Annotated in this window: 54 protein-coding genes and 2 pseudogenes (1 of these 56 running past the window's edge); 35 read left to right on the top strand and 21 right to left on the bottom strand. The window is 73.3% G+C overall.

All coding sequences use genetic code 11. The features are described from left to right. The 4 genes and pseudogenes from ACZ66S_RS15390 to ACZ66S_RS15375 all read left to right on the top strand — a co-directional run. A pseudogene (locus ACZ66S_RS15390) lies at window positions 1-512 on the top strand (hypothetical protein); the annotation flags it as partial. A 10-nt stretch (window positions 513-522) separates the two neighbouring features. Next, window positions 523-945, top strand: coding sequence for a roadblock/LC7 domain-containing protein (locus ACZ66S_RS15385; protein WP_030313681.1), 423 nt, complete (start codon window positions 523-525; stop codon window positions 943-945). Between the two features lies 1 nt (window position 946). Next, entirely contained in the window at window positions 947-1,306 is a 360-nt protein-coding gene (locus tag ACZ66S_RS15380; protein WP_037720271.1) for a DUF742 domain-containing protein, read from the top strand. Further along, a complete protein-coding gene (locus ACZ66S_RS15375; RefSeq protein WP_469902010.1) occupies window positions 1,293-1,886 on the top strand; it encodes a GTP-binding protein in 594 nt (197 codons plus the stop codon). The genes ACZ66S_RS15380 and ACZ66S_RS15375 overlap by 14 nt, the downstream gene beginning before the upstream one ends. A gap of 237 nt (window positions 1,887-2,123) precedes the next feature. Here ACZ66S_RS15375 and ACZ66S_RS15370 read toward each other — a convergent pair whose 3' ends face one another. Beyond that, window positions 2,124-3,089, bottom strand: a complete 966-nt coding sequence (locus ACZ66S_RS15370) for an ABC transporter substrate-binding protein (protein ID WP_469902009.1) — start codon at window positions 3,087-3,089, stop codon at window positions 2,124-2,126. A gap of 367 nt (window positions 3,090-3,456) precedes the next feature. Here ACZ66S_RS15370 and ACZ66S_RS15365 point away from each other — a divergent pair, with 367 nt between their 5' ends. From ACZ66S_RS15365 to ACZ66S_RS15350, 4 genes are read left to right on the top strand one after another with little or no spacing between them, the layout of a single operon-like run. Next, window positions 3,457-6,054, top strand: coding sequence for a sensor histidine kinase (locus ACZ66S_RS15365; protein ID WP_469902008.1), 2,598 nt, complete (start codon window positions 3,457-3,459; stop codon window positions 6,052-6,054). Beyond that, complete coding sequence (locus ACZ66S_RS15360) at window positions 6,051-6,509, top strand: roadblock/LC7 domain-containing protein (RefSeq protein WP_469902007.1); 459 nt, start codon at window positions 6,051-6,053, stop codon at window positions 6,507-6,509. Before ACZ66S_RS15365 ends, ACZ66S_RS15360 begins: the two co-directional genes overlap by 4 nt. A gap of 19 nt (window positions 6,510-6,528) precedes the next feature. Then, a complete protein-coding gene (locus tag ACZ66S_RS15355; protein WP_469902006.1) occupies window positions 6,529-6,945 on the top strand; it encodes a DUF742 domain-containing protein in 417 nt (138 codons plus the stop codon). Continuing rightward, complete coding sequence (locus ACZ66S_RS15350) at window positions 6,932-7,534, top strand: GTP-binding protein (RefSeq protein WP_469902005.1); 603 nt, start codon at window positions 6,932-6,934, stop codon at window positions 7,532-7,534. Before ACZ66S_RS15355 ends, ACZ66S_RS15350 begins: the two co-directional genes overlap by 14 nt. A 70-nt stretch (window positions 7,535-7,604) precedes the next feature. Here ACZ66S_RS15350 and ACZ66S_RS15345 read toward each other — a convergent pair whose 3' ends face one another. From ACZ66S_RS15345 to ACZ66S_RS15335, 3 genes are read right to left on the bottom strand one after another with little or no spacing between them, the layout of a single operon-like run. Beyond that, window positions 7,605-8,273 carry an ABC transporter permease gene (locus ACZ66S_RS15345; protein ID WP_469902004.1) on the bottom strand — a complete coding sequence of 223 codons (669 nt, stop codon included), beginning with the start codon at window positions 8,271-8,273 and terminating at the stop codon, window positions 7,605-7,607. After that, a complete protein-coding gene (locus tag ACZ66S_RS15340; protein ID WP_469902003.1) occupies window positions 8,270-8,959 on the bottom strand; it encodes an ABC transporter permease in 690 nt (229 codons plus the stop codon). Before ACZ66S_RS15340 ends, ACZ66S_RS15345 begins: the two co-directional genes overlap by 4 nt. After that, the gene (locus ACZ66S_RS15335; protein ID WP_469902002.1) at window positions 8,956-10,086 is read right to left on the bottom strand and encodes an ABC transporter ATP-binding protein; all 1,131 of its coding nucleotides are present in this window, start codon (window positions 10,084-10,086) and stop codon (window positions 8,956-8,958) included. Before ACZ66S_RS15335 ends, ACZ66S_RS15340 begins: the two co-directional genes overlap by 4 nt. A 310-nt stretch (window positions 10,087-10,396) precedes the next feature. Between ACZ66S_RS15335 and ACZ66S_RS15330 the strand changes: the two genes are divergently transcribed. Beyond that, window positions 10,397-12,424, top strand: a complete 2,028-nt coding sequence (locus tag ACZ66S_RS15330; protein ID WP_469902001.1) for an ArnT family glycosyltransferase — start codon at window positions 10,397-10,399, stop codon at window positions 12,422-12,424. A gap of 76 nt (window positions 12,425-12,500) precedes the next feature. Here the strand turns inward: ACZ66S_RS15330 and ACZ66S_RS15325 are convergent, their stop codons facing one another. Genes ACZ66S_RS15325 through ACZ66S_RS15315 form a run of 3 tightly spaced genes read right to left on the bottom strand, consistent with a single transcriptional unit; the run spans window position 12,501 to window position 15,301 of the window. Next, on the bottom strand, window positions 12,501-13,244 hold the full coding sequence (locus ACZ66S_RS15325) for an FAD:protein FMN transferase (RefSeq protein WP_469902000.1): 744 nt from the start codon (window positions 13,242-13,244) through the stop codon (window positions 12,501-12,503). A 10-nt stretch (window positions 13,245-13,254) separates the two neighbouring features. After that, window positions 13,255-13,950 (bottom strand): FMN-binding protein, encoded by a 696-nt coding sequence (locus tag ACZ66S_RS15320; RefSeq protein ID WP_469901999.1) that lies wholly within the window; start codon window positions 13,948-13,950, stop codon window positions 13,255-13,257. 10 nt (window positions 13,951-13,960) lie between these two features. Further along, the gene (locus tag ACZ66S_RS15315; protein ID WP_469901998.1) at window positions 13,961-15,301 is read right to left on the bottom strand and encodes a ferredoxin reductase family protein; all 1,341 of its coding nucleotides are present in this window, start codon (window positions 15,299-15,301) and stop codon (window positions 13,961-13,963) included. Window positions 15,302-15,453: 152 nt separating this feature from the next. On the opposite strand from ACZ66S_RS15315, the gene ACZ66S_RS15310 reads away from it, so the two are divergent. Genes ACZ66S_RS15310 through ACZ66S_RS15300 form a run of 3 tightly spaced genes read left to right on the top strand, consistent with a single transcriptional unit; the run spans window position 15,454 to window position 18,642 of the window. Next, window positions 15,454-16,143, top strand: coding sequence for a response regulator transcription factor (locus tag ACZ66S_RS15310; protein WP_469901997.1), 690 nt, complete (start codon window positions 15,454-15,456; stop codon window positions 16,141-16,143). Continuing rightward, window positions 16,140-17,588 carry a sensor histidine kinase gene (locus tag ACZ66S_RS15305; RefSeq protein ID WP_469901996.1) on the top strand — a complete coding sequence of 483 codons (1,449 nt, stop codon included), beginning with the start codon at window positions 16,140-16,142 and terminating at the stop codon, window positions 17,586-17,588. Before ACZ66S_RS15310 ends, ACZ66S_RS15305 begins: the two co-directional genes overlap by 4 nt. Before the next feature lie 52 nt (window positions 17,589-17,640). Beyond that, entirely contained in the window at window positions 17,641-18,642 is a 1,002-nt protein-coding gene (locus ACZ66S_RS15300; RefSeq protein ID WP_469901995.1) for an NAD-dependent epimerase/dehydratase family protein, read from the top strand. Window positions 18,643-18,781: 139 nt separating this feature from the next. Here ACZ66S_RS15300 and ACZ66S_RS15295 read toward each other — a convergent pair whose 3' ends face one another. Beyond that, on the bottom strand, window positions 18,782-19,894 hold the full coding sequence (locus ACZ66S_RS15295) for a sensor histidine kinase (protein WP_469901994.1): 1,113 nt from the start codon (window positions 19,892-19,894) through the stop codon (window positions 18,782-18,784). 3 nt (window positions 19,895-19,897) lie between these two features. Further along, a complete protein-coding gene (locus ACZ66S_RS15290; protein ID WP_469901993.1) occupies window positions 19,898-20,629 on the bottom strand; it encodes a response regulator transcription factor in 732 nt (243 codons plus the stop codon). Window positions 20,630-20,734: 105 nt separating this feature from the next. On the opposite strand from ACZ66S_RS15290, the gene ACZ66S_RS15285 reads away from it, so the two are divergent. The 3 genes and pseudogenes from ACZ66S_RS15285 to ACZ66S_RS15275 all read left to right on the top strand — a co-directional run. Next, window positions 20,735-21,445: a glycosyltransferase family 2 protein gene (locus tag ACZ66S_RS15285; protein ID WP_469901992.1), complete on the top strand. Its 711-nt coding sequence runs from the start codon at window positions 20,735-20,737 to the stop codon at window positions 21,443-21,445. Then, window positions 21,442-22,050, top strand: a complete 609-nt coding sequence (locus ACZ66S_RS15280; protein ID WP_469901991.1) for a TIGR04282 family arsenosugar biosynthesis glycosyltransferase — start codon at window positions 21,442-21,444, stop codon at window positions 22,048-22,050. The genes ACZ66S_RS15285 and ACZ66S_RS15280 overlap by 4 nt, the downstream gene beginning before the upstream one ends. Beyond that, window positions 22,047-22,748 (top strand): annotated as a pseudogene (locus tag ACZ66S_RS15275) (class I SAM-dependent methyltransferase); the annotation flags it as partial. The gene ACZ66S_RS15280 and the pseudogene ACZ66S_RS15275, both read left to right, overlap by 4 nt. A gap of 176 nt (window positions 22,749-22,924) precedes the next feature. Here the strand turns inward: ACZ66S_RS15275 and ACZ66S_RS15270 are convergent. Both ACZ66S_RS15270 and ACZ66S_RS15265 read right to left on the bottom strand, forming a co-directional pair. Continuing rightward, on the bottom strand, window positions 22,925-23,362 hold the full coding sequence (locus tag ACZ66S_RS15270) for a hypothetical protein (RefSeq protein WP_469901990.1): 438 nt from the start codon (window positions 23,360-23,362) through the stop codon (window positions 22,925-22,927). Further along, entirely contained in the window at window positions 23,362-24,597 is a 1,236-nt protein-coding gene (locus ACZ66S_RS15265) for a molybdopterin-dependent oxidoreductase (RefSeq protein ID WP_469901989.1), read from the bottom strand. The genes ACZ66S_RS15270 and ACZ66S_RS15265 overlap by 1 nt, the downstream gene beginning before the upstream one ends. A gap of 114 nt (window positions 24,598-24,711) precedes the next feature. Between ACZ66S_RS15265 and ACZ66S_RS15260 the strand changes: the two genes are divergently transcribed. Further along, window positions 24,712-26,067 carry a hypothetical protein gene (locus tag ACZ66S_RS15260; protein WP_469901988.1) on the top strand — a complete coding sequence of 452 codons (1,356 nt, stop codon included), beginning with the start codon at window positions 24,712-24,714 and terminating at the stop codon, window positions 26,065-26,067. Between the two features lie 54 nt (window positions 26,068-26,121). Here ACZ66S_RS15260 and ACZ66S_RS15255 read toward each other — a convergent pair whose 3' ends face one another. The 4 genes from ACZ66S_RS15255 to ACZ66S_RS15240 all read right to left on the bottom strand — a co-directional run bounded on the left by ACZ66S_RS15255 (window position 26,122) and on the right by ACZ66S_RS15240 (window position 31,978). After that, window positions 26,122-27,267: a C40 family peptidase gene (locus tag ACZ66S_RS15255; protein ID WP_469901987.1), complete on the bottom strand. Its 1,146-nt coding sequence runs from the start codon at window positions 27,265-27,267 to the stop codon at window positions 26,122-26,124. A gap of 100 nt (window positions 27,268-27,367) precedes the next feature. Continuing rightward, complete coding sequence (locus tag ACZ66S_RS15250; RefSeq protein WP_469901986.1) at window positions 27,368-27,904, bottom strand: RNA polymerase sigma factor; 537 nt, start codon at window positions 27,902-27,904, stop codon at window positions 27,368-27,370. Window positions 27,905-28,011: 107 nt separating this feature from the next. Further along, entirely contained in the window at window positions 28,012-28,677 is a 666-nt protein-coding gene (locus tag ACZ66S_RS15245; protein ID WP_469901985.1) for a M15 family metallopeptidase, read from the bottom strand. Window positions 28,678-28,795: 118 nt separating this feature from the next. Beyond that, window positions 28,796-31,978 (bottom strand): AfsR/SARP family transcriptional regulator, encoded by a 3,183-nt coding sequence (locus ACZ66S_RS15240; protein ID WP_469901984.1) that lies wholly within the window; start codon window positions 31,976-31,978, stop codon window positions 28,796-28,798. A gap of 384 nt (window positions 31,979-32,362) precedes the next feature. Here ACZ66S_RS15240 and ACZ66S_RS15235 point away from each other — a divergent pair, with 384 nt between their 5' ends. The 3 genes from ACZ66S_RS15235 (at window position 32,363) to ACZ66S_RS15225 (ending at window position 35,080) form a co-directional block, all read left to right on the top strand. Continuing rightward, window positions 32,363-33,271: a hypothetical protein gene (locus ACZ66S_RS15235; RefSeq protein WP_469901983.1), complete on the top strand. Its 909-nt coding sequence runs from the start codon at window positions 32,363-32,365 to the stop codon at window positions 33,269-33,271. Window positions 33,272-33,357: 86 nt separating this feature from the next. After that, window positions 33,358-33,816, top strand: coding sequence for a hypothetical protein (locus ACZ66S_RS15230; protein WP_469901982.1), 459 nt, complete (start codon window positions 33,358-33,360; stop codon window positions 33,814-33,816). A 223-nt stretch (window positions 33,817-34,039) separates the two neighbouring features. Beyond that, window positions 34,040-35,080 carry a lysylphosphatidylglycerol synthase transmembrane domain-containing protein gene (locus ACZ66S_RS15225; protein ID WP_469901981.1) on the top strand — a complete coding sequence of 347 codons (1,041 nt, stop codon included), beginning with the start codon at window positions 34,040-34,042 and terminating at the stop codon, window positions 35,078-35,080. An 80-nt stretch (window positions 35,081-35,160) separates the two neighbouring features. Here the strand turns inward: ACZ66S_RS15225 and ACZ66S_RS15220 are convergent, their stop codons facing one another. The 6 genes from ACZ66S_RS15220 to ACZ66S_RS15195 form a co-directional block, all read right to left on the bottom strand. Next, window positions 35,161-35,346 (bottom strand): hypothetical protein, encoded by a 186-nt coding sequence (locus ACZ66S_RS15220; protein ID WP_469901980.1) that lies wholly within the window; start codon window positions 35,344-35,346, stop codon window positions 35,161-35,163. A gap of 67 nt (window positions 35,347-35,413) precedes the next feature. After that, window positions 35,414-37,429, bottom strand: coding sequence for an AMP-binding protein (locus ACZ66S_RS15215; RefSeq protein WP_469901979.1), 2,016 nt, complete (start codon window positions 37,427-37,429; stop codon window positions 35,414-35,416). Between the two features lie 131 nt (window positions 37,430-37,560). Further along, window positions 37,561-37,968, bottom strand: a complete 408-nt coding sequence (msrB, locus tag ACZ66S_RS15210; protein WP_469901978.1) for a peptide-methionine (R)-S-oxide reductase MsrB — start codon at window positions 37,966-37,968, stop codon at window positions 37,561-37,563. Window positions 37,969-37,981: 13 nt separating this feature from the next. Continuing rightward, window positions 37,982-39,373, bottom strand: coding sequence for a UDP-N-acetylmuramate--L-alanine ligase (gene murC, locus ACZ66S_RS15205; protein ID WP_469901977.1), 1,392 nt, complete (start codon window positions 39,371-39,373; stop codon window positions 37,982-37,984). Between the two features lie 44 nt (window positions 39,374-39,417). After that, the gene (locus ACZ66S_RS15200) at window positions 39,418-39,891 is read right to left on the bottom strand and encodes an indole-3-glycerol phosphate synthase (RefSeq protein WP_469901976.1); all 474 of its coding nucleotides are present in this window, start codon (window positions 39,889-39,891) and stop codon (window positions 39,418-39,420) included. A gap of 152 nt (window positions 39,892-40,043) precedes the next feature. Further along, window positions 40,044-40,841, bottom strand: a complete 798-nt coding sequence (locus tag ACZ66S_RS15195; RefSeq protein WP_469901975.1) for a pyrimidine reductase family protein — start codon at window positions 40,839-40,841, stop codon at window positions 40,044-40,046. Between the two features lie 37 nt (window positions 40,842-40,878). On the opposite strand from ACZ66S_RS15195, the gene zapE reads away from it, so the two are divergent. From zapE to ACZ66S_RS15115, 16 genes are all read left to right on the top strand, one after another. Further along, the gene (gene zapE / locus ACZ66S_RS15190; protein WP_469901974.1) at window positions 40,879-41,979 is read left to right on the top strand and encodes a cell division protein ZapE; all 1,101 of its coding nucleotides are present in this window, start codon (window positions 40,879-40,881) and stop codon (window positions 41,977-41,979) included. A gap of 694 nt (window positions 41,980-42,673) precedes the next feature. Beyond that, window positions 42,674-43,252 carry a carbonic anhydrase gene (locus ACZ66S_RS15185; RefSeq protein ID WP_469901973.1) on the top strand — a complete coding sequence of 193 codons (579 nt, stop codon included), beginning with the start codon at window positions 42,674-42,676 and terminating at the stop codon, window positions 43,250-43,252. A gap of 5 nt (window positions 43,253-43,257) precedes the next feature. Further along, complete coding sequence (locus ACZ66S_RS15180) at window positions 43,258-44,739, top strand: SulP family inorganic anion transporter (protein WP_469901972.1); 1,482 nt, start codon at window positions 43,258-43,260, stop codon at window positions 44,737-44,739. 98 nt (window positions 44,740-44,837) lie between these two features. After that, a complete protein-coding gene (locus ACZ66S_RS15175) occupies window positions 44,838-45,614 on the top strand; it encodes a slipin family protein (RefSeq protein WP_469901971.1) in 777 nt (258 codons plus the stop codon). A gap of 100 nt (window positions 45,615-45,714) precedes the next feature. After that, on the top strand, window positions 45,715-47,082 hold the full coding sequence (locus ACZ66S_RS15170; RefSeq protein ID WP_469901970.1) for a PhoX family protein: 1,368 nt from the start codon (window positions 45,715-45,717) through the stop codon (window positions 47,080-47,082). A gap of 81 nt (window positions 47,083-47,163) precedes the next feature. Beyond that, window positions 47,164-48,069, top strand: coding sequence for a polyphosphate kinase 2 family protein (locus tag ACZ66S_RS15165; protein ID WP_469901969.1), 906 nt, complete (start codon window positions 47,164-47,166; stop codon window positions 48,067-48,069). A 21-nt stretch (window positions 48,070-48,090) separates the two neighbouring features. Further along, the gene (locus ACZ66S_RS15160) at window positions 48,091-49,608 is read left to right on the top strand and encodes an FAD-dependent oxidoreductase (protein ID WP_469901968.1); all 1,518 of its coding nucleotides are present in this window, start codon (window positions 48,091-48,093) and stop codon (window positions 49,606-49,608) included. A 61-nt stretch (window positions 49,609-49,669) separates the two neighbouring features. Next, a complete protein-coding gene (locus ACZ66S_RS15155) occupies window positions 49,670-50,491 on the top strand; it encodes a polysaccharide deacetylase family protein (RefSeq protein ID WP_469901967.1) in 822 nt (273 codons plus the stop codon). Window positions 50,492-50,508: 17 nt separating this feature from the next. Continuing rightward, window positions 50,509-50,688, top strand: a complete 180-nt coding sequence (locus tag ACZ66S_RS15150; protein WP_469901966.1) for a hypothetical protein — start codon at window positions 50,509-50,511, stop codon at window positions 50,686-50,688. 16 nt (window positions 50,689-50,704) lie between these two features. Beyond that, on the top strand, window positions 50,705-51,421 hold the full coding sequence (locus ACZ66S_RS15145; RefSeq protein ID WP_469901965.1) for an aminoacyl-tRNA hydrolase: 717 nt from the start codon (window positions 50,705-50,707) through the stop codon (window positions 51,419-51,421). Further along, window positions 51,418-52,020, top strand: a complete 603-nt coding sequence (locus tag ACZ66S_RS15140; protein WP_469901964.1) for a TetR/AcrR family transcriptional regulator — start codon at window positions 51,418-51,420, stop codon at window positions 52,018-52,020. Before ACZ66S_RS15145 ends, ACZ66S_RS15140 begins: the two co-directional genes overlap by 4 nt. An 83-nt stretch (window positions 52,021-52,103) precedes the next feature. Next, a complete protein-coding gene (locus ACZ66S_RS15135; protein ID WP_469901963.1) occupies window positions 52,104-52,511 on the top strand; it encodes a hypothetical protein in 408 nt (135 codons plus the stop codon). Beyond that, window positions 52,511-53,110, top strand: coding sequence for a TIGR03086 family metal-binding protein (locus tag ACZ66S_RS15130; RefSeq protein WP_469901962.1), 600 nt, complete (start codon window positions 52,511-52,513; stop codon window positions 53,108-53,110). Before ACZ66S_RS15135 ends, ACZ66S_RS15130 begins: the two co-directional genes overlap by 1 nt. A gap of 484 nt (window positions 53,111-53,594) precedes the next feature. Further along, window positions 53,595-54,899 (top strand): MbnB/TglH/ChrH family RiPP precursor modification enzyme, encoded by a 1,305-nt coding sequence (locus ACZ66S_RS15125; protein WP_469901961.1) that lies wholly within the window; start codon window positions 53,595-53,597, stop codon window positions 54,897-54,899. Between the two features lie 103 nt (window positions 54,900-55,002). Continuing rightward, window positions 55,003-55,791 carry a DUF4142 domain-containing protein gene (locus ACZ66S_RS15120; protein ID WP_469901960.1) on the top strand — a complete coding sequence of 263 codons (789 nt, stop codon included), beginning with the start codon at window positions 55,003-55,005 and terminating at the stop codon, window positions 55,789-55,791. 100 nt (window positions 55,792-55,891) lie between these two features. Further along, window positions 55,892-56,323: the 5' portion of a TIGR04222 domain-containing membrane protein gene (locus tag ACZ66S_RS15115; protein WP_469901959.1), read on the top strand. 411 nt of this gene lie beyond the right edge of the window; the window shows 432 of its 843 coding nt (coding positions 1-432); its start codon is at window positions 55,892-55,894; its stop codon lies beyond the right edge, outside the window.

Below are 56,323 nucleotides of genomic sequence, written 5' to 3'. Positions count from 1 at the left end.
GCACCAAGTCGGCAGTCGGTGCCAAGTCGGTGGCAGACGGGGCGGACACCGGTCGCCGGCCTCCGACGCGCGGCACCCCCGCCCCCCGGCCCGACGGTCTCACCCCCCTCCCCCGGCGGGTGCCGCAGACCAGTCTCGCCGTGGAGTTGCGCGAGGAGGCCGTGGCCGTGCCCGAGGAGGACGCCGAGGAGTTCACCGCGGACCACGCGGCCTCCTCGCTCGCCGGGTTCCAGCGCGGCACCCTCCGCGCCCGGGACGAGGACGCCCTCGACGACACCCCGCACGAGACCCCGCACGACCCGACCGCGCGGCAAGCCGCCCGCACCACCGAACCGAAGGAGCCGACCGCTCACGGGCCCGACCCGCTCGACACCCCCGAGGAAGTGAGCACCGCCGCCACGAACGGCCCGCCCGACGCCCCGGACCCCGCCGCCCCCGAGGCCCCCGGCGGGACCCGCGCCCCGCAGGACCGGCCCGTCGCCGCCCGTACTCCCCACACCGACCGCTCATGAAGGACACGCCATGACACGCCCCACCCCCGCCACGCACACCCAGCTCGACCAACTGCTCACCGGACTCGTGGAGCGGGTCGCCGACGTGACGCAGGCGGTCGTGCTCTCCGAGGACGGGCTGGTCGTCAGCAAGTCCACCGGGTTCCTGCGCGACGACGCCGAGCGGCTGGCGGCGACCGCGTCCGGTCTGATGAGCCTGAGCAAGGGCGTCAGCATGGACTTCCGGGGCGGCCCGGTGCGCCAGGCGCTCATCGAGATGGCCAACAGCTTCCTGATCCTCACCTCCGCGGGACCCGGCGCCCACCTCGTCGTCCTCACGGGCCCGAACGCCGACGTCGGCGTGGTGGCGTACCAGATGAACATGCTGGTGAAGAAGATCGGTGAGCACCTCAGCGCGGCACCGCGGGCCGGCATCGGCCCCACCGGCGGGTGAGGTGACCGACAGTGACGCGTCGGGGCGGCTGGTACGTCCGTTCGCGCTGACCGGCGGACGGACCCGGCCCAGCCGCGCCGACTTCACCCTCATCACGACGGTGACCGCCGTCGACCCGCCCCCGGAAGGAGCCCCGCGCCCGCAGGCCGAGCAGACCCGCATCCTGCGCCGGTGCGCCCGCCCGGTCGCCGTGGCGGAGCTGGCCGCGCTGCTCGACCTCCCGGTCAGCGTGGTCGTGATCATGCTGTGCGACCTCCTGGAGGAGGGCCTGATCACCGCGCACCCGCCGCGCCCGGTCTCGCCCCGCTCCCCGGACCTGGACCTGTTGCAGAAAGTGAGGGAAGGCCTTGGCCGGCTCTGACACGCTCGCCACCGGGGCGGCCGGTACGCCCGCCGCCCCCGACACCGTCAAGATCCTCATCGCCGGGGGCTTCGGGGTCGGCAAGACCACCATGGTCGGGTCGGTCAGCGAGATCACGCCGCTGCGCACGGAGGAGCCCCTCACCGTCGCGGGTCTGGGCGTGGACGACCTCGCCGGGATCGAGGAGAAGCGGGCCACCACCGTGGCCATGGACTTCGGCCGCATCACGATCAGCGACGAACTGGTGCTCTACCTCTTCGGCACCCCGGGCCAGCAGCGGTTCTGGTTCATGTGGAACGACCTCGCCGTCGGCGCCCTGGGAGCGGTCGTCCTCATCGACGTCCGGCGCCCGGAGGCGAGCTTCGCCGCCGTGGACTTCTTCGAACGCCGGCGCATCCCCTTCGTGGTCGCCGTGAACGGCTTCGACGGCCGCCACCCGTACCCGGCCGAGGACATCAGGGAGTCCCTGGCCCTCCCGGCGGGGGTCCCGGTGGTGCTGTGCGACGCCCGCCGTCGCGAGTCGTCCCGGGACGTGCTGATCGCCCTCCTGGACCTGCTGATCGCGGCGGCGGTCGACTGACGGCCCCTGCGCACCGGCCGCCGGTGTCCGCGTCGGCGCTGCACCCCACGGCCCGGAGTTCCATACGACTACGTCTGAACCCCGCCCGGGGCTCCACGCGACTACGTCTGAACCCCGCCCGGAGTTCCGCCGACCACCCCTGAACCCGGCTCGGAGTTCAACCGACAACGCCCGGGCCCGGCGCGGAGTCGCCTCCGCGCCGGGCCCGGGCGCCGTCCTGTCGTGCCGTGGCGGCCGTCAGCCGAGGCCGTTGGACTTCAGCCAGGCCTTCGCGACGTCCAGCGGGTCCTTGTTGTCGAGCTGGACCTGGGAGTCCATGTCGAGGAGCGCCTTCGTGTCCAGCTTGGCGGAGACCGCGTTCAGGGCGGTCACGCCCTCCTGGGTGAGACCGGACTTGTAGACCAGCGGGGTCACGTTCGCGAAGCCGAAGAGGTTCTTCGGGTCCTGGAGGACGACGAACTTCTCCTTGGTGATGGTCGGGTCGGTCGTGAAGATGTCCGCCGCCTGGACGGTGTTCTTCTTGAGCGCCGCCTGGGTGAGCGGGCCACCCGCGTCGAGGGCCTTGAAGGACTTGAACTTCAGGCCGTACTGGGACTCGAGGCCGAGCAGGCCCTGCTGCCGGGTCTGGAACTCCGGCGAGCCGCCGATGACCAGGTCCGGGGCGATGTCCTTGAGGTCGGCGAGCGTGGAGGACGCCGTCAGGTTGTACTTCTTCGCGGTGTCCGCGTTGACCGAGACGGAGTCCTTGTCCTCGGCCGGCGCCGAGTCGAGCAGCGTCAGCTTGGAGTCGAGCTTGGCCTTGACCGCGGCGTTCACGGCCTCGGCGGACTTCTGCGCGGCGTCCTTGTCCAGGTAGGCGAGCAGCGAGCCGTTGTACTCGGGCAGGACGGTGATGGAGCCGTTCTTGAGCAGCCCGTACGTGGTCTCGCGGCTGCCGATGTTCGGCTTGTAGGTGACCTTGATGCCCTTGGCCTTCAGGGCCTCGCCGTAGATGTCGGCGAGCAGGATGCTCTCGGCGAAGTTGTTCGAGCCGACGACGACCGTGTCGCCGCTCGCGGCGCCCCCCGTGTCCTCGCTCAGGGGGTCGGAGGAGTCGTCGGAGGACCCGCACCCGGCCAGCAGCACCGTGGCGGCGGCGAGCGCGACGGCGGCCACGCCGGGGTTCTTCCTGATGGACCTGCGGTGTGCGGCGGTGTAAGTCACGATTTCCGTTCCGGAACTCAGGGGCTGCAAGAGGGCTCAGGGCGTCGTGCGGGGAAGCCCTTGCACTGATCCAATCCAGCCCGTTCTCACTCAGTCAAGAGCAGCCTGGTCACAATTGACCCTTACTCCTAGCCGGTTGTGAAGGAAGCGCGAAACCGGCACGCGGGGCGCGACTCGGGTTGTAACGGATTCTTGACTCAGGGCGGCCACAAGCGCTGTCCGAAGAGGCTGTAGTCTCGCCGCAGTTGGCGCCGGTCACACAGGCGTGCGGGAGCCACTCTGATGTCCCTACGCACCGTCCCGTAGCGATCAGAATCGGTCAGAAGCGTTCATGCGCGTCGGCCGAGACACCCACGAAGGAGGGCTGGTGTCCACGAACGAGGTGGACGCGTCCACCCGGTCGGCACCACCGCCGGACCGGGACGGTGCACGCGGCAACCGGGCGCTGCGGGACTTCGCCGAGCGCTGGCCGTTCCGACGCAAGCTGAACGTCCTGGTCGGTGTGCCCCTCGCGGTGGTCGCCGTGCTGCTGGCGTATCTCTTCGCCGACCAGGTCGGCCAGTCCCGGGACGCCTCGGACGCGGCCCAGTTGGTGCGGGACAGCGCCCAGGTGGCCAAGCTGGTCGGGCAGTTGGAGGCCGAGCACCAGCAGGCCGTCCTGCTCTCCGTACGCCACCAGTCCAGCCGGACGGGCGAAGTGCCCTCGCAGTCCGCCTACCGCGAGGCACAGATCCGGGTGGACAACCAGGTCGAGGAGGTCCTCGAGGTCTTCGGGGACCGGCTGCCGCAGGGGGAGGCCCAGGCCCTGCGCGAGGTCAACGGCCTGGAGGACCTGCGCAACACCGTCGAGAGGTCCTACCTGCCCGCCGACAACATCGACCCGGCCTACAGCGACGCCGCCAAGGGCCTGATCGACGGCCTCGGGCTCGACCGCAACCCGGCCCTCGCGGCCACCTTCACCGGCAACCTGCTCGACTCGCTGCTGCGCGCCGACGCCGCGCACGGCGCCTTCGAGACCGGGGTCTTCTCCGCGACGACCGGCGACTCCAACGCCCTGATCGAGCTGATCGGCGCGATCGGCTCCTTCGACGAGTACACCCACCAGGTCGAACGCTTCGGCAGGTTCGCCACACCGGGGCAGGCCGAGGAACTCGGCGACATCGAGCACAACAGGGCCCAGGCGACGATCGCCCGGCAGTACGCCGAGCTCCAGATCGACCCCGGCTCGCTCCAGGCGGACACCCCGTCCGAGATCAAGGAAGCCTTCCAGACGGCGCTCGACTCCTACCCGGACTACCGCACCCAGGCCCGGACCCGGCTGAAGACCACCACCTCGCTCATCGACCAGATCGCCGACCGCGCCGACACCGCCTCCCGGGACGCGCGCTCGAACGCCGCCTGGCTGCTCGGGTCGACCCTGCTGGGCTTCGTGCTCTGGCTCGCCTTCTCGGTGGCCGTACGGCGCTCGGTGGTGCGCCCGGTGCAGGCGCTCACCGGTGCCGCCCGGCAGGTCGCCGAGGTGGCGGGCCGTGAGCTCGCCCGGGTGGCCGACGACGACACCGAGGACACCGGGACGCCACTGCTCCAGGAGATGCCGGTCACCGCGAAGGACGAGATCGGTGATCTCGCCGACGTGTTCAACCAGGTGCAGACCACCGCGGTCGCACTCCTCGAACGCCAGGTGCTCAGCCGCCGCAACGTCGCCGAGATGTTCGGCAACGTGGGCCGCCGGGTCAGCAACCTGACGACCCGTCAGTTGGCCCTGATCGACGCGGTCGAGCGCGGCGAGACCGACCCGGCGCTGCTGGAACGCCTCTACAGCATCGACCACATCGCGGTCCGGCTGCGCCGCAACGCCGACAGCCTGATGCTGCTCGCCGGCATCCGCGAGACCGTCCTCGACTCGGGGCCGCTCGCCCTCACCAACGTGGTCCGTGCCGCGCTCGGCCAGATCGAGGGCTTCCAGCGGGTCTCCCTGCAGGCCGGCACGGAGGTCATGGTCGAGCCGGACATCATCGGCGACCTCACCCTGATGGTGGCCGAACTCGTCGAGAACGCCGTGGCGTTCTCGCCCGCCGGCAGCCCCGTCGAGGTGATCGTCAAGGACAGCCACGAGGGCGCGCTGGTCGTCGTCTCCGACCACGGCCTGGGCATGAGCCCGGAACGCCTGGCGGAGGAGAACGCCCGCCTCATCCGCCGCGAACGCCTCGACCTCGTCCCGACGAAGGTGCTCGGCCTGTTCGTGGTGGGCACCCTGGCCCGCCGCTGGGAGGTCGGCGTGGTCCTCTCCCGCACCCCGGGCGGCGGCGTGACGGCCGAGATCACCATCCCCTCCTCCCTCACGCTGACGATGAGCCCGGTGGCCTCCGCGGTCCCGGCCGGGGCCTCGCCGAGCGGCCAGGACACGACAGCGGCCCCGGATCCGGTCCGGCCCACCGGTCCTACGGCCGCACGGACCGACTCCGGCCAGGAGGCGCCCACCGGCCCGACACCCCGGAGCACCGCGGCCCCGGAGCCCGGCGCCACGGCGGCCGCCTCCACCGACGGCGAGCACGCGCCGCTCCCCCGCCGCATCCCGCCCCGCGAGACGGCTTCCGGCGACCCGGCCCCCGAACCCTCCTCGCCCGCGGCCCCGTTCATCCCGAAGGCCCGCACCGGCGAGGCTTCCGCCGGCATCGACGCGGGCGACGGCTCCCGTCCCCTGCGCCGCCGGGTCCGCGGTGCCACGCTGCGCACCACCGTCGGTGCCGACGCCGTACCGAAGACCGCTCCGTCGCGGCCCGCCGACGCGGAGGCCGTACGCGACGCCCTCGACGAGTTCGAGGCCGCCGTCGAGCGCGCCCACCGGGACAGCGAGACCGGCAGCCACGCCCGCCCCGTGCCCGGGGACGACGTGGACGACCGGCAGAGCGCCTCCAACCCCCCGCACGACCAGAACCACTCCCCGGAAGGAGCGGAGCAGTGAGCACGTCCACAGGTGACACGCCCGCCGACCTGCAGGCCGCCGCAGCCGACTTCACCTGGCTGCTGAACCGTTTCGCGACGGAGACCGCCGGCGTCGTCGACGCCATCGCCGTGTCCTCGGACGGGCTGCTCATCGCCGTCTCGGAGCTGCGTGAGCACGCGGACTCCGAGCGCCTCGCCGCGATCGTCTCCGGCATCACGAGCCTGGCCGCCGGAGCCTCCGGCAACTACGGGCTCGGCGGCCTCAACAAGGTCATCATCGACCTGGAGGGCGGCCACGTCCTGGTCTCCGCGATCGGCAGCGGTGCCGTGCTCGGCGTCGTCACCGACAAGGAGGCCAAGCTCGGCAACATCGCGTACGAGATGACGCTGTTCGCGAACCGCGCCGGTACCGCGCTCAGCCCCCAGCTCGTACTCGAACTGAAGAACAGCGTCGGCGCCGCGTCGAAGCGCTGACCGAGGAGGAAGCGCAGTCATGGCGGACGGCAGCACGCCTCCGGACCCGGAGCCGGGCGGTCCCGTACCCGCCGTACGGCCGTTCCTCGTCACCGCCGGACGGGTGGCACCCGATCCGGCCGGCCGGACGATGCCCGTCGAGACCCAGGTGGTGGCCACCGCCGAGGGGCTCGCCGGGCTCGACCGGCTCGCCTTCGAACAGCACGACATCGTCGCCGCGTGCCGCATCCCGCAGTCCATCGCGGAGATCGCGGCCCGGCTGCGACTACACCTGAACGTGGTGCGGATCCTCGCCGAGGACCTGCGCACGGCGGGGCAGTTGACGGTGCACGTGCCCGACTCCGGCGTCACGCACGACGCCTCCGTCCTGCGCAGGCTCATCGACGGCCTGCGTGCCATCCCCGACTCCCGAGGGGTACTCCGTGACACCGACTGAACCGGCCACCCGGCCCTCGGCCGCGCCCTCCGCCGCCGTACGACCGCCGCTGCCGGTCAAAATGGTGATCGCGGGCGGCTTCGGGGTGGGCAAGACCACCGCGGTCGGCTCGATCTCCGAGATCGAGCCGCTGACCACCGAGGCGGCCATCACCGAGGTCGCCGCCGGCGTGGACGACCTCAGCCACACCCCGCGCAAGACCACGACGACGGTCGCGATGGACTTCGGCTGCATCACCGTCGACCCGACCCTGAAGCTGTACCTGTTCGGCACCCCGGGCCAGGAGCGCTTCGGCTTCATGTGGGACGACATCGTCGAGGGCGCGGTCGGCGGTCTGGTCATCGTCGACACCCGCCGCCTCGACGACTGCTATGCCGCGGTCGACTACTTCGAGCACAGGCAGATCCCGTTCGCCGTCGCCGTCAACGCCTTCGACGGCAGGGTCGAGCACACCCTGGACGAGGTCCGCTGGGCCCTCGACGTCAACGACCGTGTCCCGGTCCTCGTCTTCGACGCGAGGGAGCGGGGTTCGGTCAGGGACGCCTTGCTCGTGGTTCTGGAACAGGCCTTGGCACGTACGGAGGGCTGAGGGGCGCGCGGAACCGCGCGACCGGCCACAGCGGTGCCGCGGCCGCGGGGCGACGGACCGCGGCACCCCGTCAGGCGCTCCTGCGCACCCCGCGCGACACGGTCAGCCTGGTGATCCACCAGAACACCGCCAGCGTGACCAGCGCCAGCCCGGCGACGAGCGTCGCCCCACCGACCACCTTCTCGTAGTTGCGCTGGTAGAGCCCGTCCACGATGTACCGCCCGAGCCCGCCCAGCGAGACATACGCGGCGATGGTGGCCGTCGACACGATCTGGATGGCCGCCGACCGCATCCCGCCGAGGATCAGCGGAAGGGCGACCGGGAGCTCGACCCGGAAGAGGACCTCCACCTCGTGCATGCCCATCCCCCGGGCCGCGTCCACCGGGGCGGGGTCCACCGACCGCATCGCCTCGTAGGTGGTGACGAGGATCGGCGGCACGGCCAGCACGACCAGCGGGGTCATCACGTTGATCAGCCCGAAGCCGAGCGACAGGGTCATCAGCACCAGCAGACCGAAGGTGGGCAGGGCCCGTCCGGCGACGGCGATGAAGGCCAGCGCGTTGCCGCCCCGCCCGAAGTGCCCGGTGACGAGCCCCACCGGCAGTCCGATCGCCGCGGCGATGGCGAGGGCCTCCAGGGTGTACTGGACGTGCTCCCAGAGCCTCGTGGGGATGCCGTCGTAGCCCTGCCAGTGCGCGCTGTCGCTGAAGAAGGCGTTGATGAAGTTGAGGACGTTCACCGGGCGGCGACCTCCGGTTCGGGCCGCTGCGCGCGCCGCGCACGCGCGCCGCTCGGCATCCACGGCGTCAGGAGCAGTCGTACGGCGACCAGCAGCCCGTCGGCGAGGATCGCGAGGACCGCCATGGTCAGCACGGCGTTCACGGCGAGTTCGGGCCGGTTGTAGATGTTGGCGTCGTTGATGAGGTTGCCGAGCGCCCCCTGGTTGCCGATGAGCGCGCCGACGCTGACGAGGGAGATGCTCGACACGGTCGCCACCCGCAGTCCCGCGATGATGGCGGGCACGGCGATCGGCAACTGGACCTGGACGTAACGGCGTACGGGCCCGAAGCCCATCGCCGTCGCCGCCGCGAGGGTCTCCTGCGGCACCGAGCGGACGCCGTCGACGAACGCCGGGACCAGGATGACGAGCGTGTACACGGTGAGCGGGATCATCACCGTGAGTTCGGTCTGGCCGGTGTAGTCGATGAGGACCACGAAGAAGGCCAGCGACGGGATCGCGTACAGCACGGTCGTCACCCACAGCACGGGCGGGTACAGCCACCGGAAGCGCACACAGAGCTGGGACAGCGGCAGGGCGATCACCAGCCCGGCGAGGACCGGCAGCAGGGCCTCCCTGAGGTGCAGCCCGACCAGTCCGATCCAACTGTGCTGGAGGTCGCTGGGGATGTCGAAGAAGCCGTTCACCGGGCGGCCTTCGCGTCCGTACGGCCTTCCGCGTGCGCCCCGCGGATCGCCTCGCCGATGGCCTGCTGGGAGACCACCCCGGCCACCCGCCCCTCGGCGTCGACCCCGACCGCCCACCCGGTGGGCGAGAGCACGGCACAGTCCAGCGCGGCCCGCAGCGAGTCGGTGCCGGCGACGAACGGCCGCCCGTACGGCAGCAGGCGCCCGACGTCGACGCTCCCCGCCGTCAGGTCCTGCGGCTCGCTCCAGCCGAGCGGCTTGCCGTCCACGTCCGTGACCAGGAAGTACGGGGCCTCGGCCGGTCCGCGGGCGGCGATCTGCTCGGCGGTGGCGTCGACCGCGACGACCGGTGCGGTCAGCAGCCGCAGTCCTGCGGAGGGGAAGAAGGAGAGCCGCCGGATGCCCCGGTCGGCGCCGAGGAAGTCCTCGACGAACGCGTCGGCGGGGTGGGACAGCAGCTCGGAGGGGGGTGCGTACTGGGCGAGCTTGCCGCCGGTGCGCATCACCGCGACCATCGTGCCGATCTTGACGGCCTCGTCGATGTCATGGGTGACGAAGACGATCGTCTTGCCCAACTCGTCCTGGATGCGCAGGAGTTCGTCCTGGAGTCCCTTGCGGACGATGGGGTCGACGGCCGAGAACGGCTCGTCCATCAGCAGCACCGGCGGATCGGCGGCGAGGGCCCGCGCCACACCGACGCGCTGCTGCTGTCCGCCGGACAACTGGTACGGGTACCGCTTGGCGAGCGAGCCGTCGAGCCCGACCCGCTCCATCAGCTCCCGGGCCCGGGCCCGCGACTTCTCCTTGCCCCAGCCCAGCATCCGGGGCACGGTGGCGATGTTGTCGACGATCGTGCGGTGCTGGAAGAGCCCGGCGTTCTGGATGACGTACCCCATGCCGCGGCGGAGCGTGTTGACCGGCTGCTGCCGGCTGTCCTTGCCGTCGATCGAGATGGTGCCCTCACTGGGCTCGACCATCCGGTTGATCATGCGCAGGGTCGTCGTCTTGCCGCAGCCCGAGGGACCCACGAGGACCGTGATCGAGCGGTCGGGAATCTCCAACGAGAGCCGGTCGACCGCCACCGTGCCGTCCGGGTACCGCTTGGTGACTGAATCTATCCGTATCAAAGCGCCGAATACCCTTCGGGTCTGGCTGAAGTTGTCCGCATTAGGCCGGTCCAGCAGGCCGTCCGGCAGAGTCTAGACCGCTTGTGTTGCAGACATTCGAACGTGGTCCGGACCGTCGTGCCGGATCCAGGCCCGAGCGGGCCCGTGGCTCCTCCAGGCGGGCGAGGCCGAGCGCGAGGTCGATCGCCACGGCTGTGGGCGGCCTGTGGGTTCCCTGATTCTCATTCTTCGTTCAGCGAAGGCACAGGGATCGCCCAGCAGCGGGCTCGATGGTCATGACAACACCGCCCGGAGACCTGGAGTACGTGCCATGACGACACTCGCCCCGCCGCCCCCGCCGTCCGTCCAGGAGGGCAGGCACCGGGCCGCGGCACCCGCCGCGGGCAGCCGGCTGCGCAGACTGTTCACCGGCGCCCATGAGGACCCGCGCTGGGCCCGCCCCGCCCTCTGGGCGATCCTGGTCCTCGCCACGGCGCTCTACGCCTGGAACCTGACGTCCGTCACCGGCAACACCTTCTACGACGCGGCCGTCTACTCCGGCACCAGGAGCTGGAAGGCGTTCTTCTTCGGCGCCCTGGACTCGGGCAGCTTCATCACGGTCGACAAACCGCCGTTCGCCCTGTGGGTGATGGGGCTCTCCGCCCGCCTCCTCGGGTACGGCACCTGGCAGTTGACCCTGCCGATGGTCGCGGTCGGCACCGGCTCGGTGGCCCTGCTCCACCGCATGGTCAAGCGGGACTTCGGCGCCGTGGCGGCCACGATCGCGGCGCTCGCGCTCACCCTCACGCCCATCACCGTCGCCATCAACCGGGACACCAACCCCGACCCGGTCCTGGTCTTCCTGATGCTGCTCGGCGCGGCCGCCCTGATGAAGGCCGTGCGCACCGGACGGCTCATGCCGCTGGTGTGGTCCGGGGTCGCGATCGGCTTCGCGTTCAACACGAAGATGATGCAGGCGTACGTCGTCCTGCCGGCCTTCTTCCTGGTCTACCTGTGGGCGGCGCGCACCGGCCTCGGCAGGCGCGTCCGCAACCTCGCCGTCGGCACCGTCGCGCTGGTGGTCTCCAGCGCCTGGTGGATGGTGGTCGTCGACCTCGTCCCCGCCTCCTCCCGGCCGTACATCGGCGGCTCCACCGACAACACCGTGTGGGACCTGGTCATCGGCTACAACGGCTTCGGGCGGATCTTCGGGGCGGGTTCGTCGGTGGGCTCGCAGGGCAACGGCGCCGGTTTCGGCGGCGAGGCGGGGCTGTACCGGCTGTTCAACAGCATCATGGGCGGCCAGATCTCCTGGCTGATCCCCTTCGCCCTCGTCGCGCTGATCGGCGGTCTGGTGCTGCGCGGCCGGGCGCCCCGCACGGACGCCAGGCGGGCGGCGCTGCTGCTGTGGGGCGGCTGGTTCGTCCTGCACTACCTGACCTTCGCGCTCGCCGAGGGCACCTTCCACCCGTACTACGTCACCGCCATGGCGCCGGGCGTCGCGGCTCTGGCCGGTATCGGCGCGGTGCTGCTCCACCAGGCCTTCCGGGAGCGTTCGGCGCCCAGGTGGGGCTGGGTGCTGCCGGCGGCGGTCGCGGGCAGCACGGTGTGGGCGGTGGTCCTGCTCCAGCGGGTCTCCGGCGCGGGGACGCTGTACACGGTCGCCGAGGTCGTGGCCGGGGTCGCGGGCGCGGTCGCGGTGACCGGGCTGCTGCTCGGCCGGTTCACCGGGCGGCAGCGGCTGACCGGCATCGCGGCCCTCGCGGCGGTCGTCGCCCTGCTCGCCGGTCCCGGCGCGTACTCGGTGTCGGCGGCCGGCTCCAGCACCAACGGCACCAACCCGACGGCCGGTCCGAGCACCGGCGGCATGGGCGGGCGTCCGAGCGGCGACGGCGCCCCGGGGAGCGGCACGAACGGCTCCAGCAGCCGGTCCATGGGGCAGCCCCCGTCCGCGACGGGAAGCACCGGGAGCAAGGACACCGGCGCGGCGCAGTCCGCCCCCGGCGCCGGAGGCACGGGCGCAGGCCAGGTCTCCTCCGCGATGATCTCGTACCTGAAGAAGCACCAGGACGGGGCCACCTGGCTGGTCGCGGTGGCCACCGACCAGACCGCCTCCTCGATCATCCTGGAGTCCGGTGAGCCGGTGATCTCCATGGGCGGCTGGTCAGGCTCCGACAACGCGATGACCCTCGCCAAGCTCAAGAGCCTCGTGAAGTCCGGCAAGCTGCACTACGTCGTCGTCGGCGACAGCGGCCAGGGCTCCTCGAACTCCGCGATCTCCGCCTGGGTCAAGAACCACGGCACAGCGGTGAGCACCTACAGCGGCCTGTACCGCCTGAACGCCTCCGACGTGGGCTGACGCGGGCCGACCCGCACGGTACGGACGAAGGGCGGGCCGCCGGTGAAGACACCGGCGGCCCGCCCCCGTGCGTCCGTCACGCGGCGGCGGAACCGTCCCGGACCGTTGGGAAGCCCGGTGTCCGCAGCACCCGGCGGTCCGTGTCCACCACGAAGACCTCGCAGCCGTCGAGGGCGGCCGCCCAGTCGACGCCCTCGGGGCCCAGGGCGAAGGCCGCCGTGGCCACCGAGTCGGCCTCCGTGAGCGTCGCCGCCACGACCGTCAGGCTGAGCAGACCCGTCGCCGGGCGGCCGGTGCGGGCGTCGAGGATGTGGTCGCCGCGCTCGTAGCGGGCGGAGGTGGCCACCGCGCCGTCGGTGAGCGACAGCACCGTGCACAGCTTGTCGGCGTGCTCGGGGTGCCGTACGCCCACCCGCCAGGGGCCGCCCGCGGTGACCACGTCACCCCCGGCGTTGAGCACGAACCGGGTCGCGCCCGCCTTCCCGAGCAGTTCCGCCGCCCGCTGCACCGACCAGCCCTTGACCACCGCGCAGGGGTCGAGACGGCGACCGGGCGGCCGTACGTCGAAGGCGCCGCCGGTGGCGATCCGGTAGTGCTCGCACAGGGCGAGGATCTCGCTCAGGTCCGCGCTCAGGCCGGCGGCGGACAGCTCGCCGCGGTCGTACCGCGAGACCTCGCTGTCCTCCTTGAACGGGCTGAAGCGGGCGTCGGCCTCGCGCAGCCACGCGAAGACCTCGTCCGCGGCGGAGTCGGGGACGTGCTCGTCGTCGACCCGGAGCGAGACCGGGAAGCCCATGACGTGTTCGACGCGGTGCAGCATGGTCGCTACCTCAGCCCCTCGCGTCGATCGCGGCCTGGAGGGACGTCCTGTAGGCCTCGCTGGTGATGGTCGCGCCGGACACCGTGTCGATGTCCGCGCTCTGCGCCTGGAGCGTCTCCGCCACCAGCACCGGCACGGCGGCCCTCGTCTGCGGGTGGTCCGGCTGCTGGAGCATCCTCACCGCGGTGATCTTCGTGCCGGAGAAGGTCACCTGGACCTGTACGGGGCCCTTCTCCGTGCTGAGGGCCGAACCGTCGACGGTCCGGGAGGACGCCTCGGACGCGGCCGCCGAGGGCGCGGCCGCCGCCGTCTTCGCGTTGTCGTCGATCGCGGCCTGGAGGGAGTCCTTGTAGGCCTCGCTGGTGATCGTGGCGCCGGAGACGGTGTCGATGTCCGCGCTCTGCGCCTGGAGCGTCTCCGCGACCAGCTTCGGGACGGCGGCCTCGGTCTGCGGGTGGTCGGGCTGCTGGAGCGTTCTGACAGCGGTGATCTTCGTACCGGCGAAGGTCACCTGGAGCTGGAGGGGCCCCTTCTCCGTCTCGACCGTGGTGGTCGTGACCACGTTCGTGCCGGACGACCCGGCCGAGGACGACGAGGGCGCGGGCACGGTGGCCTGGACGGTGGAGGTGCCGGACGAGGGCTGGTACAGCCACACGGGGACCAGGCCCGCGATGCTCAGGACGACGACAGGTATGGCTCGTTTCACGGTCTGTTCCTCATCCCGCCAGGCTGAAGCGCTCGAAGTGGATCTGCGGCTTGGGCACGTCCAGCTCGCGCAGGCTGCCCAGGACCGCGTTCATCATCGGGGGCGGTCCGCACAGGAAGACGTCCCGGTCGGCGATGTCGGGCACGAGCCGCGCCAGCTCGCCCGCCGCCAGCCGGTCGGGCACCGGCGGGCCGGTGACCAGGTGCAGTTCGGCGCCCTTGGCGAGCGCGAGGTCGCGCAGTTCGTCGTAGAGGACGGCGTCCCGGTCGGAGCCGACCCGGTAGATGACGACGGCGTGGCCCTGCACCTCCTCCAGGAGGGCCCGGATGGGGGTGACGCCGACGCCGCCCGCGATGAGGACGGACTCGGGGCGGGTGCGGTGCAGGGCGGTGAAGGCGCCGTAGGGGCCCTCGGCGAAGACGCGGGTGCCGACCCTGACGTGCCGGAGGGCGGCGCTGCCCTCGCCGGCCGCCTTGGCGGTCAGGCGCAGCGTCTTGCCGTCGGGCGCGGCGGACAGCGAGAAGGGGTTGGCCTGCCACCAGCGGTCCGCGGTCAGGAAGCGCCACAGGAAGAACTGGCCCGCGCGGGCGGGAAGCCGGTCGAGGTCCTTGCCGCTGATGTACACGGAGACGACGTTGTCGCTCTCGGGCACGACGGCGGTGACCCGGAACTGGTGGCGCCAGTTGCGCCACAGCGGGAGCACCGCCCGGCCGAGGACGACCGAGCCGAGCGCGACGCCCCAGAGCCCGTACCAGTAGGTGGTGGCGACGGACGAGGAGGTGAAGGTGGTGCCGACGGCGACCTGGTGGGTGAAGGCGAGGACCACGGCGACGTACGTGTACAGGTGGATGAAGTGCCAGGTCTCGTAGGCGAGACGGCGCCTGGCGTAGCGGGCGGAGACCGCGCCGACCGCCAGGATCAGGAAGAACGCGACGACCGCGCGGAGCACGCCCTCGGTGGTCTCGGCGAGGTCGACGATCTCGCCGATCGGGCCCGTGCCGGTGCCCTCGGCGTAGCCGAAGCTGATGAGGACGACGTGCGCGAGGAGCGTCCACAGGAGGGCGAAGCCGGTCCAGCGGTGCCAGGAGGTCAGCCGGTCCATGCCGATGCGGCGGTCGAGCCAGGGCAGCCGGGCCACCAGGACGAGCTGGAACGCCATGACGAGCGCGGCGTACAGGCCGGTGAGGCGGCCGAGCACGATGAGCGCGTTGGAGGCGAAGCCGGCCTGGGCGAAGAACCAGGCGACGACGGCCGCGTTGGCGGCCAGCACGGCACCGAGCCCGGTGCGGGCCACCACCCTGGGGCGTTTGATCGCCGTGGGGGGCGCAGGGGGCGATTGGACGGTCGTCACGGGTCGTAGCTCCTTGATCGGGGCCTGGGACTATCGAGCTTCTCCGGCGGGAGCTGTCGATTAGCTGTCGTACAACTTTCAAGAGGTTATCGATCTGGGTGCGGGCCCCACCCCGCGCTGGCTTTCCGGCCGCTGTGAAGCACTATGAGCGGGTGGAAAAAGTACGACTCCTCGTCGTGGACGACGACCCGCCGATCGCCGATCTCGTGGCGACGGTCGCCCGCTACGAGGGCTGGGAGGCGGTCACCGCGAACTCCGGCGAGGAGGCGCTGAGCCGGGCCGCGGAGTTCCGTCCGGACATCGTGGTGCTCGACCTGATGCTGCCCGACCTCGACGGCTTCGGCGTCCTGGACCGGCTGCGGCGCTCGGGCACGATGGTGCCGGTGGTGTTCCTCACCGCGCGGGACGCGGTCGCCGACCGGGTGGCCGGGCTGACCAGGGGCGGGGACGACTACCTGGTCAAGCCGTTCGCGGTGGAGGAGCTGATGGCCCGGCTGCGGACCGTGCTGCGGCGCAGCGCGGGCCCCGGCTTCCAGCGCTCGGTGCTCCGGGTCGCCGACCTCACGATGGACGAGGACACCCGTGAGGTGCGGCGCGGCGACAGGCTGCTCACGCTCACCCCGACCGAGTACGAGGTCCTCAGGTACCTGATGCGCAAGTCGCCGACCGTGCTGACCAAGGCGCAGATCCTCGACCACGTGTGGGAGTACGGCTTCGGGGGCCGCTCCAACGTCGTCGAGCTGGTCGTCAGCCGGCTGCGCCGCAAGCTGGACGACACGGGCGAGCCGCTGATCCAGACCGTGCGGGGCTTCGGGTACGTCATCCGGCAGGCGGCCGAGTGATCCGGCGGCTGCGGTCGGCGTACCGGAGGATGCGGCTCGGCACCCGGCTGGCGCTGGGGCTCGGGGCGCTGGCCCTGGTGGTGTTCGCGGTCGTGGGCACCGCGCTGACGACGTACATGCGGGACTATCTGTCGGCCCAGCTCGACACCCAGTTGGCACAGGCGCAGATCGCCCAGTCCAAGAGCATCGCGGACTACGGCACCCTGTCGGGCAAGAAGTACTACGACTGGTTCTACGCCGTGTACGACGTGACGGACGGCGCCCCCGCGCTCCGCACGCCCGAGGACTCCGGCGACCTGCCGAAGGACGTCGACGACTTCACCGCGCTGGCCGGGGCGCAGACCGTCACGCACACCGAGCTGCTGCGCACCGAGCACATCGCGGGCGTCGGCGACTACCGGCTGCGCGCCTGCGAGGTGGAGCCGGGGGTGGTCCTGGTCAGCGCCGCGCCGATGGCCGACATCGACGACACGGTACGGCGGCTGATCACCGTCCAGGTGATCGCGTTCGGGCTGGCGCTGCTGGCACTTGTGGCGGTCGGCCGCACGCTGCTGCGGCGCGGTCTGCAGCCGCTGAGCGACATGGCGTCGACCGCGCACGGCATCGCCCTGCACGACTTCACCGAGACGGAAGCCCGGCTGCCGTTGCGGGCCGACAAGCGGGGCGGCGGCCCGGAGGTCGAGGAGCTGAGGACGGCGTTCAACACCATGCTGGAGCACATCGACGACTCGCTCGCGGTCCGCACGGAGGCCGAGCAGCGGCTGCGCCGGTTCGTCGCCGACGCCTCGCACGAGCTGCGCACGCCCCTGATGTCCGTACGCGGCTACGCGGACCTGTTCCAGTACGCCGCCGCCAACGCCCCCGAGGAGCGCGACAGGCACCTGGCCCGGCTGCGGGCCGAGGCCGCCCGGATGGGTTTCCTGCTGGACGACCTGCTGCTGCTCGCCCGGCTGGACGCGGCCGAGGTGGAGACCCCGCTCCGGCCGGTCGAGGTGGACCTGGTGGAGCTGGTGGAGCACGCGGCCGACGCGTTCCGCGCGAGCCACCCGGACCATCCGCTGACCGTCGAGCAGGGCCCGCGGGCACTGCACCTGCGCCTCGACCCGCAGCGCGTGCGCCAGGTCCTCGACAACCTCCTCACCAACGCGGCCGTGCACACCCCGGCGGGCACCGAGGTGTCGGTCGGGGTGCGGGTGCGGGACGGGCACGCCCAGGTGCGGATCGCGGACGCGGGCCCCGGCATCCCGGCCGCCGACCGGGAGCGGGTCTTCGACCGCTTCTACCGCGTCGACAAGGCCCGCAGCCGGGACCGGGGCGGCAGCGGACTGGGCCTCGCGGTGGCCAGTTCCCTGGTCGGGGCGCACGGCGGCACGATCGAGCTGGCGGCCGAGCCGGGCTCGACGGTGTTCACGGTGTCGTTGCCGCTGAGTCTTACGAAGCCGTGACGTGCGGGCGCGGTCCGGCCGTCCGGGCCGGTCGCGCCCCTAGCGTGAGGGCATGCGCGTACTGGTCACCGGCGGTGCCGGTTTCATCGGGTCCCAGATCGTCGACGCGCTCGTGGCACACGGCCACGAGCCCCTCCTGTACGACCTCCGTACCGACCCGGCGTCCGACGTGCGGGACGCCGACGCCGTCCGCCGCGCCCTGACCGGCGTGGACGCGGTGTGCCACCAGGCTGCCGTGGTGGGCCTCGGCGTGGACTTCGCCGACGCCCCGCGGTACGTCTCGCACAACGACTTCGGCACGGCGGTCCTGCTCGCCGCGATGGGCGAGCTCGGGGTACGGCGGCTGGTGCTGGCCGGGTCGATGGTCGTGTACGGCGAGGGCCGCTACTCCTGCCCCCGGCACGGGACCGTACGGCCGGGCCCGCGGGCCGTGGCCGACCTGGACGCGGGGCGCTTCGAGCCGCTCTGCCCGCGGTGCGGCGCCGATCTCTCCCCCGGGCTGGTCGGCGAGGACGCCCCGGTCGACCCCAGGAACGTGTACGCGACGACCAAGCTCGCCCAGGAACACCTGGCCGCGTCCTGGGCGCGGGCCACGGGCGGTTCGGCGGTCGCCCTGCGCTACCACAACGTGTACGGGCCGGGCATGCCCCGCGACACCCCGTACGCCGGGGTCGCCTCCTTCTTCCGCTCGGCACTCGCGCGCGGTGAGGCTCCGCGCGTCTTCGAGGACGGCGGTCAGCGCCGGGACTTCGTCCATGTGCGGGACGTGGCCGCGGCCAACGTGGCGGCCCTGGAGGCCGGTTCGGCGGACGGCGCGCTCACGTCGTACAACACCGGGAGCGGCGAGCCGCGCACGGTGGGCGAGATGGCCCGCGCGCTGGCCGAGGCGTACGGCGGCCCGGAGCCCGTGGTCACCGGGGAGTACCGCCTCGGGGACGTACGGCACATCACGGCGGACTCGGCGCGGCTGCGGGCCGAGCTCGGGTGGAAGGCGGAGGTCGGGTTCGCCGGGGGGATGCGGGAGTTCGCGGGCGCCGGGATGCGGGGCGCGTAGCCCGCGGTGGACCGGTGGTGTCGCCCGTGAAGGAAAGCGGCCGCGGGCGGCACCACCTTTTTCTCGGGCGGCGGTTTTTTCTCGGGCGGCGGTTTTTTCTCGGGCAGTGGTTTTTTCTCGGGCGGCGGTGGCGGCTCCGTCAGGAGGCCGCCGAGGGCAGCACCACCTCGAAGCGGCAGCCGCCCGGCACGTTGCGCACGCTGGCCCGGCCCGCGTGGGCCTCCACGATGCCCCGGACGATCGCGAGGCCGAGTCCCGCCCCGGCAGGGGGCGTTCGGGCGTGGGTGCCGCGCCAGCCGGTGTCGAAGACGCGGGGCAGGTCCTCCTCCGGGATGCCGCCGCAGCCGTCCGTGACGGACAGGACGACCCCCTCGGCGCGATGCTCGGCTGCCACCGCGACCGTGCCGTCGGCGGGGGTGCGGCGGATGGCGTTGACGAGGAGGTTGCCGAGGACACGGCTCATCTCCTTGCCGTCCACCTCGACCGGCACGGCCGCCACCCGGTCGCCGACCAGCCGCACCCCGTGCTCGCGGGCCAGCGGGTCGGCGCCCGCGAGGGCGTCCGAGACGAGGTCGTACAGGGAGATCCGGCTCGGACTGAGCGCCAGCGCCCCGGCGTGGATGCGGGACAGTTCGAAGAGGTCGCCGACCATGTCGTTGAGGCGTTCGACCTCGGTGCGGATCTGCCGCAGATAGCGGGCCGGGTCGGCGGCGACGCCGTCCTCCAAGGCCTCGGACATCGCGCGCAGTCCTGCGAGCGGGGTGCGCAGGTCGTGGGAGATCCAGGCGACGAGTTCGCGCCGGGAGGACTCCAGGGCGCGCTCGCGCTCCCGGGACTCGGCGAGCCTGGCACTGGTGGCCTCCAACTCCCGGCTCAGAGCGTCGAGTTCGGCGGTGGTGGGGCCGCCTGGCGAGGTGAAGTCGCCGCCGTCGCCGAAGGAGCGGGCGGCGAGCGCGAGGGCCCGGCTGCGGCCGGCGACCCAGCGGCCCAGCAGCAGGGCGGTGGCCAGCGAGACCACGGCGGCCATCAGGACGACGGTCGTGACGACCCGCAGGTCGTGCCCGGACAGGAACATGGCCTGGGCGACCGCGAGGGTGCCGGCCAGCATCGCGGTGACGCCGACGGCGGCGACCACGGTCAGGTGCAGGGAGAGGGAGCGGCGGCGGACCAGCAGCAGCACCCAGGCGCCGAGGAGTCCGGCGGCGACGGCGCCGAGGGCGGCGTAGAGGGCGATGAGGAGGGTGTCACGCACGGGTCACGCCTCCTTCGGGGAGCCGTCGGACTTCGGGGAGCCGTCGAAGCGGTAGCCGACGCCCCACACGGTCTGGATCAGACGGGGCCTCGCGGGGTCGTCCTCGACCTTGCCGCGGAGCCGGCGCACATGGACGGTGACGGTGGACAGGTCGCCGAAGTCCCAGCCCCACACCTCGCGCATCAGGTCCTCGCGGCTGAAGACCCGGCCGGGGTGCCGCAGGAAGAACGCGAGGAGGTCGAACTCCCGGATGGTGAGGGCGAGTTCGGTGCCGTCCTTGAGGGCGCGGCGGGCCGCCGGGTCCAGCGCGAGACCGGCGCCGGCCAGCCGGCCGGTCTGCTGGGCGGGCCGGGAGCGGCGCAGCACGGACTCGACGCGCAGGACCAGCTCGCGGGGGCTGAAGGGCTTGGTGACGTAGTCGTCGGCGCCGACCTCCAGGCCCAGGATGCGGTCGTCCTCGTCGCCGCGGGCGGTGAGCATGATGACGGGGACGGGCCCGCGCCCCCGCATCCGGCGGCACACCTCCAGACCGTCCATTCCGGGCAGCATCAGGTCGAGGACCACGAGGTCCGGGCGGTGCTCGGCGGCGCGGGCGAGGGCGTCGGGGCCGTCGGCCGCCCGGTCCACGAGGTATCCGGCCCGGTCCAGGTAGCCGGAGACCACCTCGGCGACGGTGGGGTCGTCGTCGACGACGAGGACCCGGGGCCGGGTCTGTGCGTACTGCTGCTGCTCCATGCCGCCAGCCTCGCACCGCGCGCACGCGATTGTGCCGCGGGCGGCCGCCGACGTCCTTGTTTCGTAAGGAGCCGGAGTCCGGTTTGCCCGTTCTGCGTTCGTAGGGTGAAAGCCGTGACGACCCCTTCAGTGAACGAACCGGCGGCGTCCGTTGACGTCGTGCTGCCCTGCCTGGACGAGGCCGGGGCCCTGCCGTGGGTGCTGGAACGCATCCCGAGCGGCTGGCGCGCGCTCGTCGTGGACAACGGCTCCTCGGACGGCTCGGCCGGCATCGCCCGCGCTCTCGGCGCGACCGTCGTCCGCGAGGAGCGGCGCGGATTCGGCGCCGCCTGCCATGCGGGGCTGACCGCGGCCACCGCCGACATCGTGTGCTTCTGCGACTGCGACGCCTCGCTGGACCCCACGGACCTGGTGCCGTTCGTGGCCGAGGTGCTGGCCGGCGAGGCGGACCTCGTGCTCGGCCGGCGCCGCCCGCAGGCCCGCGGCGCCTGGCCGGCGCACGCCCGGGTGGGCAACCTCGCGCTCGCCCGGCTGCTGCGCCGCCGCACCGGTCTGCGGCTGCACGACCTGGGGCCATTGCGGGCCGCCCGGCGCGAGCCGCTGCTCGCCCTCGGCCTCACCGACCGGCGCAGCGGCTACCCCCTCCAGATGGTGGTGCGGGCGGCCGACGCGGGCTGGCGGATCGCCGAGCACGACGTGCCGTACCACCCGCGCACCGGCGCCTCGAAGGTGACAGGCACCTGGCGGGGGACCTGGCAGGCGGTGCGGGACATGAGCCGGGTCCTCTCCGAGTCCGAGCAGGGGGGGCACGCGTGACCACTCTCCTCGTCATCGCCAAGGAGCCCCGGCCGGGACGGGTGAAGACCCGGCTGACCCCGCCGTTCACGCCCGTGGAGGCGGCCGCGCTGGCCGAGGCGTCCCTCGCCGACACCCTCGACGTGGTGGCCCGCACCCCGGCCCGGCGCCGGGTCCTGGTCCTGGAGGGCTCCCCGGGCCCCTGGCTGCCGCCGGGCTTCGAGGTCGTACGGCAGTGCTCGGGCGGCCTCGACGAACGGCTGGCCGCGGCCTTCGCCGGCTGCGACGGGCCGGCCCTGCTCATCGGCATGGACACGCCCCAGGTGACTCCGGAGCTGCTCTCGGTGGACTTCGCCGACTGCGAGGCGTACTTCGGGCCCGCCGAGGACGGCGGCTTCTGGGCGCTGGGCCTGGCGGAGCCGGACCCGTCCCGGCTGCGCGGGGTCCCGATGTCGACCTCCGGCACCGGAGCGGCCCAGCGCGCCCGCCTGGCCGGACTGCGGGTCGGCGAGCTGCCGCCGCTGCGGGACGTGGACACGGCGTCCGACGCGGAACTCGTCGCACAGGCCGCCCCGCACGGGCGGTTCGCGGCGGAACTGGCCCGGCTCGCGAAGGCGTCGCGGTGAGGGGGCCACGGCTGGGCATCGCAACCCGCCCCGCAACGACCGAGGCGCTCCCACGACCGCACGCCGAAACGGCGACCGAGGCCGAAACGGACGGACCCGAGCACCAACCGGGCAACGCCACGGCGACAGAGGCCGAGGCGGGCGGTTCTGCGCTCGGCCGCGACCCCGGCACCCCGCGCACCCGCGCCGACGGGGTCGGACGGCAGTGGGACGGTGGTCTGGGCCTCCGAGAGGCCGGGTCCGGCGTGGCCTCCGGTGGCCGGTCGGTGCTCGCGGGTGCGGTGGACAGCACCTGGTCCGTCGACCCTTATGCGCGGGCTCTGAGGACCGGGCGGGGGCCCCTGTTCCTGCGGCGATCCGACGGATGGCTGCTCCCGCTGGAGCTGGAGCGCTGGTGTGCCGCCGCGGACGCCGCCGACCTGGAGGTGCTGCGGCGCTGCGAGGGCGCGGTGCTGGACGTCGGCTGCGGTCCGGGGCGGCTCGTCGCCGCGCTCGGGGCCCGCGGCCGACGGGTGCTCGGCATCGACGTGAGCGAGGCGGCGGTCGCGCGGACCGTCGCGCTCGGCGGCCAGGCGCTGCGGCGGTCGGTCTTCGAGCCGCTGCCCGGTGAGGGCCATTGGGGCACCGCGCTGCTGATCGACGGCAACGTCGGCATCGGCGGCGACCCGCGGGCCCTGCTCGACCGGACGGCCCAACTCGTGCGACCTGGCGGTCTGTTGGTGGCGGAGACGGTCAGCGACCCGGACCTCGACGAGCGGGTCCAGGTCCATGTCACCGACGCCCGCGGCGCGGCCGGCAGCCCGTTCCCGTGGGCCCGGCTCGGCACCCCCGCCCTGCTGCGGCACGCGGACCGCAGCAGGTGGGCGCCGGTGGATCAGTGGACGGCCGGCGGCCGCTCCTTCGTCGCCCTGCGCCGCCGTACGACGAACACCACCGCGGAACCGCCGAAGAGCACGGCCGTCACCAGCAGCCAGCGGGCCAGGAAGCCGTCCGGGGACAGTCCGGTCGCGGACGCGTAGCGGTCCGCGACCTGCCCGCTGATCAGCGGGAACCACACGAGCAGGAGCAGCAGGGAGAAGGCGGCGGGGACCCGGACGTACAGCGTGTGCCGCCCCGCCGTCCGCACCAGCGCCCGGTCCGCCGCCGCGTACAGCGGCAGCAGCACCAGGTCGTGCAGGACGGCCGCCCCGACGAACCACAGCGCGATCCCGAACCAGTCCCCCGCCAGCAGCAGTACCCCCGCGTATCCCGCGAGGGCGAACGAGCAGACGAGCAGGAGGAGTTGGAGGGGGCTGCCGAGAGGGATCCGCATCACAGGTCTCCGAAGGTCAGCCGCGCCACCCACTTGGTGTTGAGCACACCGGGCGCCGCGGGCACGATGATCCGGGCCGGGTGGCCGTGGTCGGGTGTCAGGTCCTCGCCGTTGACGGACAGGGCGAGCAGGGACCGCGGGTCGGCGACCTGGTTGGCGCGCAGGGCGGCCCGGCGGAAGGCCCCGTGCCGTTGCAGCGACTCCACGAAGACGTCCGGCGGGTCGTCCTCGTACCCGACGAGCGCCGCGAGGTCCCGCAGCCGCACTCCGCGCCACCACTGGTCGGAGGTCGACCAGCCCTCCACGCAGGCGATGGGCAACGCCGAGCTGTGCAGGGGCAGTTGGAGGAGCTCGGCACGGCTGAGGCGGACCGTGCGGCCGTCGCGGCCGGTGACGACCAGCCGCCAGGCCTCCGCGCCCGTCTCCGCCGGGTCGATCCCGGCGTAGGCGGCGGTCTTGTTGATCTGGAAGCCGGCGGGCCCCGAGGTCGGCTCGCCGCCGCCGTGCGGGGCGAGAAGGGCGGTCCGGCGCAGGACGCCGTCGAAGCTGCGCCCGGCCGTGGTGAGGAACAGCAGCAGCGAGCCGCCCCCGACGAACCAGAGCGCCCCGCGCCGCGACACGGTCGGCTCGGCGGGGTCCGGTGACACCAACTCGCCAGTCTCCGCCGGGACTTCGCGAAGTCGGCGGAGATTGCGGAGCGCGAGCGGCATCTTCAGCACGGCATGGGCGACGAACGCGGTGAAGAACACCCACGCGCCGTAGAAGTGCAGCGGGTAGAAGGAGCCCGGGAAGACGTAGTCGAGCTGGACGTTGAGCACCCCGGTCACGAACTCGAACAGGGCGCCTCCGACGAGCAGCAGCAGCGAGACCCGCTCCAGGGCGTGGGCGAGCGAGCGCGCGGGCGGCAGCGTGAACAGCTTCGGCACCACCGACCACAGCTTGGCCAGCAGCACGGGGATCAGGGTGACGCCGAGGGTGACGTGGACACCCTGGGTCAGCCGGTACAGCCAGTGCGGGTCGGTGGGCCAGGAGAAGAGGTAGAAGCCGAGGATGCCCTTGTCCGGGGTCTTGTCGTTCACCGGCGACAGGTCCGGGTTGTAGGCGGCGTACGACAGCAGCCCCGTCACGAACAGCAGCGTGATGCCGCCGAGGAGCACGACCCCGAGGACCGAGGTGAGCCGGGGGCCGCGCAGCGGGCTGCGCCAGAAGGAGGGGGAGGAGGGAGACCGAGCCATGCCCCGACGGTAGGTCCGCGGCACCCCGCGAGCGGGTCCGCGAACCATGACGAAAGTCTGACGTCGTCGCATGTCAGCCGTCCGGGGGCGGGTGCGCGGCCTAGCGTCGTCCGCGTGAACCGGGACCTCCTTCGTGACCTGTACGCGGCCGTGTGCGCCGCGCTCCTCGTGCTGACCGCCGTCCTGGTCGGCCGGTCGATCCAGCACCGGGACGGCTCGCTCCGCGTCGACTGGCCGCCCCTGCTGGCGAGTTGGGACCCGCACGTCGGACCCGGCACGCCGGCCGCGCTGGTCGTCGCGGCCGCCGTGGTGGTCTACGGCCCCTCGCTCGCCGCCCGGCTGCGCTGGCGCCCGCTGCTGCTCGCCGCCTGGGGCACGGGCCTGGCCTGGACGTGGTCCCTGGCCCTCGTGGACGGCTGGCACCGGGGTGTCGCCGAGCAGCTCACCACCAGGAACGAGTACCTCCGGGCCGTCGGCAGCTTCCACGACATCCCGGCGGCCCTGCGGGACTTCACCCGGCACATCCTGATCGACGCGCCGGACAACTGGGGCGCCCATGTCGCCGGGCATCCGCCGGGCGCCACCCTCACCTTCGTCCTGCTCGACCGGGTCGGGCTCGGCGGTGGGGGCTGGGCGGGGACCTGGTGCATCACCGTCGGCACCACGGCGGCGGTCGCGGTCCTGGTCACCGTACGGACCCTCGCCGACGAGTCGCTCGCCCGCCGCGCCGCGCCCTTCCTGGTCCTGGCCCCGGCCGCGGTCTGGGTGGGCACATCGGCCGACGGGTACTTCGCGGCGGTGGCGGCCTGGGCGGTGGCCCTGCTCGCGCTCGCGGTGCGGGGGTTCCGGCCGGTGCTGTACGGCCTCTGCTCGGGGCTGCTGTTCGGGCTGACCGTCTATCTGTCGTACGGCCTGACGCTCATGGCCGTCGTCGCGGGTGCGGTGCTGCTGCTGGGCTCCTCCCGGCGGCCCGTGCTGTTCGCCCTGGCCGGTTTCGTGGTCGTGCCGGTGCTGTTCACCGTGTCCGGGTTCGCGTGGTGGGAGGGGTACCGGCTGCTGGTGACGCGGTACTACCAGGGCGCGGGCGGGGTGCGGCCGTACGGCTACTGGGTGTGGGCGAACCTCGCGTGCACGGTGCTGATCGTGGGGCCGGCGACGGTGGCGGGGGTGCGACGGGCCGTCGTCCGGCTGCGGCACGGCGGGGGCCGGTCGCGCCGGGCCCCGCGCCCCTGGAGCCGGTGGTCGGACCGCGGCGACCTGCGGCTCTGCCTGCTGGTGCTCGCCGCTCTCCTCGCGCTGCTCGTCGCCGATCTGTCGGGGATGAGCAAGGCGGAGACCGAGCGGATCTGGCTGCCGTTCGCCGCGTGGCTGCTGCCCGCGTGCGCCTTCCTGACGGGGGCGCGGGGCTGGCTCGCCGGTCAGGCCGTGCTGGCGCTGCTGCTCAACCACCTGTTGCTCACGGGGTGGTGAGACCCCCGTCCGGGCCGGCCGTGCGCGGCCGGCCCGGACAGGTGGGGGGCGGGATCAGCAGGTGGCCACGCCGTCCAGCCAAGCCGGGCCCTTGATGTAGATGTTGGTCATCCACGAGCCGTCGGTCAGCTTGGACCAGGCGTCGTTGGTGTAGCCCTCGGCCGTCACCTCCTGGGCGTGCTTCTGGCAGACCACGTTGACGGTGGTGGGCTGGGCGAAGTAGTCGACCACGCCGGCGTTGACGTTGGGCTCGCTGTGGGTGCGCACCCCGGTGCCCCAGGTCTGGAACGCCTTGCTGCCGCCGGACGGCGGCGGGGTGCTGCTGCCGCCGCAGTCCGGGATGCCGGGCAGCCAGGCCGGGCCCTTGATGTAGATGTTGGTCACCCAGGAGCCGTCGGCGAGCTTGGACCAGGCGTCGTTGGTGTAGCCCTCGGCGGTCACCGTCTCCGCGTGCTGCTGGCACTGGACGGACACCTGCGTCGGGCCGGGGAAGGTGTCGACGACGTCGGAGCCCGTGCTCGGCGACCGGTGCGTGCGCACGCCGGTGCCCCAGGTCTCGAAGACCGTGCCGCCGTTGGCGGGCGGCGGGATCGGGGTGCCGGAGCCGTTGATCCGGACGGCGCCCGCGTAGTCGCCGCCGGTGCGCACGGAGGTGACCCGGATGTGGGTGCCCGACTCGTACGCCTCGACCATCTGTCCGCCGCCCAGGTACATGGCGACGTGGTGGATGTGGCCGCTGCCCCAGAACATCAGGTCGCCCGGCAGCAGTGGGGCGGTGCCCTGCCCGGCGGAGAACCGGGCCGAGGCCTGCGAGGTGTGGTACTGGTCGTCGGCGGTGCCGTTGAGCAGGTCCTTGCCGGTCGCGCGGTAGTAGGCGTACCGCATCAGGCCCGAGCAGTCGAAGCCCTTGCGCTCGCCGTCGTGCAGGCTGTCCGGGTCGGAGCCGTCGTAGAAGCCGTAGCTGGCGCCCGGGGTGGCCGCGTGGCCGCCGCCCCAGCTATACCAGACGCCGATCTGCGAACAGGCCGCGTCGACGGCGGCCTGCGCGGTGGCCGAGGCGCCGGGCGCGAGGACACCGCAGGTGGCGTCCTGGGCGTTCTGGGCGGCGTGGGCCGGGGCGGAGAAGAACGCGGTGAGCGCCAGGGCGGAGGCGCCCAGGATCGCGCCGCTGGTCCGGCGGCGCGTGCTGATGGTCTGCAAGGGACTCTTCCTTCGTCGAGGTGACGTCAGCGGGAGGCCGGTGACGCCGGCGGGAGACGCGGATGGCACACCCCACCCCCGTGGGGGTGTGCCACCCGGGCTAGTTGTGGAGGGCGGCACGCATCTTGGCGAGGCCGCGCAGACGGTTGCGCTGGACCGTGCCGCGATGGGCGCCGAGGCGCTCCCCGGCCGTGTCGTGGGTGAGTCCCTCCAGGTCCACGAGGATCACCGCGGCGGCCTCCTTCTCGGAGAGCATGCCGAGCAGCGCGAGCGCCGTGGCGGAGGCCTCGTAGGAGCCGAGTCCGCCGTCCCAGCCGGCCTCCGGCAGCTCGTCCGTGGTGCGCTCGCGGCGGGAGGGGTGCTGCCAGGAGTCGCGCAGCAGGTTGAGGGCGACGGCGCAGGTGTAGGCGTACGGGTGCTGCTGCCGGGTCAGGCTCTGGGAGCGGGCGCGCCGGGAGAGCCGCAGATAGGTCTCCTGGAGCAGGTCGTCGGCGTCGTGCGGATTGCCCGTCAGGGCCAGCAGCCGTCTTCGCAGGCGTGGCATGTCGGCCGTGAAGGACGCGTCGAAGTCCCCCGGGCTCATCCGGTTGTCGGCCTCACGCGGAGGCGGCGGACAGGTGGCGTTGCTGTGGTGCATCTCTTTCCCCCTTGCGGTGTTCCCCCGCGGTGGTCCCTCGTGGGGATCCCCCGTGGTGGTCCTTGCGTGTTCCCTCGCGGCGGTCGTGCGCCGTCCCGCTCCGGTGGTCAGGCCGGGCGGCGGGGCGGCTCCGCGGGGCCGTAGCGGGCCACCGGCACGCGGCGCAGCAGCGCCCAGTACCGGTCTCCGTACGACCAGTGCCACCACTCGGTCGGGTAGTTGACGAACCCGGTGGCGGTGAGCACCCGGCCCAGCAGGGCCCGGTACTCGCGTGCCTCGGGGCCGATGCCGGGCGCGTCGGTGCGGCAGGCGCCCGCGCTCTCCTCCGGGGTGGCGTTGACCTCGGTGCCGAGCGGCAGTTCCCGGCCCGCGCGGTCGCACAGGGTCAGGTCGACCGCGCCGCCGCTGACGTGCGGGGCGACCTCCGGCGGCGAGATGTACGCGCTCGCCAGCTCCCGGATCCGCTCGGGAGCCGCGTCCGGGTGGGCCTGCCGCATGGTCGCCGCGTACTGCTCGAAGTACCGGCGCTGCAGGTCGGGCGGCCGGTACCCCTCCACCACCAGCAACCGGATCCCCGCGGGCAGCAGCCGCTGCGCCCGCACGAGCCGCTCCAGCGCGCCGGCCCGCAGATGGGCGTAGCTCCCCTCCTCGTCGGCCTGCCGGGGATCGAGGAGCAACTGCCCCTCCTCCCGCAGGTCGACCAGGGGTTCCCCGCACTCGTCGTGCGCCACCGCGGCGACCCTGGGGTCCGCGAGCGTGATGATGTCTGTCACGGGAAGAGCGTCGCGCGGTGCTCTGCAAATGCTCTGCAGTTCGCCTGCAAGCGCCGGACCAGGGGTTCTGCAGCGGCATCGGGCACGTCCCGGCCAGCGCCTGTCCGCCGGCCAGGGCCTAGGCCCGCTCCCGCGCCTCCCGCGCCCCCGACTCCCGGAAGACGCGCATCGCCTCGGTACGGGCCCCGGCGGCCGCGCCCCGCTCGCCGTCGGCCTCCCACACCTCCGCGAGGCTCCACAGCGTCCGCGCCCGCCACAGGCGCAGCCGCAGCGTCTCCCACAGCGACAGCGACCGCTCCAGCGGCTCCCGCGCGCTCGCGGTGTCGCCGGCGGCCAGGTGCCACTCCCCCAGCGTCCGCAGCACCAGGGCCTCGCCGAACCGGTCCTGCCGTTCCCGGGCCAGCTCCAGGCAGCGCCCGAGCCGTTGGCGGGACGCGTCCAGGCGGCCGAGCCGCAGCTCCACCTTGGCCAGCGACTGCTCCGTGTACATCACGCCGAACGTGTCGTGGAGGTCCTCGAAGACCCGCAGCACGCCCCGCAGCAGCCCTTCCGCGTCGGCGTACTCGCCCTTCGCCCGGTGGCACAGGGCCGTCGCGCGGAGCACCAGCGCCTCGCCGTGCCGGTCGTCGTCCGCCCGGTACAGCTCCAGGGCCTGCGCGAAGGCCGCACGGGCGGCGTCGTCGTCGCCCTGTTCCCGGTACACATAGCCGAGGCCGTAGAGGACCCGGGCCCGGGCGCTTCGGTCGTCGGTCCGCGCGTACCCCTCCAGGGCCCGGCCGAGCAGCTCCAACGCCTCGCCGTAGCAGGCCTGTTCGCGTCGGGCGGTGGCCATGCCGAGGAGCGCCTGGGCCGCGCCCGGGACGTCGTCATGGGCCTCGAACAGCCCGAGGGCGTCCCGGTAGTAGGCGTACGACTCCTCGAACTCGTCCTGTTCGTAGCGCAGTTGACCCAGGCCGGTGAGCAGCCAGGCCTCGCCCTCGCCGTCCCCGCTGCGGCGCACCGCCGCCATGGCCGCCATGTGCGAGCGGGACCAGGCGTCGAACTGGTTGTACAGCGCGACCGAGCTCGCGATCAGCGCCCCGGCGAGGTCCCGGGCGGCGCGGTCCATCCCGTGGTCGGCGCAGTACTCCACGGCCGCCAGCAGACCGGCCTGTTCGGCGGCGAACCAGGCCGCGGGCCGTCCGAGCAGCTCCTCCTCGGCCTGCGGGTCGAGCGGGTCGACGGGCCGTACGGCGGCCGGCTGCGGGAAGTACCGCGCGGTGCCGCCGGGGCCGCGGGCGGCGGCCTTCTCGGCCAGCCCCAGCCAGCACTCCACGAGGCGTCGCACGGCCGCGGTCCGCTCCTCGGCGCTCTCCTCCGACAGACAGCGCTCGCGGGCGTGCTCCCGGGCCAGGTCGTGGATGCGGTAGCGGCCGCGGCCCGTGCCGTCCACGCCGATCACGTCGATGAAGTGGCAGTCCACCAGCCGTTCGACGGCCTCCTCGGCCTCCTCCGTGCCGATGTCCAGCAGGGGCGCGGCGATCCAGGCCGCGAAGTCGGGCAGGTCGAGCAGGGCTAGCCGGCGCAGGGCACGCTGCTCCTGCGGATCGAGGTCGGCGTAGCCCAGTTCGAGGCTGGTGCGCAGCTCCAGGTCCCCGGCCCGCAGTTCGTTGAGCCGGAGCCGCTCGTCCCGCAGGCGGGCGGCGAGCCGGCCGGGCACCCAGTGCGGCCGGGCCGCGAGCCGTGCCCCGGCGATGCGCACGGCGAGCGGCAGCCGTCCGCACAGGGCGACGATCTCGGCGGTCTGCTCCGGCTCCGCGCGGACCCGGTCCGCCCCGGCGACCCGCCGGAGGAGCTCCAGGGCCTCCTCCTCGTCCGGCACGCTCAGGTCGAGGTGGGCGGCGCCCTCGAGGGCCACCAGCCGGCGCCTGCTGGTGACGAGCACGGCGGAGCCGGGGCCGGGCGGCAGCAGCGGCCGTACGTGTGCCTCACCGGCGGCGTTGTCGAGGATCAGCAGGATGCGGCGGTGCCCCGTGTAGGTGCGGTACAGGCCGGTCAGTTCCTCGACGGAGCTCGGCAGGGTCTCCGGTCCGGCGCCCATCGCGCGCAGCAGCCGGGCGAGGGCGTCGGCGGGTTGCAGCGGGGCGGTGTCGGCGGCCCGCAGGTCCACGAACAGGCGGCCGTCCGGGAAGAGTTCGGCGGTGCGGTGGCCGACGTGGACGGCGAGCGCGGTCTTGCCCGTTCCGGAGCGGCCCGAGATCACCCCGATGGGCGGGGCGGTGCGGCCGGGTTCGTCGACGCGGCCCAGCAGTGCGACGGCCCAGTCGATCTGGTCCGTGCGGCCGACGAAGTCGGCTATGTCCGGGGGGAGATGGGACGGGGCCGGTGCGGCGCCGGCCGCCCCCGTGCGGTCGCCCCGCTGCCGGTCCTTCGAGGCGTCGGCGGCCGCCCGCGCCGGCGGACCGGGGCGGGAGCCGACGGGTGCGGGATCGCGGGCGGGTGCGCCGGAGCCGGCGGGTGCGGAACCCGGGCCGGGCGGTGCCGGGGCGTGCGGCCGGGTGCCGGTGCCCAGCAGGGCGGGGTCGCTCGTGAGGACGGCCTTGTGCAGGGCCCGCAGTTCCGGACCGGCGTCGATGCCCAGCTCCTCGCGCAGGACCTCGCGGCCCTCCTGGTAGGTGCGCAGGGCGTCGGAGACCCGACCGGTGCGGAACAGGGCGGTCATGAGCTGGCCGCGCGGCCGTTCCCGGAGGGGGTGGGCGGCGACATGGGCGAGCAGGGGGGCGATCGCGCGGTCCGCGCGGCCGAGTTCCAGTTGGAGCCCGAAGGACTCCTCCTGGGCGACCAGCCGCAGTTCGGCCAGCCGGGCCGCCTCGATCCGCGCGAACGACTGGCCCAGCCCTTCGAGGGCCTCCTGCCCCCGCCACAGCCCCAGTGCGTCGGTGAGCAGTTCGGCGGCCTCCGCGGCGTGGCCGCCGGCGGCCCGGGCGCGGGCCGCCGTGAGCAGTTCCTCGAAGCGGCGGGCGTCGACCTGGGAGGGGTCGAGGTCGGCGACGTATCCGGGCGGGCGGGTGCGGATCACCTCCGCCTCGCCGACGCGGGCCAGGGCGCGGCGCACCGCGGAGACGTGGGTGGCGACGAGGGCGCTGGCGGTCGCGGGCGCCTGTTCGTCCCAGACGCAGTCCACGAGCCGTTCCGTGGAGAGCACCTCGCCCAGGTGGACGACGAGTGCGGACAGGACCGCCAGGGGTCTGACCCCGCCGAGCGGGGCCCGTCGGTCCCCCTCCCACACCTCCACCGGACCGAGAAGACGTACCTGGAGCATCGTTCCCCGATCGCCGTACCGCCCGCCCCACGGATGCGTGTTCGACGATATCGACGGGCGGTGTCCGCGGACGAAGTGATCGGCGCGGCCGTGGCCGGATCAGGCCAGTCGGTCGCCGCGCGGCGAACCCCCGACAGGGTCTTTCACCTGCGCACGGGGGCCTGCTGCCCTGCTTCCCCTCCCGAGATCGGTTGGCCGGATTTCGACGATCCGCGCAGAGCCCCCTCACCTGAGGGACGGCCGGCCGGGGCCGCTCGTATGACTGCTCGCCGATATTTCCCGGGCCCGGAATTCCTGTGCGGCACGGGTCATACGGACGGGGCGCCGGAAGCGTCTACGGCTCGAAAGCACACACCGTTTCCACCGCGCCCAGGGAGTCGCACGATGCCACGCCGGACCTTGCTCCTTCCGATCGCCGCACTGCTGGCGGCGACCGTCGCGGGGTGTGCGGACGGTACGACGGCCTCACGGGCCGCCACCACCCCCGGGCCCGGCGCCGGCACCGCCGCCGGCCGGAACATCCCGGGCGACCCGCGGGAGACCCTCCACCTCGCCGAGCAGCTCCTGATCAAGCAGTGCATGGAGAAGCGCGGATACCGGTACTGGGTCGAGGAGCGCCCGGCGGACGGGGCGAGCCGGTTCCCGTACGTCGTCGACGACCCGGCCTGGGCCGCCCGGCACGGCTACGGCACCGATCTGTACCGCGCACGGCAGCAGGAGGCCCTGCGCGACCCCAACCAGCGGTACTTCCGGTCCATGCCCGCCGACCGCGCCCGTGAACTGGTCGGCGCGCTCAACGGGCCGCAGGCGCAGGGACTTTCCGCCCGTCTGCCGAACGGCATCGAGGTCACGCACAGCGACCGGGGCTGTGTGGCGGAGGCGGAACGGGACCTGTACAAGGACCTCCCGGCCTGGTTCCGGGCCACCCGGGTCACCGACAGCCTCGGCGGCATGCGCGTGAACATGGTGCTCACCGACCGGCGCTACCTGGCGGCCGTCAAGCCGTGGGCCCGCTGCATGAAGGCCGAGGGCCACCCGTACCGCACCCCCGCCGAGGCCCGCGCCGCGGCCACCCGCCCCGACCAGGAGTGGCCGCACGCCAAGGAGGTGCGGCTGGCGTCGGCCGAGGCGGCCTGCGCCGGCTCCGGCGGCCTGTCGGCGGTGGCGAAGTCCCTCGACACCGCGTACCGGGCCGAGTTGCGGCGGCGGTACCCCGGGCCCACGGCCGATCTCGACCGGCTCCGGCGCGAGGCGCTGCCCCGCGCCCGGGCGATCGTGGCACGCGGCGACTGAGCCGCAGCCTTCCCCACGGACCACCACGGCACCGTCCGTGGTTCGCACCACCTGTCGATCACTCATCACGAACGAAGGAACCCCCCATGTCCGTCAAGCGTGTCCTCACCCTCGCCGCCTCCGCCGCGGCCGTCGCCGTCCTCTTCTCCCCCGCCACCGGCGCCAGCGCCCTGGACGCCGGCTCGCAGGGAACCAAGTCGGTCCAGTTGGCCTCCGCCGACGGCTTCCTGCACGTGTACACCCAGCCGAACGGCGGTGGCCGTGAGTGCAAGTGGTCGGGCAACTCCAACGACTGGGGCTCCTGCCGCAACCTGACCTCCGACGTCTGGAACAACGGCTACGCGGGCGGCTTCGACGCCGTCGACCTGTACACGGCCCTCAACGCCGGTGGCGCGCACGCCTGCATCAGCCAGGGCGACCGCTGGTCGGACACCACCACCGGCAAGTACCGCTTCACCTACGGCGCCGGCCTGGAGCAGTTCGGGGCGAGCGTCAACAACAACATCTCCTCGCACCGCTGGGTCGACTACTGCAGCCAGGGCTGACCCGCCCGCGAGACCGCCCCGGCACCCGGCCACGGGTGCCGGGGCGACCCGTTTCCCGGCGCCCGCCGCACCCCGTGTCGCCCACCCGCCCGCGCTCCTTCGACTGCCGGACATTTGAACGTCACACCGAGCGGGAACGTTTCCCTCGTCCCCTCTGCATCGCCTTGCCTCCGCCATGCCCCGTGTCCCGCAACGGGTGTGACGCGAAAGGACGACGTGCGCCGTGTCCCTGCTTCCGCTCGAAGGTCCCCCGGGTCCGCTCCCCGCCGCCGCCCCGGCCCCGCCCCCGACCAGCGCACCGGCCCCCGCTCCCGCCGGTTCCCGCCGCTCCCTGACCCGTCTCACCCACCGCCTGCTCACCGTGCTCCCCCTCCTGCTCATCGGCGTGTGGGCGGTGCTGGACTGGCGCGCCCTGTCCGAGGGCACCGCGCGGCTGGCCGCGGCCGACCCGGGCTGGCTGCTCGTCGGGTTCCTCTACACCTGTCTGGGCTGGCTCTCCGCCTCCGTCGTACGCCAGGGCGCACTGCCCGAGCGGCTGCCTTCGGGGCTGCTGGTGGCCTCGCAGTTCGCCGCCGGTGCCGCCAACCACGTACTGCCGGCGAGCCTCGGCGCCCACGCCGTCACCCTGCGCTTCCTCCAGGGGCAGGGCGTCCCGCTGGGCCGGGCCACCGCGTCGCTCGCCCTGTACGCGCTGGTCAGGCCGATCGCCAAGACCCTCGTCCTGATCGGTTTCGTGGTCGCGCTGCCCGATCTGCTGCGGCTCGGTGATCTCGTCCCGGACCGGCGCATGCTGTTCCTGCCCCTGGTGGCCGCGGGACTCGGACTCGGGGCCACGCTCCTGCTGCTGACCCTGGTCCGTCCGCTGCGCCGGCCCGCGGTCGGGTTCGTGCGGACCGCCCTCACCGACGCCCGCACGCTGCACACCATGCCCAGCCGGATCCTCGCCCTGTGGGGCGGCGCGGCCGCCGCGCCGCTGCTCCAGGCGAGCGTGATCCACGCGGTCGGCGCCTCGCTCGGGGTGACGCTGTCCTGGGCGCAGGTCGCGTTCGCGTACCTCGCCGCGAGCAGCGCGGTGGGGTCCGTGCCCGCGCCCGGCGGGGTCGGGCCGGTGGACGCGGCCATGGTCTTCACCCTGGCCGTCTACGGCGTCCCGGTGAGCGTCGGCACGGCGACCCTCATCGGCTACCGCGTGCTGACGGTGTGGCTGCCCCTGCTGCCCGGGGTGCTGTGCATGTCGGCGCTCGTCCACCGGAAGGTCCTGTGAACACCCGGCGACTTCGGCCGCGCACAAGGCCGGTCGGGTGTGGTCGGTGCGGTGCGGGAGGTCGCTGCCGGGGTCGTCGATCACCTCGGTGCGGGGCGGGCGGGCAACGGCGTGAGCGCGTCGCACGGTTCGCGGACGCTGCTGCGAACCCCCGGCCCGTACGCCAGGTCCGGTGCGGCCGCGTCCCCGTCGGCGCCGGCCGACTCGGCCGTCAACTCCCGTGCGCGGGTGCGGAGTCCGACCTCCTCCCGCCGCCGACGAGCCACGGCGTCACGGTGCCGGGACGGACGCCCGCCGGTTCCTCCTCTTGGACCGCCCACGGTTCCTCGGTGATCACGTGGGAGTCGGCCCCGCCGATCCCGGACGACGAGAGGGCCTCCCGACGCGGCCGGTCCCGCTCCAGCGGCCGTAGAGCCGCTCGTCCAGGTGGGCGGCGACCGCGGCGGGCGTCGGGTGGTCCCAGACCAGGGTGGCCGGGAGCCGCAGCCCGGTCCGGAGACCGAGCCGGTGCCCCAGGGCCATCGCCCCCATGGAGGTGAGCCCGAGATCGGCGAAGGCGGCCTGGGGATCGATCGCGGCGGCATCGGTGACAGGCGCCTCGCACCCGGGGGCCGAGACTGCGACAGCGCGCGGAACACCGGGGGCGGACGCGCGCGGAACATCGGGGGCGGGCGGAACACCGTCGGCCGGCGTACCGCCCGCACCACCACCAGCGGCGTCGCCCGCCTCCCCGCCGACCCCGCTGATCGCCGCCACCTCCGCGCAGACCAGTTCCATCAGCGCTCCTCGCCGCTCCCCCGGTGTCCGGTCAGCGAGCCCGGTGAGGGTGTTCTCGGCCGGGCGGGTCGCGAGGCCCTCGCGCAGCACGGCCCGTCGCGGCTTGCCGGCCGCGGTGCGGGGGACGGCCGGGATGTACAGGACGTCCTCGGGCACCTTGTGCGCGGAGAGCACCTCGGCGCAGGCCCGCAGCAGTCCGCCCGTGTCCAGGGCCCGCTCCTGCGGTACGACGAACGCGACCGGGACCTCGCCGAGCAGCGGGTGCGGCCGCGCCACCACGGCCGCGTCCAGCACGCCGGGCAGCCCGCGCAGCACCTGCTCGACCTCGACCGGGTCGACGTTCTCCCCACCGCGTACGATCCGGTCGTTCACGCGCCCGGTGACGGTCAGATGCCCGTGCTCGCCCCACCGTCCCAGGTCGCCGGTGCGGTACCAGCCGTCGCCGTCCGTCCCGGCCCCGTCGCGGTAGCCGAGCATCACGCCGGGCCCGCGCACCCAGATCTCGCCCTCGGCACCCGCGGCCGCCGTCCCGGTCAGGGGCTCGACGAGCCGCACCTCCATGCCGGGCACCACCGCCCCGCTGCTGCCCCGCACCCGCGGTCCCGCCACCGCCTCCATCGCGATCTTGCCGCAGGTCTCGGTGCTGCCGTAGCCGTCGAGGAGCGGGGCCCCGAACCGCGCCTCGACCCGCTCCCGCAGCTCCGGGTCGCTCGGTGCCCCGGCGGTGACGCAGACCCGCAGCGAGGGCACCTCGCCGAGTCCGGCGTCGAGCAACTGCTGGTAGGTGAGCGGCACTCCGCCCAGGACGGTCGGCGCGAACTCCTCGATCAGCCGGACCAGCGCGGCCGGTTCCCGCGTCGTGGTGATCCGCGCGCCGGCGCCCGCCACGGTCGTACCGAGGACGCAGAGCGAGTGGGCGTAGGTGTGCGCGAGCGGCAGCGGCCACAGCAGCCGGTCGTCCGCCGAGAGTCCCAGGCGGGGCACGTAGCAGGCGACCGGCGACCAGAGCGCGGACCGCTGGCTCGCGACGGCGGCCCTGGGGGTGCCGGAGGTTCCGGAGGTGCAGAGCAGCCAGGCGGGTTCGTCCAGGCCGAGGTCGTCGGGGGGTGCGGGGCAGCGGCCGTCCGCCACGAGGTCGTCGAAGTGCTCGACTCCCTCGGGCACCGGCCCGTCCCCGGTCACCACGAGGCGCGGTGACCGCTCCCCGACCACGCTGGCGATCCGCGTCAACTGCCGCCGGTCCACGACGAGTACGTCCGGATCGCAGTCGGCGAGCAGCGCCGCGAGTTCGGCATGGGTCCCGCGCGGGCTCAGCGGCACCCCGACGGCGGCGGCCCGGACCGTGGCGAGCAGCCCCTCGACCAGTTCGACGCTGTTGTCGAGGCAGAACGCCACCCTGGCGCCCCGCGCCACCCCGAGGCGGCCCGCCAACCGCCGTGTCCGCAGCTCCAGTTCGGCCCAGCTCACCGCCCGCCGGTCGTCGGCGAAGGCGAGCTTCCCGCCGTGTCGCGAGGCGTTCTCGACCAGCAACTCGACCACGGGCCGGACCGCGGACTGTGCCCCGACGCGCATCGGGCCTCCCTCTGGATCACCGACTCCGCACCGTATCCCGCCCGCGCGCCCACCGCCGCATCGCAAGTGGGCGCCCGGCAGGCGGAGTTGGCGAAACCAGCCACCGAACCCGGTGAAGGGGGACCGATCCGTCAGTCCTCGTCCGCCGTCAACCGCAGCGAGATGCTGTTGATGCAGTACCGCTGGTCGGTGGGCGTCGGATACCCCTCGCCCTCGAAGACGTGCCCGAGGTGCGAGCCGCAGCGGGCGCAGCGCACCTCCGTGCGCACCATCCCGTGCGAGCTGTCCTCGATCAGTTCGACGGCGTCGGTGTCCTTCGGGTCGTAGAAGGACGGCCAGCCGCAGTGGGACTCGAACTTGGTGGTGGAGGTGAAGAGCTCGGCACCGCAGGCGCGGCAGGAGTACACGCCGGTGGTCTTGGTGTCGGTGTACTCACCGGTGAAGGCGGGTTCCGTGCCGGCCTGGCGGAGTACGGCGTACTCGGCCGGGCTCAGCTCCGCACGCCACTGCTCGTCCGGCTTTTCGACGTCGTACGACATGAAGCTCAGCCCCTTACTTCGCGAGACGGTCCAGGATCAGCGGGCCGAGGTCCGTCACGTCACCCGCGCCCATGGTGAGAACGAGATCACCGGCCTTCGCCATTCCCGCGACCACCTCCGGGACGTCCGCCTTGTCGTGGACCGGCGTCACGTCCGCGCCCGCGGCCCGCGCCGCCTCGATGATCAGCTCGCTCGTCACCCCCGGGATCGGGTCCTCGCGGGCCGGATAGATGTCCAGGACCAGCGAGCCGTCCGCGAGCGCGAGCGCGTCGCCCATCTCCTTGCCGAGCTCCTGCGTCCGCGAGAACAGGTGGGGCTGGAAGACGACGAGGATGCGGGCGTCACCGGCGGCCGCGCGCATGGCCTCCAGGTCCGCGGTCATCTCGGTGGGGTGGTGGGCGTAGGAGTCGATGACCTGCACGCCGGCCGCCTCGCCCTTGAGCTGGAGGCGCCGCTTGACGCCGGTGTACGCGGCCAGGGCGGGGGCCAGCTCCGCGGCGGGGATGCCGAGGGCCACGCCGGCGGCGAGGGCGGCGACCGCGTTGTGCGCGTAGTGGCGGCCGGGCACGGAGACCGCGAAGGTGAGCGGGGAGCCGTCCAGCTCGACGGTGACCTCGCTCCGCAGGCCCTGCGGGACGACCGAGAGCACCCGCACGTCGGCGTCCTCGGCGTCGCCGTACGTCACCACGCGCGCCCCGCTCGCCCCGACCCGCCGGGTCAGCTCCCGGGCGCCCTCGTGGTCCGCGTTGACGACCAGCGTGCCGCCCTCGACGATCCGGTCCACGAAGGTCTCGAAGGACTCGTAGATCTCGTCCATGGACGCGTAGTTGGCGTGGTGGTCGAGCTCGACGTTGAGGACGATCGCGACCTCGGGGGCGTACTTGTGGAAGCTGCGGTCCGATTCGTCCGCCTCGGCGACGAAGATCTCGCCCTCGCCGTGCAGGGCGTTGGAGCCGGGTGCGTCGAGGTCGCCGCCGATGGCGTACGAGGGCCTCAGGCCCAGCTCGGACAGGGAGACCGCCAGCATCGAGGTGGTCGTGGTCTTGCCGTGGGTCCCCGCGACCGCGATCGGCCGCAGGCCGTCCATCAGCGAGGCGAGGGCGTCGGACCGGTGCACGACGGGGATGCCGAGCTCGGCCGCGCGGGCCAGCTCGGGGTTGTCGGCCCGGATCGCCGACGAGACGACGACACAGGTGGCGTCGGTCGCCAGGTGCTCGGCCGCGTGCCCGATGTGCACGGTCGCGCCGAGCGCCCGCAGCGCCTGAGCGGTCTCCGAGTCCTTGGCGTCGCTGCCCGCCACCTTCGCCCCGCGCTGCGCGAGGATCTTCGCGATCCCCGACATCCCGGCCCCACCGATCCCGATGAAGTGCGGTCGGTCCATGGCGGTAGGAAGGCCGGGTGCCATGCGTGTGTCTCCCCAAGGTGGTGCGGTACGGATGCGGGGCCAGCCTATGCCTTGCTGTGCGAGAACAGCTTCAGCACCGGTACGCCCACCTTGTGCCGGGCCCGGGACGCCCAGTCCCGGTGAAAGAACTCCTCCACGTAGTGGGGGTCGGTCAGGACGATCACCTCGTCCGCGCCGATCTCGTCGACGAGCGACCTCAGCGCGTCCAGGGGGTGGTCCTCGATGAGCCGGCCCTCCGCCTCGCTCCCGGAGGCTCTGAGCGCCTGGAGGGAGACCTCCAGGGCCCGCTCCCCCACGCCCTTCGCGGCCTCGCCCTCGGGCGTCTCCCGCTCCCGCACGGCCTCGTCGAGCTCGCCCAGCGCCACGTCGTCGATGGCCCGCAGGAGCCGGTCGGCCTGGTCCCCGCGCGGCTGGAGCAGCACGTGGAACCCGACCGACTCATCACCGTGCAAAGTGGTGACGAACTCCACGTCGGCGGACGTCAGGGCCTTCTCGATCATCAAAACGCTTGTGAACACCGGGCGTCCCCTTCTCTGCCTCTGCGGAAACCATCCTGCCCCGTGATCGCACGGGTACTGCCGGATTCAGTGTGCCCGCCGGAAGTGAAACGGAACGACAGATTCCGCCGATGTCGGCCTCAGCGGTACCGATCGAACCCGCATCCGGGCGGTCAGGGCCTGCGATACCTGCTGAAGAGGAAACCGTCCTCCTCCAGCAGGGAGTCCAGTACGAACCGTGCCGGGACGGCCACCGACGGCCCCCCGGCGATCCGCTGCGCGTCGCCCGCGGTGAGCATCGGGGACACGGTCAGGCAGAGCTCGTCGAGCACCCCGGCGGCCACGAGCTGTCCGAGCAGCCGGGGGCCGCCCTCGGTCAGCAGCCGGGTGTGCCCCAGTTCGGCCAGCGCGCGCACGGCCCGCGCGGGGTCCACGCCGACCCCGTCCCCGGCGATCACCACCCGGGCCCCGGCCTTCTCGGCCGCGGCGATCCGGTCCGGGGCCGCCGCGGCGCCCGTGAGGATCAGGGTGGGCACCAGGGGCGAGGTGTACAGCGGGAGCGAGAAGTCCAGGTCCAGACTCGCGGTGACCACCGCGATCGCCGGCGCCGGGCCCTGCCCGGCCGCCTCCCTCACGGCCGCGAACTCGTCCCGCGCGCGTGCGGGCCGGTACCCCTCCTGCCGTACCGTTTCCGCACCGGCGATCACCACGTCCGCGAGCGCCCGCAGCGTCCCGAAGATCCGCATGTCGGTCGCGGTGGAGATGGGATGCGACCGGCCGTCGTGCTGGGCGGCCCCGTCCAGCGTGGCGACCATGTTGGCGCGCAGCCACACCTCGGGGGTCCCGGGGCCGGGGCCGAGCTCGGGATAGGCGTAGGCGGCGGCCAGCTCGGCGAGGCTCCAGTCCTGGCCGGCCTCTCCTCGCGGGGTCCGGATCGCTGTCTCGTCGGTCACAGGGAACAGGCGTCGCATGCCGTGCAGTCTGGCACGGCGCTTAGCATGGTGAACCGTGTCTACTTCCCCCGCCGCGTCCGGGTCCGGTTCGATGACCGGCACCGCCCCGCAGTCCCTGTGCGACCGCGAGCCGCACGTCCCCGCGGACCGGCTGGTCGCCGAGATGGTGCCGCCGCCGCGGTTCGACTCGGTGCGTTTCGACACCTACCTCCCGGACCCGAACCAGCCCAGCCAGACCGAGGCCGTCCGGGTCCTGGAGGGCTTCGCGGCCGGCCTCGGCGGCGCGCACGCGGTCGGCGGCGGCAGGCGCGGCCTCTTCGGGTTCGGCAGGCCAAAGGCCCCGAAGACCCCGGCCGGCCCCCGCGGCGTCTACCTCGACGGCGGCTACGGCGTCGGCAAGACCCACCTGCTCGCCTCCCTCTGGCACGCGACCCCCGCCGAGCCCTCCCTCAAGGCCTTCGGCACCTTCGTCGAGCTGACCAACCTGGTCGGCGCCCTCGGCTTCCAGAAGACGGTCCAGACCCTCTCCGGCCACCGCCTGCTGTGCATCGACGAGTTCGAGCTGGACGACCCGGGCGACACCGTCCTGGTCTCCACACTGCTCGGCAAGCTGGTCGACGCGGGTGTGGCGCTCGCGGCCACCTCCAACACCCTGCCGGGCAAGCTCGGCGAGGGCCGGTTCGCGGCCGTGGACTTCCTGCGCGAGATCCAGGGCCTCGCGGCGCACTTCCGCCCGCTGCGCATCGACGGCGAGGACTACCGCCACCGCGGGCTGCCCGAGGCGCCGGCGCCCTTCACCGACGAGCAGGTGACCCGGGCGGCGCACGCCACCGAGGGCGCCTCGCTGGACGACTTCCCGAGCCTGCTGGCGCACCTCGCCAAGGTCCACCCGAGCCGCTACGGCGCCCTGACCGGCGACCTCAGGGCGGTCTGCCTCACCCATGTGCAGCCGGTGCCGGACCAGTCGACGGCCCTGCGGCTCGTGGTGCTCGCGGACCGGCTCTACGACCGCGAGGTGCCGGTGCTGGCCTCCGGGCTGCCCTTCGACAAGCTGTTCAGCGACGAGATGCTCAACGGCGGCTACCGCAAGAAGTACTTCCGCGCGATATCCCGGCTGACCGCGCTGGCCCGCGACGCCAAGGGCCTCGTCGCGTAATCACGCGCGACATCGCACGTCAAGAGCCAGTTCGCGTCAGCGACCCGGCACGCTTCAGCCTCTCTTCAGCCGGAAACGCTAAGTTAACCCAGCAAACAACTTTGCCAGGCTAAGGTGTTTCTTGACCAAGCGTTGACCAGCGTTTGATCAGGACTAGAAGTGTGAACTGCCGAGAGGGGGGCGCATGTTCCGAGGTGCGACGGCACGGACCCTGATCGCGGTCCTCACCGCCGCCCTTCTGGCGCTCCCGTTCTTCGTCCCCTCCGGGGGATTCGCAACCGCGCACACAGGCCGTCAAGCTGAGGCCAAAGCTCAGACCGGAACCAAGCTCTCCGGCAAGGCATCCCGCGCCGAAGCCTCCGGTAAACGCCACTGCAACCACGTCGGGGACCCGACCGGTCCCCTGCGCACCCGTGACCGGCACCGAGCCGTCGACTTCGCCCCTCAGGGGCCCGAGCGTCCCCTGTCGGCCGAGGAGCCGGCGGCCGTGCCCGAGCGGGTGGCAGCGGGCGGGTTCACCCTGTCGAGAACCTCGACAGCCCACGCTCCGGCGGCACTTCAGGTTTTCCGCTGCTGACGGCAGAGCAGTCAGTCCCCCACCTCTGTTCCCCCACCTGTCATGTCAACCGACGCGCCCTTCGGCGCGCCTGGTAAGCCCGACGCGCCCCCACGGCGCGCCAGGAGGAGTCACCACATGCAGCCCCTCATCGACAACGCCCGTACGTTCGGACAGCGCCCTGAGGAGTTCGCCAAGCTGGCCGAAGGCCAGTCCCCCCAGGTTCTGTTCATCACCTGCTCGGATTCCCGGGTCGTTCCGGCCCTGATCACGGGCGCCCGACCGGGCGAGCTCTTCGAGCTGCGCACCGCGGGCAACATCGTTCCCCCCTACGCCTCGCAGCACCCCACCAGCGAGGCGGCCACCATCGAGTACGCCGTGGAGGTGCTGGGCGTCCGCGACATCGTGGTCTGCGGGCACTCGCACTGCGGTGCCGTCGGCGCCCTCGTGCGCGGCGACGACCTGGACGCCGTCCCGGCCGTGCGCGACTGGCTCAACCACGCCACCCCGCGCCCGGCCGGCACCACCGAGGACCCGGAAGTGGCCGAGGGCGTGCAGAGCCACGTCCTGGCCCAGGTGCTGCGCCTGCGGTCCTACCCGTTCATCGACAAGAAGCTGGCGGAGGAGCAACTGACCCTGCACGCCTGGTACTACGAGGTGCACACGGGCGCGGTGCGCGCCCACCGGGCCGAGACCGACGCGTTCGAGGGCCTGTGATCGGGATGATGACCAAATACCCTCACCTGCGGCAGGACTTCGCCGCCTCCCTGGTCGTCTTCCTGGTCGCGCTCCCGCTCTGCGTGGGCGTGGCCGTCGCCTCCGGCGTCCCGGCCGAACTCGGCCTCGTCACCGGCATAGTCGGCGGCATCGTCACCGGCCTGATGCGGGGCAGCAGCCTCCAGGTCTCCGGCCCCGCGGCCGGTCTGACCGTCCTGGTCTTCGAGGCGGTGAACGAGTTCGGGCTGCCCGCGCTCGGCGTCGTCGTGCTGGCCGCCGGACTGATCCAGCTCGCGATGGGCGCCCTGAAACTGGGGCGCTGGTTCCGGGCGATATCCGTCTCGGTCGTCGAGGGCATGCTGGCCGGTATCGGTCTCGTGATCATCGCGGGCCAGCTCTACTCGGCGGCCGGTCTGAAGGCGCCCGCCTCCGGACTCGACAAGATCATCGGGCTGCCCGGCGCCGTCGTCGACGCGCTCGGCAGCACCACGGCACTCGCCTCGCTCGCCGTCGGGGCGGGCACCGTCGCGGTGCTCGTGCTGTGGAAGCGGCTCCCGCGGAAGGTGCGGACGGTGCCGGGCGCGCTCGCCGCGGTCCTGCTGGCCACCCTGGTCACCCAGGTCCTCGGCCTGTCGGTCGCCACCGTCGAGGTGAACGGCCTGCTGGCGTCCGTCCAGCCGCCCGGCACGGACGCCTTCGGCGAACTGGCCGACCCGGCCATCTTCGGCACCATCATCGCCTTCACCCTGATCGCCTCCGCCGAGAGCCTGTTCAGCGCCGCGGCCGTGGACCGGCTGCACGACGGTCCGCGCACCGAGTACGACAAGGAACTCATGGCCCAGGGCGTGGGCAACACCGTGTGCGGCGCGCTCGGCGCCCTGCCCATGACCGCGGTCATCGTGCGCAGCTCCGCCAACGTCCAGGCAGGCGCGCGGACCAAGGCGTCCCGGGTCATGCACGGCGTGTGGCTGCTGCTGTTCGCGGCCCTGCTGCCCTCGACGCTGGCGCTGATCCCGCTGCCCGCGCTCGCCGGCATCCTGGTCCACGCGGGCTTCAAGCTGATCCCCTTCCGGGAGGTCGTGACGCTGTGGCGCGGCCACCGCGGTGAGGCGCTGATCCTGGTGGCCACGGCCGTCTCGATCGTCGCGGTGAACATGTTCGAGGGCGTCCTGATCGGTCTGGCCCTGTCGGTCGCCAAGACCGCCTGGGAGGCCTCGCACCTCAAGCTGGAGATCGTCGACAAGGGCGCGGGCCCCATCCAGGCCCACCTGTCGGGCAACGCGACCTTCCTCAGGCTGCCGAAGATCCTCGACAGCCTGGAGTCGCTGCCCCAGGACCGTCCCGTGGAGCTGGACCTCTCCGGTCTGCACCACCTGGACCACGCCTGCCGTACGGCCCTGGAGAACTGGGCCGAGCGGCACAGCGCGGTCGGCACGGAACCCGTGCGGGTCACCGCGCCCACGCCGGCGAAGGCCACCGCCCCGTAACACCCCCCGCCCGGTCCGGGGCCGTCGTGGCCCCGGACCGGGCACCGGGCATATCGTTACAGGACCAGACAAACGGACCTCTGGACGAGGAGGTCGCCATGCTCCAGGAAGTGTTGACGGCGGCCGTGGCAGCCGGTGCCGCGGGGGTCGTCTACCTCACCGCGGCGGCCCGGGTCGTGAAGCAGTACGAGCGCGGGGTGGTGTTCCGCCTCGGCCGTCTCGCGGGCGAGGTGCGCGAGCCCGGGTTCACGGCGATCGTGCCGTTCGTGGACCGGCTGCACAAGGTGAACATGCAGATCGTCACGCTGCCGGTGCCGGCCCAGGAGGGCATCACCCGGGACAACGTGACCGTGCGCGTGGACGCGGTCGTCTACTTCCGGGTCGTCGACGCGGCGAGCGCCCTGGTGAAGGTCGAGGACTACAAGTTCGCGGTCTCCCAGATGGCCCAGACCTCGCTGCGCTCGATCATCGGCAAGAGCGAGCTGGACGACCTGCTCTCCAACCGCGAGAAACTCAACGAGGGCCTGGAGCTGATGATCGACAGCCCGGCCGTCGGCTGGGGCGTGCAGGTGGACCGCGTCGAGATCAAGGACGTGTCGCTGCCGGACGCGATGAAGCGGTCGATGGCCCGGCAGGCCGAGGCCGACCGTGAGCGGCGGGCCCGGATCATCAACGCCGACGCCGAGCTCCAGGCCTCCAAGAAGCTCGCGGAGGCCGCCAAGGAGATGTCCGAGCAGCCCGCGGCGCTCCAACTCCGGCTGCTCCAGACCGTCGTGGCGGTGGCCGCCGAGAAGAACTCGACGCTCGTCCTGCCCTTCCCGGTGGAGCTGCTGCGCTTCCTGGAGCGGGCGCAGGAGCACCCGACCGGGACCTGACGGGCCGGGACACGCTACGCGCGTGGTTCCCGCGGGCCGACCCAGGTGATAGACACAGCGACGTCACAGTCCTGTCCGCCAGCAGGAAGGTTGCTTCGCCATGTCCGCAACACGACGTCAGGTCCTGGCCCGTACCGGCGCCCTGGGCGTGGGCATCGCCTTCACCGGCGCCCTCTCCGAACTCTTCGTCGGCACCGCCGCCGCCCAGTCCCTCGGCCACACCGGCTACGGCCCTCTCGTCCCGGACCCCAACGGCCTGCTGGACCTGCCGAAGGGCTTCCGCTACAAGGTCCTCTCCCGCGAGGGCGACCAGCTCCGCTCCGGCGAGGGCAAGGTCCCCTCCAACCACGACGGCATGACCGCCCTGCCGGGCAGACACGGCCGCGTCCACCTGGTCCGCAACCACGAGAACCGCCCCACTGCGGCCATCGCCGTGCCCACGGTCGAGGGTCTGACCTACGACCCGGCGGGCAAGGGCGGCTGTACGGCCCTGACGCTGGACTCCCGCAACAACGTGCTGTCGGAGCGGGTCGCCATCGCCGGCACCGCCGTCAACTGCGCGGGCGGGCCCACCCCTTGGGGCACCTGGCTGACCTGCGAGGAGACCGAGGACAAGGCCGGCACCAACGGCTACACCAAGGACCACGGCTTCATCTTCGAGGTCGATCCGACGGACCCGCACCGCAGCGGCGCGGTCCCGCTGACCGCGATGGGCCGCTTCCAGCACGAGGCCATCGCGATCGACCCGAAGCGCGGCATCGTCTACGAGACCGAGGACGCCTTCCTCAAGCCCTTCGGCCTCTTCTACCGCTTCCTGCCCCACCGGCCCGAGGGTGGCCTCGGGTCGCTGCGCGCGGGCGGCCGGCTCCAGGCGATGCGGGTGCCCGGCGTACCGGACCTGTCCCTCATCCAGGAGACCGGAGCCTGCTTCGAGGGGATCGAGTGGGTCGACGTACCGGACCCGCTGGCCACCGAAACCCCCGTCCGGCTCCAGGACTTCGGGCCGAAGGGCATCACGCACGCCCAGAAGCTGGAGGGCTGCTACTGGGGCGGGAAGTCCGTCTACTTCGTCTCGTCGTTCGCGCACAGCGCCGAGGGCTCGGCCGCCGACCACTTCGGGCAGATCTGGCGCTACGACCCCTCGGCGCGCCGGCTCACCCTGGTGATCGTCTTCGGCCCGGACACCGATGTGCAACTGCCCGGCGAGTCCCCGGACAACATCTGCCTCGCGCCGAGCGGCGGCCTGATGGTGTGCGAGGACGGCAGCGGCGCCCAGCACGTCTTCGGCGTTACCCGGCACGGCGAGGTCTACGCGATGGCCCGCGGCCGGCAGAACATCGGCACGCCCGAGGCGCCGGAGTGGGGCGAGTTCGCCGGCGTCACCTTCTCCCCCGACGGGCAGACGATGTACGTCAACTGCTACACGCCCGGGACGACCTTCGCGGTGACGGGACCCTGGCGCAGGTAGCCGCCCTCCACGACGGCTGGCGTGCCCCCGGTACCCCGGCGCAGGATCGAGGGGCCGGACCCGGACCGGAAGGGGTGCCCCATGGCGAAGAAGGGCTCGAGGACGCGCGCGGCGCGCAAGGGCGGGCAGGGCGCGCAGGGCGGGGACGACCTCGCCCTGCGCGAGCTGCTGCGGATACCGGGCGGCAAACCGGTGGACCTGGCCGCCCACGACGCCCGGGAGACCCCGGCCGGCCCCCGTGACAAGCAGGCCGGTCTGGCCGCGATGACCGAGCTGGCCGCCCCGCTCGGCGACCTGCAGGAACGCCTGTGGGCGGCGAGCACGGCGGGCGACCGGCGCCGGGTCCTGCTGGTGCTGCAGGGCATGGACACCAGCGGCAAGGGCGGCACCGTCAAGCACGTCATCGGCCTGTTCAACCCGTCCGGCTGCCGCATCCAGGCCTTCAAGGCACCCACGCCCAAGGAGCTGGGGCACTCCTTCCTCTGGCGCATCAAACGGGCCCTGCCGCAAGCCGGTGAGCTGGGCATCTTCGACCGCTCGCACTACGAGGACGTCCTCATCGCCCGGGTCCGCTCGCTCGCCCCGCCCGCCGAGATCGAGCGCCGCTACGAGGAGATCAACCACTTCGAGAAGGCCCTCGCCGACGACGGCGTCACCGTGGTCAAGTGCTTCCTGCACATCTCGTACGGCGAACAGCGCGACCGCCTGCTCAAGCGCCTGGACCGCCCGGACAAGCACTGGAAGTTCAACGTCGCCGACATCGACGAGCGCGCCCTGTGGCCGGCCTACCAGCAGGCGTACGAGACGGCCCTGGAGCGCTGCTCGACCCCGCACGCCCCCTGGTACCTCATCCCCGCCGACCGCAAGTGGTACCGGAACTGGGCGGTCAGCCGGATCCTCCTGGAGCACCTTGCGGAGCTGGACCCGCGCTATCCGGAGGCGGACTTCGACGTGGAGGAGGCCCGCAGGAGGCTGCTGGAACAGTGATTCCCGGGGTACTCGGGGCCCATGACCGAGAACCGGCATGTCAAGGGCTCGTACTGGCTGGAGACGGCACCCGGCGGACCCCGGCCGCCGCTGACCGAGGACCTCGACGTCGACGTGGCCGTCATCGGCGCCGGCATCGCCGGGCTGAGCACGGCGTGGGAGCTGACGCGGGCCGGGCAGCGGGTGGCGGTCCTGGAGGCCGGACAGGTGGCCGCCGGCGTCACCGGGCACACCACCGCCAAACTGACCGCCCTGCACACACTGATCTACGACAAGCTGCGCCGCACCCGCGGCCCCGAGGGCGCCCGACTGTACGCCCGCTCGCAGAGCGAGGCGATCGAACGGGCCGCCGAGATCGCGGACGAGCTGGGCGTCGACTGCGACTGGGAGCAGCGCAGCGCCTACACCTACGTCCGTGACGAGAGCCGGGTCGACGAGCTGCGGGCCGAGGCGGCGGCCGCCCGGGAGGCGGGGCTGCCGGCGTCGTTCGTGACGGAGACCGGGCTGCCGTTCCCGGTGGCGGGCGCGGTGCGGGTGACCGGACAGGCGCAGTTCCATCCGCGCAAATACCTGCTGGCCCTGGCCGAGGACCTGGTCGCCTCAGGTGCGGTGATCCACGAGCACACCGCCGTCCTGGGGCTCGACGAGGGCGAGCCGTGCCGGCTGTCGACCGACACGCGGGCCACGGTGACGGCCCGGGACGTCGTGGTCGCCACCCACTACCCGATCTTCGACCGGGCCCTGCTGTTCGCCCGGCTCTCCCCGCGCCGCGAGCTGGTCGTCGCCGGGACGATCGACCGGGAGCGGGATCCGGACGGCATGTACATCACGCCGGACGAGGGCACCCGCTCGGTCCGCACGGCTCCCTGGGACGCCGACAAGCGGCTGCTCATCGTCACCGGCGAGCACTTCACCCCCGGCACGGGCGACACCCGGGCCCGGTTCGACACCCTCTCGGCGTGGGCCGCCCGGCAGTTCCCCGGCGTCGATCTCACGCATTCCTGGGCAACCCAGGACAACGACCCCACCGACACCGTGCCCATGGTCGGCCCGCTGCACCCGGGGGCCCGGCACACCTATGTCGCCACCGGCTTCGGCGGCTGGGGCATGAGCGGCGGCATCATGGCGGGCCGTCTGCTCGCGGCCCAGATCAACGGCGAGCAGTGCGCGTGGAGCGAGCTGTACGACCCGCGCCGGCTGCGTTCGGCGGTCCGTGAGGCCCCGACCTTCCTGAAGACGCAGGCCCAGGTGGCCCGGCACTTCGTCGGCGACCGGCTGCGCCCCGCTCCCCCGCTGGAGTCGCTCCCGCCGGGAGAGGGCGCCGTGGTCCGGGTGAACGGCGACCGGCTCGCGGTCTACCGCGACGACGAAGGCAACCTCCACGCCGTCTCCCCCCGCTGCACCCACCTGGGCTGCCTGGTCTCCTTCAACGGGGCCGAGGACGCCTGGGAGTGCCCGTGCCACGGTTCCCGCTTCGACACCGACGGCAAGGTGATCCAGGGCCCGGCGACCAAGCCGCTGGAGCAGCGGGACATCTGAGCGGGTGACGCCACCGGCGGGGGTGACCGGCATATAGGGCGTTTCACCATATTTTCATACGGTGATCACTCTTGTACGCCGCGTCACCGCCGCCTGTGTCCTCGGCGCCGCCCTCTCGGCCTGCGCCGCCGCTCCCCACCCGGCCCCCCGGGTGGCCCGCCCGGCCCCCGCCGCGACCTCCGCGCCCCCTACGCTCGCCCCCGGCCCCGGGGGTCTGACCCCCGTCTTCAAGAACGGCTCCCGGGATCACGGCAAGGCGGTCGCGCTCACCTTCGACGCCGACATGACGGCGGACCAGGGGGCCCGGGCGGCGGCCGGGGAGCACTTCGACAATCCCGGGCTGATCGCGGCCCTGCGGGAACTGAAGGTGCCGGCCACCGTGTTCATGACCGGGCGGTGGGCCGAGGAGTACCCGGACCAGGCCCGTTCCCTGGGGCACGACCCGCTCTTCGAGGTCGCCAACCACTCCTACAGCCACTACGCCTTCACCGACGACTGCTACGGGCTGCCGACGGTCCCGGCCGACCGGATGCGGGCGGACGTGGAGCGGGCGTACGCGGCGTTCCGGAAGGTGGGGGTGCCGGACGCGAAGCCGTACTTCCGTTTCCCCGGCGGGTGCTACGACCGGCGGGCGCTGAAGGCGCTGACCCCGGCCGGGGTGACCGCCGTGCAGTGGGACGTGGTGAGCGGGGACGCGCTCGCCACGGACGCGGAGGCCGTGTCCCGGCAGGTGCTGGACGGGGTGCGGCCGGGGTCGGTCGTGGTGCTGCACTGCACGCGCAGTGCCGCGCCGACGACGGAGCGGGTGGTGCGGACGGTGGTGCCGGAGCTGCGGGCGCGGGGGTTCCGGTTCGTCCGGGTGTCCGAGCTGATCGGGTCCTAGGGTCCTAGGCTGGGGGCATGAGCGAGGACTACTGCACGATCGGCAACGCGCCGAAGCCGCCGGTCGCCGACGGGCCGCCGTACGCGGATTGCGTGTTGTGCCGGAAGCCCACCGAGTATCCGGAGTCGTACAAGGGCATCACGCTGTGCCCGGTGTGCGAGTGGCAGGAGGCTCAGCGGACGGCCTGTTCCGGGTGACTTTAAGGTTGTCCGGGTGAGCCACGACGTGACGCCTCCGACCGACAGCCCCTTCCGTACCGAGCCGACCGCACGCGACCAGGCACCCCAGTTCGTGCTGCCGCTGGTCGTCCGCATCGAGAAGGCCGCCCCGCCCGCCCGCACCGACGCGCTGGAGACGGCCGCCCGCGCCGTTCTCGTCATGCTCGCCGACGAGCGCTCGGTGGGCGACGGGGAGTGGGCCGAGGCCGTGCGGGACTGGCAGGACGCCCGGATCCGCAAGGTCGTACGGCGGGCCCGCGGGGCCGAGTGGCGGCGGGCCGAGGCGTTGCCCGGGATCACCGTGACGGGGAAGGCGGCCGAGGTGCGGGTGTTCCCGCCGGTGCCGCTCGACGGCTGGCCCAAGGACCTGGCCAGGCTCCAGGTCTCCGGCACCGACCTCGACGACCCCGAACCGCCCGTCGAGGCGGACCCGACCGCGCCCGTGCTGTGGCTCAGCCCGGACCTCGACATGTCGGCCGGCAAGGCGATGGCCCAGGCCGGCCACGGCGCCCAACTGGCCTGGTGGGAACTGTCGGACGAGGAGCGGGCCGCCTGGCGGGACGCCGGGTTCCCGCTCGCCGTACGGACCGCGGCCCCCGGCCGCTGGGCCGAACTCACCGCCAGCGAGCTGCCGTTGGTGCGTGACGCCGGTTTCACCGAGATCGCGCCCGGCTCGTGCACGGTCGTCGCGGACCATCCGGCGCTGCGATGACCAGGGTCGACGGACGGGTCGAGCGGGGCAACCGCACCCGGCGGGCCGTGTTGCGCCGGGCCGTCGACATCGCCTCGGTCGAGGGGCTTGAGGCGCTGTCGGTGGGGCGGCTGGCCGGGGAGCTGGAGCTGAGCAAGAGCGGGGTGTTCGCCCTGTTCGGCTCCAAGCAGGAGCTGCAGCTCGCGACCGTGCGGGAGGCCTCGCGGATCTTCGTCGCCGAGGTGCTGGAGCCGGTCTCCGGGGCGGCCGAGGGGCTCGCCCGGCTGCGGGGCCTGTGCGAGGGCTGGCTGCGCTACTCCGAGCAGCGGGTCTTCCCCGGGGGCTGCTTTTTCTACGGCGTCATGGCCGAGTTCGACGCCCGCGAGGGAGCGGTCCGCGACGCCCTGGTCGCGGCGCAGCGTGCCTGGCTCGCGGAGTTGGAGCGGTGCGCCGAGCGGGCGAGGGCCGCGGGCGAGCTGGACGCGGAGACCGATCCGGCGCAACTCGCCTTCGAGATCGTCGCGTTGATGGAGGCGGCGAACGCGATGTCGCTGCTGCACGGCGAGACCGCGCCCTACGCCAGGGCCCGGCGGGGCATCGCCGCACGGCTGCGGGCCTGACGTCTGACGTACTCCTTCTTCGGGGCAGGTTCTGGACGCGAAAACTAGTAGCACGATCGTTCGTTTAGTTTTAGGGTCGGGGCATGGCCACTCCTCGACCACGCGTCCTTCGCTCCCGCTGGAAGTCCGGTCCCGCCATCCCGCTCGACGACCGCGTGCTCGTCGCCGTAACCGACTTCACCGCCGACGGCCACGGGCAGTCCCTCGCCGTCGCGCTGGCCGGGACGCGGCTGCGGCGCACCTGGCCGTCGACTCCCGGGGCGGTGGGGATGTGGCTGTGGGCGGATCCGCTCCGCCGGCGCTCCGGGTCCGTGTCCGTGTGGGCCGACGAGCGGGGGCTGAAGGAGTTCACCGGCCGGCCCGACCACGCGCGGATCGTCCGCGCGCATCGTGGGCGCGGTGAACTGCGCTCGGCCCGTCGGGAGTTCGAGGAGTTCGAGCCCGATGCCGTGTGGGCGTACGCCCTGGACCTGATCGCCGAGGAGCGCTGATGGATGTCGTCGCACTGGACCGGATCGCCGTACAGGAGGCCGCTCGGCTGGTGGAGTTGGCCGGGGACGACGGGGACTGGGCGCGGGAGACCCCCTGCGCGGGGTGGGACCTGCGGCGGCTGGTGGCGCACATGACCGCGCAGCACCACGGGTTCGCGGCCGCCGCGCGGGGCGAGGGCGGCGATCCGGCGCACTGGCGGGAGCCCCGGGAGCTGCGCGAGCCCGCCCGGGCGCACCGCGCGGCCGCGACGGCGGCCCTATCGGCGTTCGCCGAACCGGGCGCTGCCGAACGGGAGTTCATGCTGCCGGAGCTGGGCGGCGGGTTCGCCGGTCGTACGGCGATCGGCTTTCACCTCGTCGATTACGTCGTGCACGCCTGGGACGTGGCGGCCGCGCTCGGTGCCCCGCTGCGACTGGCCGACGAGGCGCTCGTCGCGGCGGCGGCCGTGGCCCGGCGCGTTCCGACCGACCCGGCCGCCCGCGGGCCGGGGTACGCGTTCGCGGCCGCGTTGAAGGTTCCGGAGGGGGCCGGACCGCTGGCGGAGGCGCTGCGGCTACTGGGCCGGGACCCGCAGGCGTGGCCCGGCACGGGCGCCTGACGCCGTCGGCCGTACCGCAATCGGGCGCGTTCCGACGGACCCGGCGGGCCGGGTCCGCGTTCGCTCCCGCGCTGAGGGTTCCGGATGGGGCCGGGCCGCTGGAGGAGGCGCTGCGGGCCGGGAGCCGCGGGCGTGGCCCGGCACCGGCGGGTGACGCCGTCGGCCGTACCGCAATCGGCTGCACACCTCGTCGACCACATGGTGCACCGCGTTCCGACGGACCCGGCGGGTCGGGGGCCCGGGTTCGCGTTCGCTCCCGCGCTGAGGGTTCCGGAGGGGGCCGGGCCGCTGGAGGAGGCGCTGCGGGCCGGGAGCCGCGGGCGTGGCCCGGCGCGGGTGGGGGACCGCGTCGGCCCGAACCTCAAATGTTGCTCTGAAGGTCCTGCGGGCACGGTTCGCGCCCGGCCCCCGGGGCCATACCTCCGTCACACCGGGCGGTCGACGACCGGAGCGGGTGCGGGAGCGGCCGAGGAGGGGACGGACCATGGAGCGACTGGGCACGGGGATCGGGTGGCGGCCGGAGATCGCGGACGCCGTGGAGGCCATGCCGGGCATCGACTGGGTCGAGGCCGTGGCCGAGAACGTCTGCCCCGGGCACCTGCCCGAGTCGCTGCTGCGGCTGCGCGAGCGCGGGGTGACCGTGGTGCCGCACGGCGTCTCGCTCGGTCTCGGCGGCGCCGACCGGCCCGACCCCGGGCGGCTCCTGGCACTCGCCGAGCGGGCCGAGGCGCTTAGCTCGCCGCTGGTCACCGAGCACATCGCGTTCGTCCGGGCGGGCGGCCCGCTGACCGCCTCCCCGCGCCTTGAGGCCGGGCACCTGCTGCCCGTCCCGCGCACCCGGGACGCCCTCGACGTGCTCTGCGAGAACATCCGCATCGCGCAGGACGCGCTGCCGGTGCCGCTCGCCGTGGAGAACATCGCCGCGCTGGTCGCGTGGCCGGGCGAGGAGATGACCGAGGGGCAGTTCCTGTACGACCTCGCCGACCGGACGGGCGTACGACTGCTGATCGACGTGGCCAACCTGCACACCAACCACGTCAACCGCGGTGAGGACCCGGCCGAGGCGCTCGCCGAACTCCCCCTGGAGGCCATCGCGTACGTCCATGTCGCGGGCGGCTTCGAGCGGGACGGAGTGTGGCACGACAGCCACGCCCACCCGGTCCCGCGGCCGGTCCTCGACATCCTCACCGACCTCGCCTCCCGGGTCTCGCCGCCGGGGGTGCTGTTGGAGCGGGACGAGAACTTCCCCGAGCCGGCCGCGCTGGAGGGGGAGTTGGCGGCGATCCGGGAGGCGGTGCAGAAGGGGGGCGGGGCGCGGGCCGGGGGTGCGTGGCGTGCCGCAGGCTCCGGAGAGCCGTCGGGTGTCCCGACCGAACCCGCCCGTCAGCGGCTCGCGCTCGCCCAGACCGCGCTGCTGTCCGCGCTCGTGGCGGGGACGCCGGTGCCGGAGGGGTTCGACCGGGTGCGGCTGGGGGTGCAGGCGCGGGCGCTCGCGGGCAAGCGGGCGGACGTGGTGGCCAAGGTGGCGCCCGAACTGCCGGTGATCCTCGGGGCGGGGTACCGGCCGGCGTTCCTGGCGTACGCGCAGGGGGCGCCGATGACCGACGGATACCGGCGGGACGCCCTGGACTTCGCCGAACACCTCCTGCTGGACGGGTCCGTGCGGGACGCGCGGGCGCGGCGGGAGCTGCGGGAGTGGTGGCTGGAGCGGTCGGGTCCGGCCCCGAGGTCCCGCAGGCCGGGAATCCGGTGGGCCCGGGCCACGCGGCAGGTGCTGCTGCGGCGGTGAGGGTGCGGGCGTCCGGGCACGGGAGGGCCGCACGGACCCGGCAGTAATATGTCGATCCCGCACCTCGAACCCACAAGCATGCGGTGCCGTGACTGGAGGCACCATGCGACCGCGACCGCCCCTGAGAGGGCGAGGCATCTTCACCGGCACCGGGGTCATCATCGCCGGGCTGACGGCGACCCTCGTGGCCCTGCTCGTCCCGATCTGGTCGTACGCCGACCGCTCCGGCACGGGGCTGAGCGTGCTCAGGGCCGGGACCGTGACGACGCCGTACGGCCCGCTGTCCGCGCTGGACCGGGACTTCGTCACGAAGGTGCGGCTGGCGGGGCTGTGGGAGCTGCCCGCGGGGCAGCAGGCCCAGCTCAAGGGGACGACGCCGGCCGTGCGGACGGCGGGGCAGCACCTCGTGCTGGGGCACACGTTCCTCGACGCACGCGTGCGTGACGTGGCGTCGAAGCTCGGACTCGCCCTGCCCAACGAGCCCAACGACCAGCAGAAGCAGTGGCTCGCCACCCTCGACCGGGCCCAGGGCGTCGACTACGACCGGCAGTTCGCCAACATCCTGCGGCTCGCGCACGGCCGGGTGTTCTCCGTCGTCGCCGAGGTCCGCGCGAGCACCCAGAACTCACTGGTCCGCGCCCTGGCCGACGACGCCAACACCACCGTGCTGGACCACATCAGAATCCTGGAGGCCACGGGGTACGTCGACTTCGGCGCCCTGGCCCAGGAGATGGCCGCGGGCAGCACGCCGCCCGTCACGGGCTCCCCCGCCCCGCCCGGCCCGACGGCCGACCCCGGCCGGGTCGTTCCGGTCACCCCCTCGCCGTACGCCACGACCTTCACGCTTCCCCCGGCCGCCACGAGTCCGCCCCCGGTCCCCGTGCCGTCGTAGGCCTGTTCCGGACAACCGGAACGTCACACACCGACAACACTCCGTCCGGATATTGAACAGCCCATGGCGCCGCCAGGAGCCTTTGGCATAGAAACGCGGCATGTTCTGGGTTCTCCTTCTGCTGCTGGCCTGGGCCGCCGCCGGCACCGCGTGCACACGGCTGTGCCTGGCCGCCGTACACGCGGCGGCCGCGGACACGGACGCCCGGGGACACGATCTGACGCTGTACGAGGCCGCGTTCCTGTCCGGCGGACCGCGGCGGGTCGCCGACCTGACGCTCGTCTCCATGGCCCGGCAGCGACGCCTGCTGCTGGCCCACACCGGCTGGGCGACCGTCGTCGACCCGCGCGGCCGGGACGAGATGGAGCGCTCCGTCATCGGGGCCATCGGGCCGGAGGGGCAGTCCCGGATCGCCCCGGTGCGGGCGGACGCGGCCGCGGCGGCCGCGGTGCGCCGCCTCGCCGAGCGGCTGGTCGACGCGGGCCTCGCCGTGCCCGACGGCGCCCGTTCCGGCATCGCGGCGGCCGTCCGC

Source organism: Streptomyces sp. NPDC107471 (assembly GCF_055582845.1).
The sequence above is the reverse complement of the archived record's forward strand: the minus strand, read 5'-3'. Positions and strand labels throughout refer to the sequence as shown.

Coding starts and splice junctions, on each gene's coding strand:
- ACZ66S_RS15385 (WP_030313681.1), top strand. CDS start 523: ATGACACGCCCCACCCCCGCCACGCACACCCAGCTCGACCAACTGCTC.
- ACZ66S_RS15355 (WP_469902006.1), top strand. CDS start 6,529: ATGGCGGACGGCAGCACGCCTCCGGACCCGGAGCCGGGCGGTCCCGTA.
- ACZ66S_RS15330 (WP_469902001.1), top strand. CDS start 10,397: ATGACGACACTCGCCCCGCCGCCCCCGCCGTCCGTCCAGGAGGGCAGG.
- ACZ66S_RS15325 (WP_469902000.1), bottom strand. CDS start 13,244: ATGCTGCACCGCGTCGAACACGTCATGGGCTTCCCGGTCTCGCTCCGG.
- ACZ66S_RS15300 (WP_469901995.1), top strand. CDS start 17,641: ATGCGCGTACTGGTCACCGGCGGTGCCGGTTTCATCGGGTCCCAGATC.
- ACZ66S_RS15290 (WP_469901993.1), bottom strand. CDS start 20,629: ATGGAGCAGCAGCAGTACGCACAGACCCGGCCCCGGGTCCTCGTCGTC.
- ACZ66S_RS15270 (WP_469901990.1), bottom strand. CDS start 23,362: ATGCGGATCCCTCTCGGCAGCCCCCTCCAACTCCTCCTGCTCGTCTGC.
- ACZ66S_RS15265 (WP_469901989.1), bottom strand. CDS start 24,597: ATGGCTCGGTCTCCCTCCTCCCCCTCCTTCTGGCGCAGCCCGCTGCGC.
- ACZ66S_RS15250 (WP_469901986.1), bottom strand. CDS start 27,904: ATGCACCACAGCAACGCCACCTGTCCGCCGCCTCCGCGTGAGGCCGAC.
- ACZ66S_RS15240 (WP_469901984.1), bottom strand. CDS start 31,978: ATGCTCCAGGTACGTCTTCTCGGTCCGGTGGAGGTGTGGGAGGGGGAC.
- ACZ66S_RS15235 (WP_469901983.1), top strand. CDS start 32,363: ATGCCACGCCGGACCTTGCTCCTTCCGATCGCCGCACTGCTGGCGGCG.
- ACZ66S_RS15230 (WP_469901982.1), top strand. CDS start 33,358: ATGTCCGTCAAGCGTGTCCTCACCCTCGCCGCCTCCGCCGCGGCCGTC.
- ACZ66S_RS15215 (WP_469901979.1), bottom strand. CDS start 37,429: ATGCGCGTCGGGGCACAGTCCGCGGTCCGGCCCGTGGTCGAGTTGCTG.
- msrB (WP_469901978.1), bottom strand. CDS start 37,968: ATGTCGTACGACGTCGAAAAGCCGGACGAGCAGTGGCGTGCGGAGCTG.
- murC (WP_469901977.1), bottom strand. CDS start 39,373: ATGGCACCCGGCCTTCCTACCGCCATGGACCGACCGCACTTCATCGGG.
- ACZ66S_RS15195 (WP_469901975.1), bottom strand. CDS start 40,841: ATGCGACGCCTGTTCCCTGTGACCGACGAGACAGCGATCCGGACCCCG.
- ACZ66S_RS15185 (WP_469901973.1), top strand. CDS start 42,674: ATGCAGCCCCTCATCGACAACGCCCGTACGTTCGGACAGCGCCCTGAG.
- ACZ66S_RS15180 (WP_469901972.1), top strand. CDS start 43,258: ATGATGACCAAATACCCTCACCTGCGGCAGGACTTCGCCGCCTCCCTG.
- ACZ66S_RS15175 (WP_469901971.1), top strand. CDS start 44,838: ATGCTCCAGGAAGTGTTGACGGCGGCCGTGGCAGCCGGTGCCGCGGGG.
- ACZ66S_RS15170 (WP_469901970.1), top strand. CDS start 45,715: ATGTCCGCAACACGACGTCAGGTCCTGGCCCGTACCGGCGCCCTGGGC.
- ACZ66S_RS15165 (WP_469901969.1), top strand. CDS start 47,164: ATGGCGAAGAAGGGCTCGAGGACGCGCGCGGCGCGCAAGGGCGGGCAG.
- ACZ66S_RS15160 (WP_469901968.1), top strand. CDS start 48,091: ATGACCGAGAACCGGCATGTCAAGGGCTCGTACTGGCTGGAGACGGCA.
- ACZ66S_RS15150 (WP_469901966.1), top strand. CDS start 50,509: ATGAGCGAGGACTACTGCACGATCGGCAACGCGCCGAAGCCGCCGGTC.
- ACZ66S_RS15140 (WP_469901964.1), top strand. CDS start 51,418: ATGACCAGGGTCGACGGACGGGTCGAGCGGGGCAACCGCACCCGGCGG.
- ACZ66S_RS15135 (WP_469901963.1), top strand. CDS start 52,104: ATGGCCACTCCTCGACCACGCGTCCTTCGCTCCCGCTGGAAGTCCGGT.
- ACZ66S_RS15130 (WP_469901962.1), top strand. CDS start 52,511: ATGGATGTCGTCGCACTGGACCGGATCGCCGTACAGGAGGCCGCTCGG.
- ACZ66S_RS15125 (WP_469901961.1), top strand. CDS start 53,595: ATGGAGCGACTGGGCACGGGGATCGGGTGGCGGCCGGAGATCGCGGAC.
- ACZ66S_RS15120 (WP_469901960.1), top strand. CDS start 55,003: ATGCGACCGCGACCGCCCCTGAGAGGGCGAGGCATCTTCACCGGCACC.